Raw genomic sequence first — 54,986 nt, 5'->3', positions numbered from 1 at the left:
TCCAATTGAGCGGCGATACCGATGTGGATTTCGTCCGCAGCATGATCCCTCACCATCAGGGAGCGATCGACATGGCGAAGATCGAGCTGCAATACGGAAAGGATCCCGAGATCCGCAAGCTCGCCGAAAGCGTCATCAAGGCACAGGAGGCGGAAATCGCTGAAATGAATGCCTGGCTGAAGAAGCACGCCAAGTAAGCTCATCGCGAGAAATGCGAGGGCCGCCGTCAGAGCAGCGGCCCTTTTTCAATCAAGCCTTTTGCTTGATCAGGCTTTGGGCTCGAAATCGGCCGGCCGGCGGCCGGCCGCCTGGCGAGAAAGCATCCAGCCCGGATATTCCGGAGCCAGCGCACTGACTTCATCAAGCCGCTTGATCTCGTCACCATCGAGCTTCAGCTTGACGGCGGCAAGGTTCTGGTCGAGCTGCTCGACACGCTTGGCGCCGATGATGACGGTCGTCACGAAGGGCTTGGCGAGGATATAGGCGAGCGCCACGGTGGCGACGCTCACGCCATGCTTTGCGGCAATTTCGCGCATGACAGCGACGCAGGCCCAGGCCCGGTCCTTATCGACTGGCGGGAAATCGAAGTTGGCGCGGCGGCCTTCGCCATTGCCCGGTGCGCCCGGACCATATTTGCCCGAGAGAAGACCGCCGGCGAGCGGCGACCAGACCATGAGGCCGAGCTTTTCTTCCTGCAGCAGCGGAACGATATCGCGTTCCAGGTCACGGCCGGCAATCGAATAATAGGCCTGGACGGTCTCGAAACGGGCATAATCCCTGCGCTCGGAAATGCCGAGCGCCTTGGCGATGCGCCAGGCCTGCCAGTTGGAGACGCCGACGTAACGCACCATGCCGCGGGCGACGAGATCATCGAGTGCGCGCAGGGTCTCGTCGATCGGCGTCACCGGATCGGTGGCATGTATCTGATAGAGATCGATATGATCCGTCTGCAGGCGCTTCAGACTGGCTTCCACGGAATCCATGATATGGCCGCGCGAGGCGCCGCGGTCGTTCGGCTTATCGCCCATGACGCCATAGACCTTGGTGGCAATGACGACATCCTTGCGGGGGACGTTGAGGTTCTTCAGCGCCTGACCGAGCAGCCGCTCGGATTCGCCGAAGGAATAAACGTCAGCAGTATCGATGAAATTGACGCCAGCCTCCAGCGAGCGCCGGACGATCTCATCGGCTGCCTTCTGGTCGACATCGGCGATGGCACCCCAAGGAGTACCTTCCTTGGCTTCACCGAAGGTCATGGTGCCAAGGCAGATTTCAGATACGAAAAGTCCGGTATTTCCGAGTTGATTGTAACGCATGTCGAGAAATTCCCTTGTGTCTGCCGCTATGGGGCTTGCGGACTGCTGAACTCTATTTTTTGATTATTGGCCTGCGCGTGACAGGAACAGCCGGGGCTGGCTGCAAGGTGAGGCAAGCTTCATGTAGGTCGCCGGCCCGCGTTTTTCAACGGAACACGGGCACCGTGCGGACCCGTGGCAACGCCCTTGTCTCGACACAGGCCGAGAATAGATTATCTCTCTTATTTTCCACAGGGCGCATTTCAAGAGGTCCGCATATGACCGCCCGACCATTAACGACGATCGGTTTCGATGCCGATGATACGCTCTGGCAGAACGAACATTATTACCGGCTCACGGAAGAGCATTTTACCAGGCTTCTTACCGATTTCGCCGACGGAGCGAAGATTTCCGAACGGCTTCTCGAGGCGGAGAAACGCAATCTTGCCCATTACGGCTTCGGCATCAAAGGCTTCACGCTGTCGATGATCGAGACGGCAATCGAGGTCACCGAGGGCAAGGTGCCGTCCAGCGTGATCGCCAAAATCCTCGATACCGGACGCGACCTTCTGTCCCATCCGGTCGAGACCCTGCCGCATGTGCGCGATACGCTGGAGACGCTTGCGGGGAAATATCTACTGGTGCTGATCACCAAGGGCGACCTCTTCGACCAGGAGCGCAAGCTCGCTCAATCCGGGCTTGGCGACTACTTCGATGCGGTCGAGATCGTCTCGGACAAGACGGCCGTTACTTACCGACGCATCTTCTCGAAGGTCGGCGATGGGCCGGAGAGGGCGATGATGGTCGGCAATTCGTTGAAGTCCGATATCGTGCCGGCCATTGCCGCCGGCAGCTACGGCGTCTTCGTACCGCATGAGCTCACCTGGGTGCTGGAGCGCGTCGAGGAGCCGAAGGAGGCGCCGCGCTTCCGCAAGATCGGCCATCTTGGCGAACTGCACGGCCTGATCGACGGGTTACATTAAGCGAAGCTATTTCCGCTTCGGAAAGAGCGACGGCTGCTCCTGCTGGGCAGGTGCCGGTTGCGTCGGCTGGGGAGCGGCGGCAAGCGGTTCGATCAGGATACTATAGGGGGCGCCCAGCCCGCGGCGCGGGGAGACCTTTGAATAATAGGGACGCAGCAGCCAGGTGGCGTTTTCCTTGACCGTCGTCTCGTAGCTCGTGCCGTCCTCATCGGTGCCGAAAAAGGCCTCGTCATCGGGCTTCGACAGGTCGAAGATCGCGAGAAAGGCATATTTGCTCTTCGTCTCGAAGCTGATCTTCACATGCTGGCCGGTGCGCACGGGCAGAGTATAGACATGGCTGTTGCCGAACTTGGTCCAGCCTTTCAGCTGCATGGTCACGGCCGGAAACTGCAGCTTTTCGAGCTTCTCACCGGGATCGAGCTGCGGCGTCTGCGCAAGGGCTGCGGACGCGGACAGGAAAACTGCTGCGGCAAGGGCGGTAATCGATTTCACGGGCGATTTCATGGGCGCACCAATGCTGCGCGCATCGCCTCCACTTCCGCGCGGCAGTAACAGCCTTCGAGATGATCGTTGACGAGACCCATAGCCTGCATGAAGGCATAAACTGTGGTCGGTCCGACAAAGGTCCAGCCGCGCTTCTTCAAATCCTTCGATATCCTGACTGATGTGGCGGTCGTCGGGTTGGCGACAATATGCTCCCTGTCGACGATATCCGGCCGATCCTCGGGGCTAGGCTCGTAGCTCCAGAAATAGCGCGCCAGGGAGCCGAATTCACTGCGCAGATCGATCGCGCGCCGGGCATTGTTGATCGTCGAGACGATCTTGCCGCGATGGCGGATGATTCCGGCATCGGCGAGGCAGCGGGCGATATCCTCGTCGCCGAAGCGCGCCACTTTCTCGAAATCGAAACCGGCGAAAGCGGCGCGGAAATTCTCGCGCTTGCGCAGGATTGTCAGCCAGGAAAGACCGGACTGGAAGCCTTCGAGGCAGATCTTCTCGAAGAGCCTGATATCATCGGTGACAGGCCTGCCCCACTCTTCATCATGGTAGCGCAGATAGTCGGGCAGATTCGCATGCCAGTGGCAGCGGCTCTTGCCGTCCTTGCCGATGATGATGCCGGTTTCGCTCATGTTTTTATCTCGTTTTTCGGCTGCGAATCCGGCTTTACCATTTGCAAACCTTCTTTCCAAACCGAACGGTAACCCTGACGAAAAGTTTATTCCGTCCGCCGTCTTTTCATGAATTCGTATTTACCATTCGCTGGCGAACGCAGTGGCAGCATGACCGCAGGCGGACAATTCCGCCAGCGCATTTTCGGTCATTTGTAGAGAGTCCGCCCGATGATGAAACCCCTTGTCCTTGCCGCAGCCATGCTCGGCATTCTGTGCACGGCCGCCGTTGCAGACGACCGCTATGCCTCCCGTCCACCCGTCGTGCTGAGCCCCGATCTCACCGCTCCCTGGATCAACCAGCTCGGCGGCGGCCGGGTTCGTCCCGTCGTCTACCAGCGGCCGGTCGTCATGCAGCAGCGCGGCCTCTTCCAGCAGCGTCGCACGGTCATCCAGCGCGCGCCGCAACCGGCGCCGCAGACCGTGTCTGCCATCCGCCCCGGCATTCCCGTCATCCGCGGACAGGTCGAGCCGCAATTCCTGCCGCAGATGGTCGACTACGACACGAAGGAAAAACCCGGTACGCTTGTCATCGATACCAACAACCGCTTCCTTTACCTCGTTATGGATGGCGGCAAGGCCCGCCGCTATGGCGTCGGCGTCGGCAAGCCCGGCTTCGAATGGGCCGGTGCCCACAAGATCACCCGCAAGTCGGAGTGGCCGGACTGGACGCCGCCCTCGGAAATGGTGAGCCGCGAAGCCGCCAAGGGCCATTATCTTCCTGCCCGCATGGATGGCGGCCCGGAAAATCCGCTCGGCGCCCGCGCCATGTATCTCGGCTCCACCCTCTACCGCATCCACGGCACGAATGCGCCCTGGACGATCGGCAGCGCCGTCTCCTCCGGCTGCATCCGCATGCGCAACGAAGACGTGGTCGACCTTTACGATCGCGTCAATGTCGGCACCCGCGTCATCGTGATGTAGAAAGCAAATAACGGACAGCGGGCGGCAAGAACAGCCGCCCGCTGGACAACAAAAAATCGCGTCCCTCACCTCTCCGACTTGAAATTCAAACCGATTTGACTAGCCTCTAGCGGTCCTGAAGGAGAGGGTATCGAAAATGAAGCAATTTCTGAGGCTCGCGGCGGCGGCTGCCGTTGCGTTGTCCTGCACGGTCGTGACTGTCAGCGCAGAGCCGGTCATGACCGCGACCGACGCCGTGCGGGGCGTCAAACAGACCCGCGAGATCAAGCCGCAGTTCCGCAAGCGCGTGGTTCGTCTTAGCACCAGCGAGAAGCCCGGCACTGTTATCGTCGACACCAACAACAAGTTTCTCTACCTCGTAGAAGGTAACAACCGCGCCACGCGCTACGGTATCGGCGTCGGCCGCGACGGCTTCGGCTGGTCGGGTGTCGTGACGGTCGGGCGCATGGCCGAATGGCCGAGCTGGACGCCGCCGGCTGAGATGCGCGCCCGCGAGGCGCGTGCGGGTCACAATCTTCCCGCCGTTCAGCCCGGCGGCCCGGACAATCCGCTCGGCGCGCGCGCCATGTATCTCTACAAGGGCGGCCGCGACACGATCTTCCGCATTCACGGCACGAACCAGCCCTGGACGATCGGCCTCAACATGTCCTCCGGCTGCATTCGCATGATGAACGACGACGTGTCGCATCTTTACAAGCGCGTCTCCGTCGGCACCAAAGTCATCGTCGTCGGCCCCGGCAACAAGCAGGGCAACGTCGCTTTCCAGGACAAGGGCATCGATATCCTGCGCACCATGTTCGGCGGTTGAGCAGCGCTTCCGGCAAAAAATGAAGGCGCACTCGGATGCGCCTTTTTATTTTTTAAAATTGTGACACAGAACTCTGCCAATGAATCGAGCTGATAACCTTTTTGGTCGTTCGGGGATATTCAATGGCATATGCATTGCGTCTTTCCACCTCGCTTCTGGCCACCTCGCTTCTGGCGGGCATTGCGTTTTCCGCTCTTGCATCGGTTGCCGGCACGGCTTCGGCCGAGCATCTGGAATTTTCCATCTACGGCGGTTACCAGACGGCACCGCACAGCCACGTCGACGTTTCCGACGGCACCTCCTTCAGCGCCGGCTGGGAAGGCAAGTCCTTCGGCAGCCCGCCCTATTACGGCGGTCGCGTCACCTGGTGGCTCGGCGACTTCAACCTGTCGAACTGGGGCGTGTCGCTCGACTACACCCACGACAAGGTCTATGCCGACGACGAAACCATGGCGCGTTCGCCGGGCTGGACGCATTTCGAATTCACCGACGGCCTGAACCTCCTGACGGTCAACGGCCTCTATCGCTTCAAGGACCCGGCGCGACCCTGGACCCCCTATCTCGGCGCCGGTGTCGGCGTGAACATTCCGCATGTCGAAGTCACCCGTCCCCAAGGCACGACCTTCGACTACGAATTCGGCGGCGTGACCTTCCAGGCGCAGGCCGGCGTCGACTACCGCATCACCGACAACTGGTCGACCTTCGTGGAATACAAGGGCACCTATTCGCGCGTCGACGTGCCGATCGACAGCGGCGACCGTCTGAAGACGAATATCGTCACCAAAGCGGTCAACGTCGGTATTTCATACCACTGGTAGATTCGTGCTGCGGGACTATTTCGTGCCGCAACTCACCTTGCCTTCCACAACGAAGAAGCTGGCGCCGCTTTCGATCCGCAGCGCGTAGGTGCCGCCGAAATTCTGCGAAGGCTTGCCATGCTCGCCGGCGAGAACCGCGAGATCCAGCGTCTCGCTTCCGGTATCGTCACTTTCCGTATCGAAGACTTCCAGGCGCAGGTCGCCATCGCGCGACCAACGATTCGTGAGATCCTTCGATTCGAATATCCGCTTGTTGAAGCTTTGGGATCTGGAAGCGTCCTTGAGCATCAGCGCGCCGCGAAAATGGATGAGCTTGTGGCCGCCTCCGTCTTCAAACGCGCTTTCGAGGGTAAAGCGCACGTCCCTGTCATCGGCAGAACAGAAATATCTGACATCGGCGTGCGCCGCACCAGCCGCGCCGAGCAACACGCCAAGCACCATCAATCCGCGCCACATAGCCAAAACTCCCTGCGATCCGCCAATGAATCGGTGCTCTCAGGCTAGCGGCAAACCTCTTAATTTTTCAGGCACAGAGCCCCCGTAAGCCCAATCCAGGAGTTCGACCGTATGCAGGATCGGCGTTGATGTGCCCGACCTTATCTGGGTAATGCAGCCGATATTGCCTGTCGCGATGATATCCGCCTTTGTGGCCTCGATGTTCTTGACCTTGCGGGTCTTGAGGGCCGCGGAAATATCCGCCTGCATGATGTTGTAGGTACCGGCCGAGCCGCAGCAGAGATGGCCTTCCGCCGGATCGCGAACGGTAAAACCTGCTGCCTTGAGCAGATGCTTCGGCGCCATGGTGATCTTCTGGCCGTGCTGCATGGAGCAGGCGGAATGATAGGCAACCGTAATGCCCCTCGGCATGTGCGCAGGCAGTTCCAGCCCAACAAGATATTCGGTGATGTCCTTGGCAAGAGCCGAGACGCGCGCCGCCTTGCCGGCATAGGCCGCGTCAAGGCGCAGCATGTGGCCGTAGTCTTTGATCGTCGTGCCGCAGCCGGAAGCGGTGATGATGATCGCGTCGAGGCCGCCAGCCTCGATCTCGCGGGTCCAGACATCGACATTGGCGCGGGCGGAGGCGAGAGCCTGTTCCTCGCGTCCCATGTGGTGGACCAGGGAACCGCAGCAGACCTCGCCCTCGGGGACGACGACCTCTATACCAAGGCGTGTCAGCAGCCGGATGGTCGCCTCGTTGATGGCGGGATCGAGAACGGGCTGCGCACAGCCGGTGAGGATCGCCACGCGCCCGCGGCGTTCGGCCTGCGGCTCATGCCGGCCGGGCTTAGCGAAGGGCGATGATGCCGGAATGCTTGATGGCGCAAGCGCGAGCATGGCGGCAAAGGGCTTCAGCGCGGGTCCGCGCATCAGGCCGGCAAAGGGACGACCGATGCGGGCCAGCGCAAGCGCCGCCCGAAAGCGACCGGGATAGGGCAGTACCGCTGCCAGGATGGCCCGCGTCAGCCGGTTCATGAACGGCCGCTTATAGGTCTTTTCGATGTGAACCCGGGCATGGTCGACGAGATGCATGTAATCGACGCCGGAAGGACAGGTCGTGGTGCAGGCGAGGCAGGACAAACAGCGGTCGATATGGGTGACGACCTCGGTATCGGCCGCACGGTCGTTTTCCAGCATGTCCTTGATGAGATAGATGCGCCCGCGCGGGCTGTCGAGCTCGTTGCCGAGGGTCACATAGGTCGGACAGGTGGCGGTGCAGAAACCGCAATGCACGCATTTGCGCAGGATCTGCTCGGATTCGGCCACATGCGGATCGGCAAGCTGGGCGAGCGTAAAGTTGGTCTGCATCTAGGATGCTCTCGAAACGTCCGATAGGCGGGATAGGATTATAGCCCAATCAGCCTCCCCTATCTCAATCGGACTGAAAACTGCTGTGCCTACCGCTTTGAAAACACTGGTCACGTTTGTTTTCCCAGTATCTTTATTAAAGGGTAACTCCATTGCAGCCCTGTGGGCATCCCAATGCTTTCGCGGGGTACCGAGTGGATATATGCCAAATGGCATTTTCCACACTTCTGGCCAGACCATTTTCTCTTCTCCAGAAATATCTGGTGAGGAAGTAATAATAAACGGTGTTGTAAAGGATTTATAATCCGGGTGGCTGCAATAGATGAGTCCTACTTGACCAACAAGGACACTCTTCGCCCTTGTTTCGCGACCCTTCATCACATTTGCATCTGCATTTGAGACGGCCCATCGGCCAGCGCCAATGCCTGCCCATATATTAGTTACATTCATACAAGTAAAAACATACATTTTCATCGGTCAGCCCAGCCCATCTTGCCCGGATTGAATATCCCTGCCGGATCGAACTTTTCCTTCACGCGGCGTGACAACAAGGCCACCGCTTCTTCCTCGGGATGGAAAGCCGATATCGCCGCCCTCGCATTGGCGGGCGCACGGATCAGCGTCGCATGACCGCCGCCAAGCGCCTTGACGAAGCGGCGGACGAGATCGGCCTCCGGATCGGCTTCCATGCGCATCCAGACGAGACCACCCTGCCAGTCATAGAAGGCATCGACGCCGGCTTCGAGCCTCAAGGCCGCAACGAGCTGGTGGCCGATGCTTGGCGCCATGGACACGCGCCAGACGGGCCGCGCGGTTCCGTCGGCATAGGGTGCCACGTCGCGAATCTCCTGCCAGAGCTGCCGGCTGGCGGCCGCATCGAGCCTCGTGGCCGGACCGAACGACCCCATCGCCGACAGAAGCTTTGCCGCGCGTGAGTCCACCGAGCCGGGCAGGCCTTCGATGCGCAGCACCGTCGCCTCTTCCTCCGGCAGCTTGCCGCCGAGGAATTTCCAGGTCACGGTCAACGGCAGATGGGCGGCACCCGAGACTTCCACCGGCAGAGCCATGGCTGCGGCCATGGCATTTGCGGCCTCGGCATCGTTGAGACCGGAGATGACGATGGTTTCCTCAGTCTTAGGGCGCGGCGGCACGCGAAAGGTCACCTCTGTCAGGAAACCGAGCGTGCCGTACGAACCGGCAAGCAGCTTCACCAGATCGAGACCGGTGACATTCTTCATCACCCGGCCGCCGGCCTTGATGATCTCGCCTTTGCCGTTGACGAAGCGGATGCCGAGCAGACTGTCGCGCGCCGCACCCGCCACGAAGCGGCGCGGACCGGAGACGTTGGCGGCAAAGACGCCGCCGATCGTCGGTTCACCCGACGTGCCCATCAAGGCGCGGTGATCCATGGGCTCGAAGGCCAGCATCTGGCTGTTTTCGGCCAGCGCTGCCTGGACTTCGGCAAGCGGCGTGCCCGCCTTTGCGGTCATCACCATCTCACCGGGATTATAGCCGACAATGCCGGAAAGGCCGGTCGAGCGCAGGCGATCTTCCGCCTCAACGGCATTGCCGAAGCCCGAGCGCGTGTCGCCGCCGCTGATGGCGAGCGCTCTGCCCTCTTGTGCATGCGCACGGATGATTGCTGCGGCTTCCTCTTCGCTTGCCGGCACCAGATCGATCATGCGGCCGAACGCCCCTCGAGCGGGAAAACCTTGGAAGGGTTCAGCAGCCATTGCGGATCGAAGGCGGCGCGTGCCGCCATCTGCTGGGCAAGATCGGCCTCGGAATATTGATGGCGCATCAGGTCACGTTTCTCGATGCCGACGCCGTGTTCGCCGGTCAGGCAGCCGCCGGCATCGACGCAGAGCTTCAGGATATCGTTGCCGGCCGCTTCGGCCTTGGCGGCATCCTCGGGATCATTGGCATTGAAGAGGATCAGCGGATGCATGTTGCCGTCGCCGGCATGGAAGACATTGGCAACGCGCAGGCCGTAACTTGCGACGATCTCCGACGTGCGTCGCAGCACATGCGAAAGCTGGCTCAGCGGCACCGTGCCATCCATGCAGATATAATCGGCGATGCGGCCGGTGGCGCCGAAAGCAGACTTGCGACCCTTCCAGATCAGCGCCGCCTCGGTTGCCGACTGGCATTCGCGCACCGTCTTGACGCCGTGTCTACGGGCGATGTCGACGATGCTTTTCAGCATGTCGTCCATTTCCGCTTCCGATCCTTCGACCTCGACGATCAGCAACGCGCCGACATCGAGCGGGTAGCCGGCATGGGCGAAGGCCTCGCAGATCTCGATCGCCGGCTTGTCCATGAATTCGATGGCAACGGGAATGATGCCGGCGGCGATCACATCGGCAACGCAGCGGCCGGCTTCCACGGAGCTTTCGAAACCGAATAGCACCGGGCGGGCACCCTCCGGCTTGGCGATGAGCCGCACGGTCGCTTCGGTGACGATCCCGAGCTGGCCCTCATGGCCGCAGACGAGGCCGAGCAGATCGTAGCCTGCTGCATCCAGGGCCTTGCCGCCGAGTTCGATCACCGTGCCGTCGGTCAGCACCATCTTGACACCGAGCAGGTTGTTGGTCGTCACGCCATATTTCAGACAGTGTGCGCCACCGGAATTCATGCCGATATTGCCGCCGATCGTGCAGGCGAGCTGGGAGCTCGGGTCCGGCGCATAGAAGAAACCATCCGCGGAGACGGCTTCCGAAATGTTGAGATTGGTGACACCGGCCTGAACGACGGCGCAGCGATTGGCGAAGTCGATTTCGAGGATGCGGTTCATCTTCGACAGGCCGAGGACAACCGCATCTTCCTGCGGGATCGCACCGCCCGAAAGCGACGTGCCGGCGCCCCGCGGGACGACCGGAATGCCGTAGCGATGACAGTATTTCATGACGGTCGCCACTTCCGCCGTCGAGCGTGGCAGGGCGACGGCGAGCGGCAGGCGGCGGTAAGAAACGAAGGCATCCGTCTCGAACGGCACGAGTTCGCGCGCTTCATGGATCAGACATTCCGGCGGCAGGAGATCGATGAGATCGGCAACGATGTCCTTGCGGCGCGCCAGGACATCGGGACGTGGAGCGAGAAACGAAATGGCGTCGGACATGGCGTTCTCCCTCGGCCGGCATCACGGAAACCGGCCGCAAATCCTCCCTGCGAACGGTTCCTTCGGCTTAGCACTTTCCCGAAACCGGCGCAAATGTTAAGCACTTATGCCAAAAGGGAAAAAGTTATAAAAGCTTATGACCAATCTGGGTGATCTCGAAATCTTTGCCAAGGTCGTTTCGACCGGCAGCATGTCGCTCGCCGGTCGCGCGCTCGGCTTTTCCCCTGCCGTCGTTTCCAAGCGCATCAAGCGGCTGGAAGACCGGCTCGGCACACGGCTTCTGCAGCGTACAACGCGGCAGATCTCGCTGACGGAAGCCGGCCAGGGTTTTTACGACCGCGTGCTCGGCATTCTGGCGGGGCTGGAAGAGGCGGAATTCTATATTTCCGGTCGCTCGGCGCAGATGCACGGCACGCTGAAGATCTCCGCCCCCACCTCCTTCGGGCGGATGCATATCGCGCCGCATCTGAAAGCCTTCATGGAGGCGCATCCGGAGCTCGCCATCAACCTAGTGCTGACGGATGAGTTCAGCGATATCATCGGCGGCGGCTTCGACCTCGCCATCCGCATTGCGGAGCTGACCGATTCCAGCCTCGTCGCACGCCGGCTGGCGCCCGTGCGCCGCGTGCTCTGTGCCTCGCCTGACTATGTTGCCGCCCATGGCATGCCAAAACATATCGAAGAGTTGAAGCAGCACCGCTGCCTGCCGGCCCACAACAACGACGTCTGGCGGCTCGACGGCCCGGATGGAGCCTTCAGCCTGCGGCCGGAGGGCATGCTGATCACCAATTCCAGCGAGGTAATCCGCGAAACGGTGATTGCCGGCCTCGGCATTGCGCTGCGCTCCACCTGGGACATTGGCGAGGAGCTGAAGAACGGCAAGCTCGTGCAGGTGCTGCCCGCCTATGAGGGCTCGCACAATGTCACGCTCTCGGCGGTTTACCCAAGCCGGCAGTTTCTGCCGGCCAAGGTTCGACTGTTCATCGATTTTCTGGCCGAGCTCTACGGCCCGGTTCCCTACTGGGAGCGCTGAGGTTCAGCTGATTGATGCGCGAGCCGTTCGATGATGAGATCGAGCAGCGCCCTCAACCGGGCGAGCCGCCGCATGTCACGGTGATAGCCGACCCATGTGTCGCGGCCGGGCGGCGCTTCGCCAAGATCGACCGGCTCGATGGCTGGAATGGCATCGCCAAGCGGCCGCGGCAGGACGGCGAGACCGGCGCCTCGGGCACAAAGGGTCGCCTGCACATCCCTGTTATTGCTGCGCATGGTGATCTCGGCCTTCGGCAACAGCCGCTGCAGCCAGCCGACATCGGGCATGCCGCCGAAGGCCTCGTCCATGGTGACGAGCCGGGAGCCCGCGCCATCGCCCGCCTCCGGATGCGGCAAGCCGCGGCGGATATAGAGACCATAATCGATATGCAGGAGCTTGCGGGATATGACCTCCGTCTCGGTGAAAGGCGCGATCCGGAAGACGATATCGGCCTCGCGTCGTGAGAGGCTGAGAAGCCGGCTGTCGGTCAAGAGCTCGATGACGACCTTGGGATAGGTGGTAGAAAACTCAGCCAGAACCGGTGACAGGACATGGGCGCCGAACCAATCCGACGAGGAGAGCCGCAGCAAGCCGTCGAGCTGCCTGTTCTGGCCGGCGAGTTCGCGCTCCAGACCGAACGCCTCCTCTTCCATACGTTCGGCATGGGCAAAGACCGTCGCTCCCTCATCCGTCAGCACGAACCCTTCGGCCGTGCGCTGGAAAAGCGTCTGGCCCAGCGAGGCCTCAAGCGCCCGCAGCCGGCGTCCCATGGTCGGCTGGGTCAGGCCAAGGCTGCGTGCGGCAGCACCCAGCGTCCCGAGCCGGGCAATCGCCAGGAAGAGTTTCAGGTCGCTCCATTCCAAGTGCTTAATTCCAGGGCTCAGCTTCAAACAAAAATGCATGGTTTTCATTCGTTATCTTTGATTTCCATTCAGAATTCAATGCGGCATTCTGCGGCCAACAAACCAAGGAGAGTTTCATGAGCACGATGAAAGCAGCACTTGTCGAAGCACAGAATACCGAATTCACCATTGCCGAGATCGAAAAGCCTGTTGCCCGGGCGGGCCAGATCCTCGTCCGCATCAAGGCCGCGGCGCTCAATCCGTTGGATCTCAAGATCCGCGCCAATGAGGCTGCTCATGCCCGTCATCCCCTGCCCGCCATTCTCGGCATCGATATGGCCGGCATCGTCGAAGCGGTCGGCCCCGGTGTGACCGGCTTTCGCGCCGGTGACGAGGTCTATGGCATGACCGGAGGCGTGGGTGGCCTGCAGGGATCGCTTGCCGAATTCGCAGCCGTCGATGCCGATCTCGTCGCGCTCAAGCCGCGTAATCTTTCCATGCGTGAGGCCGCTGCCCTGCCGCTGATTGCGATCACCGCCTGGGAAGGTCTCGAAGAACGCACCCAGGTGAGAGCGGGCCACAAGGTGCTGGTCATCGGCGGCGGTGGTGGCGTCGGCCATATCACCGTGCAAATGGCCGTTGCCGCCGGTGCCGAAGTCTATGCCGTCGACGGCGGTTCGAAGGCTGAATACATCAGCAGTATCGGTGCCACGCCGATCGACTATGGGGTTGCGACCGTCGATGACTATGTCGCCCGGTATACGGACGGGAAGGGTTTCGACATCGTCTATGATACGATCGGCGGAAAGGGCCTCGATGCTGCCTTCCAGGCCGTCGCCAAGTTCGGCCATGTGGTCACCAGCCTGGGCTGGGGTACGCATTCGCTGGCACCGCTCTCCTTCAAGGGAGCGACCTATTCCGGTGTCTTTACGCTGGCACCGCTTCTGACCGGCGAGGACCGCGCCCATCATGGCGATATCCTCAGGCATATTGCCACACGCGTCGAAGCCGGAACGTTGATGCCAAATCTGGACCCACGTCCATTTTCTCTCGCAGAGGTTGGCGAGGCCTACCGGCTACTGGAAAGCCGTGAGGCTGAAGGCAAGGTCGTGGTAGAGATCTGACGCTCTATCTCTTTGTTTTCCGGCAATTCCGGACGCAAAACCGACACGTACTTTCGCTGAATTGCTTTCTTGTTTTACGCAATTCCACACGCAAAACCGCTGCACACTTTTGCTGGAATTGCTTTAGCGCGCCAGATCGAGATAGGCGCGCGCGACCATCGCGTCGATATCCGCCGGCACCGGCACGATGCAGGATTCTGCGCCGACGCCGCGCTTTGCGACCCGCTCTAGGCAGCGGGCCTGCAAGGTGAAGCCGAGGTCCATGGACTCGACCGAGTTACCGAGCGGGCGCGGACCGGCGAGATTGGCCATATGGCCGCCGCCGAGTACGTGGAAGGACCGGCCGTCCTTCAGGTGGAAGGTCTCGATATGATCGGCTTCGTAGCGATCGATACCAACGACATCGGGATGGCTGCGGAAGGCTGCGACATCGATCTCGTGCGGGAAATGACCGCCATTCATCAGGATCGCGCCGTCCTTGATGAGCGGCAGATCACCGGCGGTGACGATATCGGGGAAGCCGGTCACTGTTGCGATGACATCGGCAGAACGGATCGCCTGTTCGCGCAGCGGCGTGACGAAACCGTCGAGATGCGCCTCGAGGCTGGTGACCGGGTCGATATCGACGACATTGACCATCGAAAAGGCATTGCGGAAGCAGGCTGCCGTGCCCTTGCCGCAGGCGCCATAACCGAAGACCGTCACGCGCTTGCCATTGGTGGAGCGGTTGGTGAAGCGCATGTAGCTTTCGAACAGGCTCTGGCCGACGGCATGCTTGTTTTCGGCGAATTGCTTGATCGGACTGTCATTGATGACGAGGATCGGCATCGCGAGTTTCTCGCGCATCGGCAGCAGCCGGGTGCGGCCTGAGGTCGTCTCTTCCGTGCCGCCGAGCAGATTGGCATAGGGCCTCTCGGCTGCGATGGCGAAAAGATCGCCGCCATTGTCCAGCAGCAGATCAGGCTTTTCGGCGACGACGGCCTCAAGGCTCTGATGATGGGCGATGGAGTCGGTCGTCTGGGTTGCGAAGACGGTGAAGCCTTGGGCGCGCAGGAATTCTACCGTCGCCGGTTGCGTGCTGTTCAGGTTGCCGGTGCAGACGAGGTGCGCGCCGCCGGCCCGCAAGGTCATGAGCAGAGCCACGGTCTTCGGCTCCAGATGAATGCCGGTGCCGATGGACAGGCCATCAAAAGGCCGCGTCCTTTCGAATTCCGCTGCCGTTGCCTTCAGCAGGCGGCAACTGTTGCCGATCCAGTCGATGCGTGTCGCAAGCTTTTCCGTCATATGCCCTTTCGTTTCCTCTGATCTAGAGCCTTTCCTGGTTAGATTGAAGCATTCTGTTGGCTCAAACGGGCCGCCTGATCGACCGGCCGGCTTGGCCGTAGATTGGGCTACGACGCGCGCCGGCCGGTCGACCATCCGACTCCGTTTGAGCCAACAGAATGCTTCAATCTAACCAGAAAAGGCTCTAGCGAAGCGGAGATAGGGCCGGCATGGAGATATTTCTGATGAAAGGGCAGAAAAACTGCCCCTTCAGGATGCGCCGCCGGAGCGCAGCAGCCAGTTTCGGAGCGCAGTAAGGGCAGGCCGTTTTGCATCTGATGTGCGGCAGCAGAGGCTATAGCCTGCCGGGCGGCGGATGAAGCCATAGGGGGCAACCAGGATGCCGCGGCTGAGATCGTCCTCGATCGAGGCTTTCGGCGCCAGCGCAATGCCGAGGCCGGATCGGGCTGCACCCAGCGCCAGCAACAGATCCTCGAATTCGCGCCGGCGGGAAAAGACAACCGGCAGCGTGCCGCTTTCGGCGAACCATTCGGCCCAGAGCTTCGGCGCGCTACGGCTGACGAGAATGGTCATATCCGCCATTGCTTCAGGATCACCTGAAAGTCCGGCAGCAAGCGCCGGTGTGACGACCGGTCCGAACTCATCCTCCATGAAGCGCGTTTCTGTCATCCCGGCAGAGGAGCGCTGCTCGCCTCCCATGATGACGGCATCGAAATCCGGATGTTGGGACAGCGGCTCGACGACGGTCATGGGAACGATATCGATCTCAACAGCGCCGAGGCTTGTCTGCATGTCAACCGCGCGCGGCATCAGCCACCAGATGGCAAAAGCCGAGGGCACTCCGAGACGGATGCGCTTCCTATCCGCCTCCTCAAATTCATCGGCCGCCCGCTTCAATATGGTCAGGGCAGTACCGGCGGCCTCGGCAAAGGCGCTCGCCTTTTCGGTCGGGACCAGCCTGCGGCCGTCACGCACGAAGAGCTTCCTGCCGAGGTGATCTTCGAGTGTCGCAATCTGCTGGCGCACGGCGCCGCGCACCACGCCCAGCTCTTCGGCCGCCTTCAAAATGCTGCCATGGCGGCATACGGCTTCGAAGGCACGGATCGCATTGAGAGGTGGAAGTCGCATAGTTACCACATTGTCGAAAATCGCAGTGGATCAGATGATCGCGGCATTGAACGGAATGCAAGATCGGACCATATTGTACAGCTGTGCAAGACGACGTATTCGGGACAGGAAATGGCGGAATTTCCGAACCTGCTCCACTTTGATTTTTCCTATGTACAATGAATCAAATCATGTTCCGGCTCGTTTTGCACGTATGGATCGCGCAAGCTTTTCATAGGATACTAAAATAATAACGACTCAGATCAACGATCGTAAAGGTGACCCGACAATTGACCCTTCTTGCCCGCCTGGCTTCTGATGTGCAACTCATGTTTCGGCGTCCGCCGCGACAGCAATATGCTGCGCTCTGCTACCGGGTGAAAAAGAAGTCGGGTGAGCTCGAAGTTCTGCTGATGACCAGCCGTGATACAGGGCGCTGGGTGATCCCCAAGGGCTGGCCGATGAACCGCAAATGCGCCTATGAAGTTGCGGCTCAGGAAGCCCTGGAAGAGGCCGGCGTGCGCGGCACGGTGGAGACCGAAACGCTCGGCCACTATACCTACCAGAAGGTCTTGCGCGACGGCCTGAAGGTGACCTGCAAGGTTCAGGTCTATGCCCTCGAAGTGACCGGTGCGACGAAGAATTTCAAGGAAAAGGGCGAGCGAACCATCGAGTGGGTTTCCTGCGACGAAGCGGTCAAGCGCGTCCAGGAACCCGAATTGCGCAACCTGTTCCTCGCCTTTAAACGGCGCATGGCCGAAAAGCTTTCCAGCGGCATTCCGAAACAAATTCCGGCGGAATGAGTCTTGCCATCTTGTGCTGCTAGAAAAGGCGGCGCAAAAGCAGGACTTAGCCAGGAAACAGAATGCCGCAACGCAACGCCGTCCTCACGAAACGCACGCTTGATAAGGATCTCGACAAATTTACCCATGTCGAGGATGCGGCCAAGCACGTCTCGCGACGGTTGGTGACGCCGGGACTTGGCCTGATCTTTCTCGGCCTCGCCATGCTTTTTGCCGGCGTCTACGTGTTCGACAGGCCGGGCGCAGTGCTGGTAATTGCTGCCGCAGCACTTGCCGCCTACATGGCCATGAACATCGGTGCCAACGACGTGACGAACAATGTCGGCGCGGCCGTCGGCGCGCGTGCTATCACCATGAAGCAGGCGCTGATCATCGCCGCAATCTTCGAGGTGCTAGGGGCGACGATCGCGGGCGGCGAGGTCGTCAAGACGATTTCCTCCAGCATCGTCGATACGGTGCAGGTCCCTCCGGCGACACTCGGCTGGATCATGATGGCGGCGCTCACGGCTGCAGCACTCTGGATCAACCTCGCCACATGGATGAATGCACCGGTTTCGACGACGCACGCGATCGTCGGCGCCGTGATCGGGGCAGGCTTCGGTGCTGCAGGACCGGAGCCCGTCAACTGGCGGGTGATGCTGGAAATCACGGCAAGCTGGATAACTTCGCCATTGATCGGCGGGCTGATCGCTGCCGGGCTGCTCTATCTGGTGAAGACCCTCATCGTCTATCGCGAGGACAAGATCGCTGCCGCCCGGCAGTGGGTGCCCGTGATGATCGCCGTCATGGCCGGCGGCTTCACGGCCTATATGGTGTTGCAGCTTGCGCCGCAGGGACGGTATTCGTCGCTGACGATCCTTCTGATCGGCATCGGCATCGGGCTCGTCAGCTGGCTTGTCGTGCAGCCGCTCATCCTGCGGCAGGCGGAGAACCTCGAAAACCGCAACAGTTCACTTCGCACGCTGTTCCACTTTCCGCTAATCGGCTCGGCCGCGCTGCTCTCCTTCGCGCATGGCGCAAACGACGTTTCGAATGCGGTCGGCCCACTCTCGGCCATCGTTCACTCGGCCGGTATCGCTGATAACAGCATGACCGGTCATCCGCCGCTCTGGGTCATGCTGATCGGCGCTTTTGGAATCTCGGTCGGCCTCCTGCTTTTCGGGCCGCGCCTCATCCGGCTCGTCGGTGAGGAGATCACCAAGCTCAACCCGATGCGTGCCTATTGCGTGGCGCTCTCGACTGCCTTCACCGTCATCTTCGCCTCCTGGCTCGGCCTGCCGGTCAGCACCACGCATATTGCCGTCGGTTCAGTCTTCGGCGTCGGCTTCTTCCGCGAATGGTACACGCGCCATTCGAAGCGTCGTATCGAATTCATACGCCGCAAGGGCGAAAGCTTCGAGATCGACGAGCCTGAGCCGAACGTCCACGAAGCCCGTCGGCGCTATCTCGTCCGCCGTTCGCACGTCATGACGATCGTCGCAGCCTGGGTCATCACCGTGCCGGTTTCGGCTGCGCTTGCGGCCATGATTTATTGGGTTATGTTCGCGCTCTTCCTATGAGTCAGGGTCCCAGGATGCGCGCCAATTTCCGCATGCAGCGGCTTTTCATCGATGCCCCCTTGTCAAAGGGCGCTGCCATCGAGGCCAATGCCGACCAGTTCAACTATCTCGCCAACGTCTTGCGCATGGAAGAGGGTGCGGACATCCTTCTCTTCAACGGCCGCGACGGCGAATGGAAGGCGAGCCTCTCCTTCCCGACCCGCAAGCGCATCCTGCTGTCAGCCACCGAGGAGACCCGGCCGCAGCCCGCACCCTCCGACCTGCACTATCTTTTCGCGCCGCTGAAGGTCGGCCGCATGGATTATCTGGTGCAAAAGGCAGTGGAAATGGGCGCCGGCCTGCTGCAGCCGGTCATGACCCAGCATGTGCAGGGCAAGATCACCAATCTCGACAAGATCCGCGCCAACGTCATCGAGGCAGCCGAACAGTGCGGCATTCTCGGCATTCCCGATGTCGCCAAGCCCGTGCGGCTTGCCGATCTGCTCGACCACTGGCCTGCAGACCGGCGCATCATCTATTGCGATGAGGGCGATGCCGGGCAGAACCCGCTGCCGCTGCTTTCCAGGGTGACGGAAAGGAAGCTTGCGCTTCTGGTCGGCCCGGAAGGCGGCTTCTCCGAAGAGGAGCGGACACGCCTGCGCAGCCTCGACTTCGTGACCGCAATCCCGCTCGGTCCGCGCATCCTGCGCGCCGACACGGCCGCGGTCGCAGCGATGGCGGTGATACAGGCTGCAATCGGCGATTGGAATTGACTTTTGAACGTCGGTTCTCTGGAAAGGCCTGCTATTTTTTTGATGACCTGTTGAAAGAATTTCACTTGCAACTTAGCTGGCTTGGGCACTAATCACCCTTCCAATTACCCCGGCTCCGGCCTTCCCGAATACAGGTACTTTCATGGCTCGCGATACTACCGACCAGACGCCGATCTCTTCGGTTCAAGAGCTGACCGATTACCTTGCTGCGGGCAACAAGCCGAGGGAGCGTTTCCGCATCGGCACCGAGCACGAGAAGTTTGTGTTCTTCCGCAAGGACAACAGCCCCGTTCCCTATTTCGGCGATGCCAGCATCTCGGCGCTCCTGAAGGGCCTGCAGGCCAAGAGCGGCTGGGAGCCGATCATGGACGGTGACAACATTATCGGCCTCGGAGAGCAGAACGGTATGGGCGCCATCTCGATCGAGCCCGGCGGCCAGTTCGAGCTTTCGGGCGCACCGCTCGAAAACATTCACCAGACCTGCAAGGAATCCAACCAGCATCTGGCGCAAGTGCGTGAGATCGCGGAGCCTATGGGCATCGGCTTCCTCGGCATCGGCGGCAGCCCGACATGGACCTATGCGGAAACTCCGCATATGCCGAAGTCGCGCTACGAGATCATGACCAGCTACATGCCCGAGGTCGGCACCCGCGGTCTCGACATGATGTACCGCACCTGCACGATCCAGGTGAACCTCGACTTCTCGTCGGAAGACGACATGCGCCGCAAGATGCGCGTGTCGATGAAGCTGCAGTCGCTGGCAACCGCGCTATTTGCCTCCTCACCCTTCACCGAAGGCAAGCCGAACGGCATGTTCTCTTGGCGCGGCGATGTCTGGCGCGACGTGGACAACCAGCGCAGCGGCCTTCTGGATTTCACGTTCCGCGACGATTTCGGTTTCAAGGATTATGCCGAATGGGCGCTCGACGTGCCCATGTATTTCGTCATGCGAGACGGCCACTATCACCGGGCGACCCATGTCACCTTCCGGCAGTTCATGAACGGCGCGCTGAAGGGCGAGATATCAGCCTATGAACCGACGATGGGCGACTGGACGAACCATCTTTCGACGCTCTTCCCCGATGTGCGCCTGAAGCGTTTCCTCGAAATGCGCGGTGCTGATGGCGGACCCTGGCGACGCATCTGTGCTCTGCCGGCCTTCTGGGTCGGGCTGCTCTATGATGACACCGCTCTTCAGGCTGCTGACGAACTGACGAAGGACTGGGGCTTCGACGAAGTGAATGTGCTGCGCAACGCGGTGCCGGAGGAAGGCCTCAAGGCCGAGTTCCGCGGTCATGCACTGATCGACACGGCGCGCGAAGCCGTCAATATTTCCCGGACCGGCCTCAAGGCGCGCAACAGACTGAACGGCGACGGCGTCGATGAAAGCATCTTTCTCCAGCCGCTCGACGAGGTTCTGGCCAAGAAGGCGACGCTCGCCGAAGACCTGCTGGCACTCTATCACGGTCGCTGGAACGGCTCAGTCGAACCAGTCTTCCAGGAATATCAATACTAAGAGGCAAGTACCGCTTCCAAAAAGCCGTTTGCGCAATCCCATTTCGAGCTATAGTGGCGCGAATATGCGCCGCTATCCGGGAAAGGGACTTTCATGCTGCCACTCTTCGATATGATGATGCAGGCGCAGAACGGGGCGGCGATGGATGCCGTTGCCAAGCAGTTCAACCTCGCGCAGGAACAGGCGACGAAGGCGATGGCCGCGCTGACGCCGGCCTTTTCCGCCGGCCTCAAGCGCAGCACCAGCAACCCCTATGATTTCGTGGGCCTGATGCAAGCGGTCGCGTCCGGCAATTATGCCAAATATTTCGAGGACATGAGCAAGGCCTTCACGCCCGAAGGCATTTCCGACGGGAACAACATCCTCTCCCAGCTCTTCGGCTCCAAGGAGGTCTCGCGCGCCGTTGCTGCGCAGGCGGCGCAGATGACCGGCATCGGCCAGGAAATCTACAAGCAGATGCTGCCCGTCATGGCCGGTACGCTGATGGGAGGGCTCTTCAAGCAATCGACCGGGCAGATGGCCTCGCCAGTCAACCCCTTCGTCAATACCGCCATGGGCGAAACAGTCCAGAAATGGCTTGAGAGCACCGGCTTTGCGCCGAAGCCGAAGACGGCACCCGAACCCAGCATTTTCGATAATCCGTTCACCCAGGCCATGCAGCTGATGTTCAGCGTGCCGAAACCGGCGCCCCAGGCGCAGCCCGTCAATCCATTCCTCGACAATCCTTTCGCCAAGGCATTCCAGGAAATGATGGCAGGGCTTCAGCAGCCGGCGGCAAAGGCTCCGGAACCGCCGAAAGAAGAACCGAAAGCCGAAAACGACAGCTATACCCAGATGCTGAACGCCATGTTCGACAGCGGTCTCGAGGTGCAGAAGAGCTATCAGAAGAGCCTCGAAGCGATCTTCGAAGCCTATCGGCCGAAACCCACACCCTCTCCCGAAGATCCCGCCCCCTCAGGCCCCTCTGCAACGGGCAAGAAATAAAAAAACCCGGAGACGGCTTGGGAAAGCCGATCACCGGGTTAAGCAGCAGGGCTATTGGCTATCACCCTGCGGGGAAACGCGTGCGTTCAGTCCCTGTAAGGGCGCATGACCGCAATCTGCCGGCGGCGCTTGGCCGCCTGCGTCAGATGCTCCGACGGATCTTCAAAGAAGGTCGAAGCGAGGAAGGCGGAGGTGACATCGGCCCGCGTCAGGCCGATATCCCGCAACTGATTGTCATCAAGGTCGTGCAGTCCATTCACCTGCGAGCGATTGCGCACAATGCGAAGAGCGGCTGCCAGTGGCGCGAAAGCGGCCATGAGACGCTGGGTAAACGTCGGGGCGAGCTTGCCGCAGTCGAGTTCTAGTGTCTGTTCATGAGTGCGCATCGAACTCTCCTTTCTTCGGGGCGCAGAACAGCCCGCCCCGCCTGCGAGGTCGTGCAGGAAAGGTGAAGCTGGTCACAGGCTGGACAGGCAGGGCGTCTGTCCTTCACTTTGCTTGATTTGCATCCCGAAGATGCCAAAGGACTATTGATCAGTCCAACGAATGTTTCTAATGATTAACATCAGAGATCTTTATGGATGGACAAGATCATGTCGGCGCCTCTTGATATCGACCAGTTGCAGACCTTCATCGCGATCGTGGATTCCGGCAGCTTCACCAAGGCCGCCGACAAGGTCTACAAGACACAGTCCGCCGTCTCCATGCAGATGCGGCGCCTGGAAGAGCGCATCGGCAAGCAGCTCTTCATCAAGGACGGCCGCGGCAACCGGCTGACGGTCGAAGGCGAAAAGCTGCTCAATTATGCGCGCCGCATCATCCGCCTGAACAATGAGGCGATCGCCGCCTTCGACGACAACAGGCTGGAAGGCACGCTGCGCATCGGCACGCCCGATGATTATGCCGACCGTTATATGCCCGAGATCATCGGCCGGTTCGCCAAGACGCATCCGAATGTCGAGCTCTATATCGTCTGCGAGCCCTCGGTCGACCTCGCCGAACGCATGCACAAGGGCGAACTCGATATCGCGCTCGTCACCCACAATCCGCGCGAGCGTATTTCGGATGTGGTGCGAACGGAACCGCTCTGCTGGGTGAGTTCGGCCAACCATCCGATCCGCGACGATGCACCGGTGCCGCTTGCCGTCGGCCGGCGCGACTGCCAGTGGCGGCAGCTCGCCTGCTCGGCGCTCGATGCTGTCGGCCGCGAGTATCAGATTCTGTTCACGAGCTGGTCCTGCACCGTGGTCGCTTCGGCCGTGCTCGCCGGCATGGCGGTTTCGGTCATGCCGGAATCGGCGCTTCGCACAGGCATGAAGGTGTTGAGCCAGGCAGACGGTTTCCCGGCGCTGCCGCCTGTGCAGATCGGCATCATGAAACGGCCGGGCGTTTCCCTGTCGCTGATGAATGCCATTACGGCACATATCACGGCCTGCCTCGACAACATCACGCCGACCGTCATCGAAGACAGCCTGGACCAGGATGTGAAGACCGGTCACGCTCGTCACTATCCGCGGCTGAAGGCTGCGGCCAGCATGATGCCCAGCTGGTAGGCAAGTCTTACGTTGCTGAAGCGGACGTCGGAGCAAATAGGGAGGCGCGGATGACGCACTTCCATTCCTCAAGGATGCGCTCGCCGAAACCATCTTCGCTCAAGACCGCAAGACGGATCGCAGCACCGATCAGGTGGCTGAAAAGGTACGTGCGTGCTTTCATCTGCTCATCGCAGAGTTCCGGCGAGAGGCGGCGCACGGCCTCCTGAAAGATCGCAGCAATCTGGCCGCTATGCTCGATGTTCAGGCGTAGGAGATCCTGATCGGTCTCCGTGCCCATCCAGACACCGAGATAGGCGGCATCGTTACGATATTCGGCATAGTACCAGTCGATCATCGTGGAGATGAGATCGAGCGCCTCGTCGAAGGACCGAACGTCCGCGAACATCTCGGCCGTCTTCTGCTGGATCGCCTGGGCGTGACGATCGAAGAGTGCTTTGACGATCGCCGCCTTTTCGGGAAAATATTGATAGACCGAGCCGATCGGGACCTTTGCTGCGGCCGCGAGTTCGGTCATCCGCATGGCGCTGACGCCCTTTTCGGCGATGATGGTGGCTGCGGCGTTCAGGATGAGATCCAGCCGCTGGATGCTGCGTTCCTGTTTCGGCTTCCTGCGAAGAGCAATACGATCCGAAATGTCCGCGCCCATGTGGTTCCCATCTGTCTCGTTATCGAGCGGCGGAAATGATGTGTCATACCGGCGCGTCGGGCCGATATGACATGCAGGTATTCATCCGTCGTAAAGGGAAATGGTCGGATTTTAAGCAATGGCAAGAGCTTATGGAAAACGGGGCGTTATGCCCCGTTTTTGGCCTGTGCAAAAGGCTTCTTAACACCTCATTCAGCAAGCAGGTTGAGCACCTGCCGGCCCGCCTTTGGGCCTTTTGGTACATTGCAGAAGGCGGGTCAGGCGAGGTTCTGTTTCAGGAACGCGACCGTTCGGCCCCAGGCGAGATCGGCTGCCGCCTTGTCATAGCGGGCAGCGGACGTGTCGTTGTTGAAGGCATGATTGGCGCCGTCATAGATGTAGATCTCAAATTTTTTACCATTCTCCTCCAGCGCCTTCTTATAGGCATCGATGCCGGCATTGATGCGGTCGTCGAGGCCAGCATAGTGGAGCAACAGGGCCGCCTCGATATTGGCGACTTCCGAGGCCGGTGGCTGCGCGCCGTAGTAGGCCACGCCTGCCTTCAACTCCGGCGATTTGACGGCGAGATTGTTGACCGCGCCGCCGCCCCAGCAAAAGCCGATCGCGCCAACATTGCCGTTCGTAGCCTCGAGCTTGGAAAGATAGACGACGGTCGCCTCGCCGTTTGCGACGGTCGTCGCGGCATCGAGCTTGCCGAACATGTCGCGCGCATGATCCTCATTCTCGGGCGTGCCGCCCTGCGGCGAGAGGAAGTCCGGAGCGAGCGCCACGAAGCCTTCCAGTGCCACGCGGCGAGCGACATCGCGGATATGCGGATTAAGGCCGCGGTTCTCATGGATGACGATGACGGCGCCGAGCTTGCCGGATGCATTCTTCGGCTGAACCAGATAGCCCTTCATGTCACCGCCGCTGCCGGGATAGGTGATATCCTGGCCGGTCAGACGATCGTCGTTTTCGGCGACAACCTCGGCGGCTGCCTTGTTGGCGGCCAAGAGCGGCGCGATTGCCGCTGCCGCGGTTGCCGAGCCGGCAAGCTTCGTCAGCTTGTCCATGAAGCTGCGGCGATCCAGCGTCAGATGCGTATATTCATCATAGGCGTTGATCATTGCCTGCGTAATGACGGTCTTTTCCATGACAGACCTCCTCTGTTCCCTACCCCATGCCCAATCGGCAAGAGGGAACATAGGTCAGCGCCCGATAACGGAGGAACAAAACTGTGTTACCGGGCTGTTATCCGGTCAGGAGAACATCATCCATCCGGCAAGCCAGGCCCACATGGCACCGAGCACAACGAAACCGGCGGCGAAGAGCGGGCTGCGGAAGCGCAAATCGTTGCTGGTGACATGCACATAGGCATGGGCATAGCGCAGGATGATGAACAGCCAGGCCAGCACGACGGCCACCAGATTATCCGCCTCGGTTATATAGAGAAGGATGCAGCAGGCATAGAAGAGCACCGGCAACTCGAACTGATTGGCGAGGCTGTTCTTGACGAAAAGGCATTCGGGCGGTTCGTCGCGGTTCTCGCGATAGCCGGATTTCTTCATCCGGCCTTCCCGAACCGCCTTGCCGCGGCGCAGGCCAAGCAGCCCGTAGAGGATATAGACCAGCAGGACGTGGGCAAGCAGAGGCCAGAACATCTCAAAGCCAGTCATCAATCATTCCCTTCGTTTCGGCGACTGCGGGAGCAGTAGCGGAAAGACCGGGCGGATGCCAGAGCCAGGACGGCCCGCTATGGAGCGGGCCGTCTTCAGGGTCAGACCTGGGCGATGCCACCATCGACGAAGATTTCGGCGCCGGTGATGAAGCTCGAATCTTCCGACGCGAGGAACAGGGCCGTTGCAGCGATTTCTTCCGGGCGACCGACGCGGCCCATCGGAACCTGCGATGCCATATAATCCAGCAGCCCCTGCTGCTGCGCCTTATCCTGGCCTGCAAGCTCGACGAGACCGGTGGTTTCCGTCGGGCCGGGGCTCAGAGTGTTGATGCGGATGTCGCGATCCTTCAAATCGAGGATCCAGTTGCGGGAGAAGTTGCGAATTGCTGCCTTCGAAGCGGCATAGATGCTGAAGGCCGGCGTGCCTGATGCGCCCGCCGTGGAGCCCGTCAGGATGACCGAGGCACCTTGGCTCAGGAGCGGCAGAGCCTTCTGCACGGTAAAGAGCACGCCCTTCACATTGCGGCCGAAGGTATCGTCATATTGTTCTTCGGTGATGGCGCCGAGCGGCGCAAACGAGCCGCCACCAGCATTGACGAAGAGCACGTCGATGCGGCCTGCTTCAGCCTTCACCTCATCATAGAGGCGGTCGAGATCGGCAAGCTTTGCCGAGTCCGCCTGGATGCCGATGACGTTTCCGCCGATTTCGGCGACTGCCGCGTCCAGCACATCCTTGCGGCGGCCGGTGATGAAGAGCCGGGCGCCTTCGGCTGCGAAGCGCTTTGCGGTGGCAAGGCCGATGCCCGAAGTGGCACCGGTGATAACCGCGATCTTTCCATTCAGTCTATGTGTCCCGTTCACTGCCTGGCTCATTGTCGTCGTCTCCTGTTGTGTTCGACTGAACCGAAGATGTGGACGGGCCTTTCGTTTCTGAATAGAAAGAAATGAAAGGTATCATTGCAGGAATGAAACGATGAGCTTTCCGGATTTCGAGGGTCTCGCCATGTTCGCCAAGGTGGCGGAGGAGCGCTCCTTCGCCCGGGCGGCCAAGACGCTCGGCGTTTCCGTGCCGACGGTATCGCGGGCGGTCAGCCGGCTGGAAGACCGGCTTGGCGCGCGGCTCTTCAATCGCACGTCGCGGCAGCTGGCTCTCACCGATTTCGGGCTGCGGCTCGTCGACCGCGCGCAGCGCATCTATGCGGAGGCGGAAGCGGCCGAGAATGCGGCCCGCGAACTTTCCACCCAGCCGCGCGGGCTGATCCGTCTTGCCGTTCCCATGGTTTTCGGGCGGCAGTGGCTGGCGCCGATCCTGCCTGACTTCTTCGAACTCTATCCCGAAGTTTCGATCGACCTGCATATGAGCGATGCGGTCGTCGACCTTGTGGGCGACGGCTTCGATGCGGCGCTGCGCATCGCGGTGCTGCCGGATTCCTCGCTCGTGGCGAAGAAGCTGGCACCGGTCGCACCCTTCATTCTCGCCGCCCCCTCCTATCTCGAGAAATACGGTTGCCCCCAACACCCGCGAGACCTCGCGGCACACCACTGCCTCGGCTATGCCTACCGGCCGCGGCAGGATATCTGGCGCTTCGGCAACAAAGCGGGGGAAGAGGAGGTCATCGTGCCGGCCGGGCCGCTGCGGGCGACCAATTCGGAGGCGCTGATCCCGATGGCATTGCGCGGCCTCGGTATCGTCGAACTGCCGGAATTCATGGCCCACGAGTACCTTGCCGACGGACGCCTCAAAGCAATCCTGACCGACTGGAGCCTGCCGAAGGGCGCGCTTTATTTCGTAACGCCAACGGCGCGTGCCCGGCCGGCGAAGGTGGAAGCACTCGGGGACTTCTTCTCGGCGAGGCTTTCGCACCCGGCATGGCGCTGGCCACAGTAAGCGCTCAGTCCTCGCGCGTTTGATGAAGAATTGCGCCTCGTAGGATGAGGATGGCGCAGACGGCGAGACTTGCGAATTTCAGCTTCGTCATCCACGGCAGGATCTGCGCGGCAAATCCTGCCGCACTGCTGTCGCTGAAGGCGACGAGGCTCGACAGGTTTTCGGCATAATCGGCAAAGCCATAGATGAAAGGCAGGACATAGGTAATCCGACCGAGCAGGCGGGGAGCCTGCCTGCCGCGCCATGTCTCGATCGGCCCGAGCCGCAGGAAAATCAAAAGAAGAAGTGCGGTCAGCAGAGCCGGAAAGATGAGTTCCGGGCCGAAATACATGGCCCGGAGAATGCGGCTTGCCGTCTCGTTCTGATCGAGCAGCGCCTGCATGTGAAAGACGGCAGACTCGTCATAGCCTGCGAAATAGGTATCGAGTACCGCCTGCCCGGTCTCGTGTTCGAAAGGCATGGTGAAACCGAAGGTGGTCCAGCCGATTACGACGAGGCAGAGGGCTGCGAGCAGCGCGATGATCCACAGCGGAATCGAGCTGCCCGCCTTCATGATCAGACGCCGACGCCCGGATAGTTCGGGCTTTCGCGCGTGATGGTCACGTCATGTGGATGGCTTTCGCGCAGGCCGGCACCAGAGATGCGCACGAAGGTGGCGCGCTCCTGGAACTCCTTGATATCCTTGCCGCCGACATAACCCATGGCAGCCTTGAGGCCGCCTGCGAGCTGGTGCAGGACGCCGGATACCGGACCCTTGTATGGCACCTGACCTTCGATGCCTTCAGGCACGAGCTTCAGCGTATCGCGCACTTCAGCCTGGAAGTAGCGGTCTGCCGAACCGCGCGCCATGGCGCCAACGGAACCCATGCCGCGATAGGCTTTGAAAGAGCGGCCCTGATAGAGATAGACCTCGCCCGGGCTTTCATCGGTACCTGCCAGCAGCGAGCCGACCATGACGGCTGAAGCGCCGGATGCGATGGCCTTGGCCACGTCGCCCGAGAACTTGATGCCGCCATCGGCGATGACAGGAATATCCTGATCCCGCGCGGCCTCAACTGCCGACATGATGGCAGCAAGCTGCGGAACGCCGACACCGGCGACGATACGCGTCGTGCAGATCGAACCTGGACCGATCCCGACCTTGACGGCGTCAGCACCGGCATCGATCAGCGCCTTGGTGCCGTCGCCCGTCGCGACGTTGCCGGCCATGATGCGAACGGAGTTGGAGAGCTTCTTGACGCGGGCGACCGCTTCCAGAACGCGAGCCGAGTGGCCGTGTGCGGTATCGACGACAAGCAGATCGACGCCGGCATCGATCAACCGTTCGGCACGCTCGAAACCGTCGTCACCGACACCGACGGCAGCAGCGGCACGCAGGCGACCCTGCGCATCCTTGGAGGCGTTCGGGTTGAGCTGCGCCTTTTCGATGTCCTTGACGGTGATGAGACCGACGCAGCGGCCCTCACCATCGACCACCAGCAGCTTCTCGATGCGGTGAGAGTGCAGCAGGCGCTTGGCTTCCTGCTGGTCGACGCTTTCCTTGACCGTCACGAGATTCTCGCGGGTCATGAGCTCGTAGATCTTCTGCGTCGGATCGGATGCGAAGCGGACGTCGCGATTGGTGAGAATGCCGACGAGCCGGCCGGATTTTTCGACGACCGGAATGCCGGAGATGCCGTGCATCTTCATCAGCGCCAAGGCGTCGGCGAGCGTTGCGTCCGGACCGATCGTCACCGGATTGATGACCATGCCGCTTTCAAACTTCTTGACCTGGCGGACCTGCTCGGCCTGCTCGATCGGTGTCAGGTTCTTGTGAATGACGCCAAGGCCACCCGCTTGTGCCATGGCGATCGCCAGACGGCCCTCAGTCACCGTATCCATAGCAGCTGATATGATCGGGATATTCAGCTCGAAGTCGGGTGCGAGACGCGTTGCAACACTCGTCTGACCTGGCAGGACTTCGGAATGACCGGGTTGCAGCAGCACGTCATCGAAGGTGAGTGCGTCCAGTCCGGTCGGCGTTTCTATGATGCGAGCCATGGCCAAATTCCTTCAAGAAAGAAAAATGCGACCCACCCGGTACGAATCGTCCGCACCGGCGGTGTGCATGAGTTTATGGAAGTTGGCGAGGGCTGGTAACACGTCTATGACAGGAAGGAAATAGCAAAAAGGCCCGGCATGCGGCCGTGCTCGGTATAGGAGCCATGCGCATGGCTCAAATGTCGAACCGGTAGGATGAGTGGTTTGCCGTGTCGCCGCCGGTGACCAGCCGCTTGTCGTCGAATTCGACGCAGCCGGATTTCTTGCCTCGGCCGGGTAAGCATATTTCAATCTTGAGCGGCAAAAGTATCGGGCAAGCCGTCTCACTCAGTCGTGATCCAAACGTCTATAGCATCGGCCCGAAAATCGAAATCGATTTTCGGAAGCCTGATGCGTAGATTCAAAGAGTTAGAGCGTCCTTTGTGCGTCCAAATGGACGCACGGCGCTCTAATGGAACCCGATTGGGGGATTGGCAGAGCCTGTAACTGGGACTACACAGCACGGGCTTCCCAAGCCCCATCCGCATCCATCAAGGCATTCGCCTATGAATCGCATTGTCCCGCTGATCCTTGCCGTCGCCCTCTTCATGGAACAGATGGACTCGACCGTGATCGCGACGGCCCTGCCGGCGATTGCGGCCGATCTGCATGTCGGGCCGATCACTCTGAAACTGGCGCTCACGTCCTACATGGTGGCGCTCGCAGTGTTCATTCCGATCAGTGGCTGGATGGCGGACCGCTTCGGCGCCAAGAATATCTTCCGGCTTGCAATCTGCGTCTTCGTCGTCGGCTCTATCTTCTGCGCCTTCTCATCCAATCTCATCGAATTCGTCTTCGCACGTTTCCTGCAGGGCATGGGCGGCGCGATGATGACGCCCGTCGGACGTCTCGTGCTGGTGCGAACGACGCAGAAGAGCGAACTCGTCTCGGCCATGGCGCTCTTGACGATCCCGGCCCTTGTCGGCCCGCTTGCCGGCCCACCGCTTGGCGGCTTCATCACCACCTATTTCAGCTGGCACTGGATCTTCCTGATCAACGTGCCGGTCGGCGTCGCCGGCGTATGGCTCGCGACGATCTATCTGCCGGAAATAGAGGCGACAGCCCCGCCGAAACTCGATTTCAACGGCTTTATCCTGACGAGCCTGGCGGCGGCCGGCGTCGTCTTCGGCCTCTCGGTCGTCAGCCTTCCGGCCCTGCCGCCGATCATCGGCATTGCGGCCACCGCCATCGGCATCCTCTGCGGCGTGCTCTATGTGCGCCACGCCAGGCGCTACCCGACGCCGATCCTCGATCTCAACCTGTTCAAGAATTCGACCTTCCGGGCCTCGACGAGCGGCGGCACGCTGTTTCGCATCTGTGTCGGAGCCATGCCGTTTCTGACGCCGCTGATGCTGCAACTCGGATTTGGCCTTACGCCTTTTCAATCAGGCCTCATTACGTTTGCCGGCGCGATCGGCGCGATCACAACGAAGTTCATCGCGCGGCGCGTCTATAAGGCGATCGGCTTCCGCACCACGCTTCTCTGCGCCGGTGCGGTGACGACGGTCGTCACCGCCGTGACCGGCCTCTTCACGCCGGAGACGCCACATCTTGTCATCATCGGCGTGCTGCTGCTTGGCGGCTTTTCCCGCTCCTTCATGTTCACCGGCGTCAATGCGCTGGCCTTTGCGGATATCGACGATGCGCAGGCAAGCCAGGCGACCTCCATGGCCTCGGTGATGCAGCAGATCAGCCTGGCGCTCGGTGTTGCGCTTGCCGCCTCGATCCTGGAAACCTCGATCTATTTCCGCGGAGCCGAGCTGCAGGTCATCGACTTCCACATCGCTTTCTTCGTCATCGCTGGGCTGACTGTCATCGCCACCATTCCCTTTGTCCGCATGGCCAAGGACGCGGGGGCTTCCGTGTCCGGCCACCGCGTCAAGCGCGTGCCGCCGACGATCAACGCCGAGCAGCAGCCGGTCAAGTAAAGGGCGGCTCTTCGGCCTTCTCGCAGACGGCGCATAGCTTGTTGCCGTCGAGATCTCTGACATAGGCTGCGTAGAAATGCGCGTGATAGGAGCGCAGCCCCGGCTTGCCTTCATCGACAGCGCCGGCCGCAATCGCCGCTGCATGGAAGGCATCGACCGCCGCTCGCGTTTCCGCCTCAAAGGCGACCATGGAGCCGTTGCCATTCATCGCCCGGCGCCTGTTGAACGGGGTTACGACCCAGAAGCGGCAGCGCGTATCGCCATCGGCGGCATAGCCGATCTCCTCCTCCGAATAGCGCTGGCGCCGATAGCCGAGCACCGGCAGAACGGCATCATAGAAATGCCGGGCGCGATAGAGATCGTTGGTTCCGAGTGTAACGTAAAGAAGCATGGGATCGATGGTATCCAGTCGTCCTGGGAAATCATCATCCGCAGGACCGACCCAAAGATCAAGCGTCCTCGGGCTCCGCCTCGGCCTTGCGGCCTTTGAAACCCTTCGCGAGCAGAAACATCTCCACCGATTCGGCGCGCGAGGAAGCCGGCTTGACGTGGACGACCTGACGGAAGTGCTGCTTGAGCATGGCGAGCAGATCCCGCTCGGTGCCGCCCTGGAAGGTCTTGGCCAGGAAATGCCCGCCCTCGCCCAGCACTTCGACGGCGAAATGGGCGGCCACCTCGCAGAGATGCATGGTGCGCAGATGGTCGGTGCGATGATGACCGGTCGTGGGGGCGGCCATATCGGAAATCACCAGATCCGGCGTGCCGCCGACGGCCTCCATCAGCTTTTCCGGGGCCTCGGGATCGAGGAAGTCGAGCTGCAGCACCTTGACGCCCGGCAGCGGCGCCATCTCCAGAAAGTCGATCGCGGCGACGCGGATATCCTCGTCCGTCGACCCCGTTACCTTCGCGGCGATCTGCGACCAGCTGCCGGGTGCGGCACCCAGGTCGATGATGCGCCTTGCACCCTTGAGGATATGGTACTTCTCATCGATCTCCAGCAGCTTGAAGGCCGCGCGGGCACGATAACCTTCGAGCTGGGCGCGCTGCACATAGGGATCGTTGATATGGCGCTCCAGCCACTGGCGCGAGGAGGCCTTCAGTTTCTTTTTCTTGACGCGCTGGCCGAGCTTACGGCCGGTGCGGTTTCCCGCAATCGTTGGCTTGGTCATGCCTACCCCTTGTTTCCCCGCTGGCCGCGGCGATTGCGATGCCGCCGCCAGACGCCGTCATCGGCCATCATGTCGGTGAGCAGGCCTTCCCTCAAGCCGCGATCGGCGACGCGCATGCGCGGGCTTGGCCAGCGGCGGCGGATTGCCTCCAGAATGGCGCAGCCCGCCAGCACCAGGTCGGCGCGATCCGGTCCGATGCAGGGATTGGCGGCGCGGCTTTCGAAATTCCAGGAGAGAAGCTTCGCCTGCATGGCGGAGACTTCATCATCCGACAGCCATATGCCATCGACCTTGCGGCGGTCGTAACGCGGCAGATCGAGATGCACGCCGGCAAGCGTCGTTACCGTGCCTGACGTGCCGATCAGATGAAAATCGCCATCCTCGGCAATCTCGATTTCAGGGCAATCGAAACTAGACAACATGCCCGCGACTTCGCTCACCATGCCCTCGAAAACCTCCGGGGTCACATCGCGGCCGCCGTGGCGCTCCGACAAGGTGACCACACCGACGGGCAATGAGGTCCAGTGCGTGATGTGATTGGCAAGACGCGCGAAACGGCTATCGCCGATGCGGATGACGGCAATTTCCGAGGAACCGCCGCCGATATCGAAGAGGACGACGGAGCGCGTCTCGCGGCCGACCAGCGAAGAGCAGCCGGAAACGGCAAGTCGCGCCTCGGTTTCGCGATCGATGATTTCGAGCTCCAGCCCGGTCTCGGCCACGACCCGCTTCAGGAATTCCTCGCCATTGGCCGCCTGACGGCAGGCCTCGGTCGCAATCAGCCGCATGCGGCGGATATCACGGTTCCGGAGCTTGGAGGCACAGATTCTGAGCGCATCGACCGCCCTTTCCATCGCCTCGTCCGACAGCCTGCCGCTGGCGGCAAGCCCTTCGCCAAGACGCACGATACGGGAAAAGGCATCGACGACACGAAACTGGCCGGGGCGCGTCGGTTGGGCGATCAGCAGGCGGCAATTGTTGGTGCCGAGATCGAGCGCGGCATAGAACTCATCCGACCAAGGGTGTTCACTCCCTGCCCGCTCCTCCTCATGCCCGGCCTGGCGGTTCCTGCGATTTGCCGCTTCGGCGTCTTGCGCTTGCTGCGGGACCGAACGCGGAGCCGTATCGGCACGATGTTCGGGCCTGGCGGATGGTGGCGACTGGACGGGGGCAAGCGGCCTGCCCTGCAGACCTCGCTTGTTGCGATGCTTGCGCCGGTTGCGGCGGCTGGCGGGCGAATCGCCGTCCGGACGCGACACTTGAACACGATCACCGATCTGAACGGCAGCCTGAGACTGCGCGGCAATATCCGTCTGTGATGAACCATGTCCCCCACGCCGGCGGCGTTTCCGCTTGCGGGCCGGGCTTTCCGTGTCTTCCTTCGGGCGCGCTGCCTCGCCGGCATGGCCGGAGAGATCATGCGAAGCGGGATGGGCGGCGCTGCGGGATTGCCCGCCTCGCTTGCCCTTGCGGCGCCTGGACTTCTTGCCGTCCTTGCGCCCTGCCGCCGACGCCCCGTCAAATTGCGGCCTTGCGCCGCCTTCGGGGTCTTCCACGTTCTTTTTCCATCGCGCCGCGCAAGTCCAGAAAGGTATGCAGCAGGCGCTCATTTGATTTTTGCGTTGCGGCGAGAATATCAGCGACCGGCGAAATCACCAAATTCTTTTTGATTCCACATTTTAAGTCTGAAATTTTCACCCGGATCGGAAGGGTCGAATTTTTTCAAAACGGGTATTTGCAATCCGCCAGCTTTTGTTTATAAGCGCCGCACACCAGCCGAGCCAAGTTGGGTTCGCAGCTGCTGGGGAATAGTTCAATGGTAGAACAGCGGACTCTGACTCCGTCGATCTTGGTTCGAATCCAGGTTCCCCAGCCAAACACTTTGCTACATAGAAATCAATAGATTAAGCGCCTGATCGAGATGGGTGAAATCTTCTCGCGCTCGGTATCCATCCCATCTGCGGCGGACGATATCGAGGAAGATGCAGAGACCCGAAATGGTCATGGCACGCGTCTTCGGCAGCTCTTTCACAATGACCTTGCCACCGGATGCGAACGCTTTCGTCTCATAGAGCGGGTTGGCTTCGACCCATGCGAAATATTCGACCGATGCATTCCAGAGAATGTCGGGGCTCGTGAACATCAGCTTATCACCGTGGCTGCTGCGAACCATCCAGAACTTGTTTCCCTTTGGGGCTGCCATTGGTCACCTTTGCCGGTCTGAGCGGCTGCGAATTTCGATTATGGGTTGCATTTCTCACTTGGCGGAGCGACCTTCTTATGCCGTGCATTTTTCAGGCTTGGCATTGGCTACACAAGGAGGCGATTGATGGAACAAGCAGAACGCTTTCGAGCTCTTGAAGGCGCAGCGATGGAGGCTGCGGGCCAGGGATTGAAGGCCCTCTTGCTTTTGAATGGTGGAGCTTGTGTAGCGTTACTCGCCTTCGTTGCGGGAACGGCAACCAGCTCCAGCCTGCAGAAGGAGTTTATACCGCTCGTCACAGTAACGGCTCATTCGCTGATATGGTTTGCAAGCGGAGCCGGCTTCGCCGTGTTTGCGTGCATTCTCGCGTACCTCACGAACCAAGCCTATGCGAACCATTTGATCACTCCCGAAAAGTCAAAATGGAGGACAGGAACCTGGTTCAACGTGGCGGGGCTTTTTACTGCTTTCATCTCGCTAGGCTGTTTCGCGGTAGGCGTAGGAGCGATTGCACTCGCTCTGCCGTGAAAAGCCAGGTCACAGTGCCCGCCAGATCCCTACACTGGCGGCTGATCCGACTGGCATCCGGACGGAGCGACCGAAACGCCGAGCGCGACGGAGAGGGCCGCGAGTATCCAGAGGGTGACGATGATCACCAGCTTACTCAAAAGAAACCATCTCGCTCTTCAAAAAGAAAACCCGCCTTGGCGAACCGGGCGGGCTGTGATGGTCGGGAACCCTTGCCGGGAAGGCCAAGGATCATTTTACCCTATCGAGCCAATGTGTCCCGGTTCCTACTGAGGCAGAGGCGGTACGCCTCGGCGTGAGCTGCTTACATCATGCCCGAATAGTCTACGTAGATTTCTCCGACCTCTTCGCCGTTCTCGTCTTTCACCGGATGAAAACCGTCTTCGAATTCATCCTTTTCGAGACGTTCTGCCAAAGATCGAAGCACCGCGGCTGCGCGCTTGTTCACAAGGGCTGGTATTGGCCCGGTGAAATTCAATTCAACATCACACTTTAGGACCGTGACCATTTCGTCGTTGTCATTCATGAGCATCCCCCTCTGTTCCTTTCGGAAAACATATAAGAGGCGAGACGCACAAACGACAATCGCACATCGCTCAATTTATGCCGCACCCCGGTCATCCGATGTTCGGGTTGCCTTCGTGGCGAACAGTGGCCCTGGCCCCTCAAGGGCCGATCGTTAGCGGAACTGGCCCGTCTCCTGCTGCCTTGCCATTGGCCTCGCAAGTGAGGACCGCCTCCCATTTGGAAGTTATTTTACTTTTATTCTGCAAATCTTTGGGAAGTAGCAGCCCGAATTCATAGTAGTTCTTCCAGGTCCCAGCCGGAAGGTCGATAGAATTGTAGGTCTCTTTGCTGTCGCCGCTAGGATAATAGACTCGAATTTTACAGCTTCCTAGGCTCGGAACTGTGTTCTTTTGGATCAACACGCGCAGTTGTGCGAGAGTAAATTTCGCCAACTCGACGGGATCGATCAGCACAAATCTGTCAGCCGGCCGACTTTTGCGCCCCTCGATTGCCAAAGCCAGTAATTGATTCAACCCAAACCCTTCTTCCGATCGGCCTAGATGTCTCTGTATAACCACAGCTGCCAGATCGTCTACCTCGGCAAATTTGCCATGGTTCAACCGATCCCCTTGTGCGACTTGTTGGAGATCAATAAAAATTTGGCCTTCACCGAGCTCGACATCCTCGCCATTCTGGAAGCCTGCAGGCATTGTTGCAGAAAAGTCTATTCCGGGAACTTCATCCGGGATCGGGATGCTTGGCGAACTAAATATTAGGCGCGATTGCAGCAGCTTTACGTCTGCACCAGAAGATGAGAAAAGCTTATCGATCGTCTCCTTGATCGTACCTACATTTGTGATGACAGTGGTCACAAATACTAGGACCGCGACAATGCCGCCTGAAATTACGCTGACTTTCCCCCACATGGCCCCCACCGATCAAAGCTTGCGGCCAGATAAGGCTCTCATGCTCCGGTAGAGTGCGCAAGCCCAGAGTTGTGGGAGGGTCAGGGGGCTGAATCTATGCCGCGCCCGGATTGTCCGGTGTTCGAATTCTCGACGAGAAGGGTCGATTGCGGCTTCACCGCTCGGCCCGCTCAATAAGTTGCCGGCGGCGTTCGTTGCACCAGTGAGCGTGGGCGAGTGTGTCGGCTCTTATCCATGGACGCACTTCAGGCGCGGGCTGCCGCCAGCAGGAAGACGGTGAAGTAGCCTAGCCGCTCTCCTTCTCCGGGCGGCCAACCTGGGTGGCGACGAGTTTCGCCACCAGATGGACGAGGTTCTTCGCTTCAAATCGGTTCTTCAGCCTATCGATCCGATGCTCGATCGTCCTCGGAGACAGATGCAGGAACTCGGCGATTTCTTTCGTACTCTGCCCCTCAATGAGTAGCTGGATGATATTGTCATCCGTGATGTCGGTCTTCGCCTCCTGCATCGGAGAGACGAAGAAACGCCCTTCAATCAGGCTGATGCACCAGCCAGGCTTTCCATCGCATTTCTGCGGCAGAATAAGGCGCTCGTAGCCGATCCGGACACCGAGGAGTTTCGTCCTCACGAGGTCAATCGCGGGGCGCTTCACCTCCAGAGCCCGCAAATAGGCGGCAATGATCGCATCATCAATGAAGCGTCGATCGAGGTCGCGCAGCGCGGCATCGGGAAATTGCTGCTTCATCCGGTTCAGTAGGCTGCTCTTGAAGCCGAAATCCTTTACCCGACGGAACCGCCAGTCATAAGGATCGTCGGCTACCGTCGTAACGACGGAGAGCGCCATTTTGATGGTCAATCTGTTGATGATCCCGGCATACAGGCTCTCCGGGTTTGTCATCTCATCGGACCGTAGCCACACATCGATGAGGTCTTGGGAAATCGTATTGAATGAACTCATATTCTTCGGCAGGAGCAGGAGAAATTTCTATTTGTTTCAACTGCATATACATCGAGTATTTGTTATCAAATGATTGCCGGAACGCGAACATTGGCCAACCGCCTCGTTTTCATGGAGATGAGTGCCTTGGCGCACGACATCCACGAATGCTAGCTGCTGCGCAGCATCCGAGATTTCCTTTGGAGTTCACGGCTCTGCGGCCTGGAAACCTACTGCTATCCATCATTCACCACGATCAAAAACAAGTTTTGCATTGGGACCCTTGTCGCTGTACCCGACGACATTGCATCCATCACGGACCGGTGCCTTGCCCTGCAATGTCAACTGCAGTGAGCCATTGTCGTATCCGCTGACTAGGTATGGTGCCGGATCGCAGCCCTTCTTGAATGTGTATGCGACGCCAGAAATCCACTCGTTCGGAACACTCCAGCCACGGAAAAGGACTGTTTCGGGCTTGATGGATCCTGCGATCGAAGCCTTGGGTTCCGAGTAGACGATGATGTGCTGCTTCTGATGATGGAACATCAGGGATCCGTTGTGGCCCATGAACTCACCGTAGCGATCCTCGGTTTCGAAGGTCGGCTGAACGGGGGTATCATTGTAAGGCCATCCCACCGGACACAGCTTGAGCCACATAGCTCCGAATTCGCGGCCACGATCTGCATTCGACATTCCGACGCGTTTACCTGTCTCGGTATCTTTCATGCTGATGTAGCCGTAGAAGTCCTTGTTTTCGGTTTCGGGGCCATCAAAACGGTAGTGCTTGTCCTCCGTCCATAGGTCGCCCGTTTCGCAGTCTGCGCGGGCTTCATACACCTTTCCGTCGACTTCTCGCGACGCAGCACATGAGGCATCTCCCGGATGCCAGTTAGCACACCAACTCTGAATGGATTCAGGTGTGATCCTCGCCTTCATCGTCGAGCTTTTGCCGCCGTAGTCCGAGAACTCGTATATTATCGGAGCGACCGCTTTGGAATTCCACGGAAATTCGTCACCGATGGGCGGCGACGGCATTGAGGGAATGGTGGAAGCGAAAAGAACGAGAGAAGATAAAAACGACATAAAACACCCAGCGCAATCAGTTGCTGCATTCAGCACAATGCCTCGCCTTCAGGCTGGCGAAGCGCGTTCCTCTTGGATGGCTACCACGCAGAAAAATCGTCAAAAAACGCCTGGAGCTGCCGATTTGTCCTGGGCCAGACGGCGATGACATAGGGCAGGAGAACCAGATACTGAAACGCGAGGACGAAAAGCCCAGACAGAAGGACGCCGCCGATCAGCGCCAGCAAGACACTACCAGACAGGCCGTAAAGTGAAACCGCCAGCAATGCGAGGACAATCAGAAATGCCTTGTTGTTGAGGAATACCGACGGCTTGAATACGCCAAGGCGAGCACATACATGCTGCAAACCATTGCGGTCCTGTGTGAACGATTGGCCGATATTATGGTTCTGAGCCGCGGCCGTGTATCCGTCTCCGCCTACCCTGTAGAGACTGATGATGCTCATCATATCGTCTTCACCGACGCTGACGGCAAATGGCAGCTTGAAGAGCTTTTCTTTCCCGTCCTCAAATCTTAACCGGACTTCGCTCGTTTCCCATTGTTCGTTTCGAACCGTAGAATATACGTGATTATCACCGTTAGCCATGTAGTTGTTGTGATGAGTTGTATAGATTTGATTGTGCTGCTTTATCCTTGAGCCGACAACTCTTCCGGAGATGCGCTCTGCATCGAGCTCCACGCCGTTGATGAAAACACGCTTGCTCTCCTCGCGAGGAAGGACAACATCATCACGATGGTTGGGCGAATACTGTGGATTCTGAATTTCAGGCAGGAGAACTGCGGAAAGTGACATAGCTACCCTCTATTGTTGACAATTTTAAACGCTAGAAAGCAAAAACTGTTCTGCTAAGGAAACTAAGTCAGCCACAAACGTTAGTTTTTTGAAAAAGGGCGAGGGGGAAAACCCCACATCGGTACGAAATTGCGCCAAAGAGAGGTGTAGCGTTAAAGAACTATGCCGTCATTTCAAACAAAAATAAAAGCTTCTGATTAAAAAGCGGAAGTATCGAGTTCCTGAGCCACGGCCACAAACGCAAGGTGGAAAAAAGAGACGGTCCACGGAAGCGTTCCGGGAGAGGTATGGAATGCGGGCATCGGGGGCAGTCAGTCCCGCGTCTCGCCTGGCGGCGTTTCGCTGACCCTCCTATGGCTGCCACCGGAACCGAGAGACGCCGAAGGCCCCTGATATATGCCGGGTTTCCCGAACAGGTGATCGTTGATAGAACACTCAGCGAATTTATCTGTGCCGAGAGACGCCATGCAGATCCCTACAGGTAACGAACGCGAGCGGCTGCTGGCAATCCTCGACCTCTGGCACAAGATCGAGTTCTTCATCCCGTACGACCTTTCCATGCGGGCGACGGAAGACGAAAACAAGAAGGCTTTTTGGTTGCATGCCGAAACACTTGAGGATGACAGCGACGCCGTGAGGCGTCCGATCGTCCCCGAGCACAAGGAGATCACTGGACTTACCCTTTTCCTCGGCGTTTTCAGCAAATCGGAGATCTCCAAGGTCAGCCGGAATTTCGCCAGCGCCAGCAACGGCATGACGGATTTCGAGGATGCAGAGCGGGGCGATCTGGATGGCGACACCTGCTTTGCAAGCCTGGAACTCGACCCGCAGGGCAATCCGATTTTCACGGCGTTTTCCATCTCGACGCTTCCCTGGGCGCTTGGGCAAGTCCAGAAACGTGGTCTTGCCGCGCTGAGCTCGGAAGCATTTGCCGATGGCAGACAGCGCCTGCAGGAATTGCTGGGAAATTTCCAAGCCCAGCGACGTCTGCACCATCAACCGTCTGAGGATACCGACGACCAGCCGCTCACGCCTACTGAAATTCTCGCCCTTCATGCCTTGCTTTGCGACTGGGCAGGCTTCGCGCCCGATGCAGACAGGCCTGTCGCTCTCGTTGAAATCCGCTATAGGGACAAGCCGTCGAGGCCGACGGCAAAGCTCCTGCCTGCGCCGCTTCAGCATAACGCGGCGGGTGACGACGATGACGAGGAAGATGGTACTCCCGAACAGGAGATCGGGATTCTGAACAGCTTCTTCATCGAGGACATCGAAAGAGCCATGGGCTGCGTTCGCAGTGGCACGATTCCCGAACCGCTGCGGCAATATTTGACGCCACTCGCTTCCGACGCGCGGATCGACCTTTATACGGAGACAGGCCGCCGCGCCCTCATCCGGTCACTGCATCCGCGAAACCTCAATGCCGGACGCTGGTTGGCAGAAGCCCATCATGCCATGAGCCTGATGCAGCAATTCGCGATCAATACCGCCCTGGAAACCCTCTCGGAAACCGGGCTCTTTTCGGTCAACGGTCCACCCGGCACCGGCAAGACGACACTGCTGCGCGATATCTTTGCGGACAATATCGTCCGGCGGGCGCGGGCACTCGCCGCCTTGAGAACGGCGCGGGATGCCTTCGAAGGCTCATCGAGAAAGGTCAATTTCAAGGACGGCAGCACCGCCTGGATATCAAATCTGAACGCCAGCCTCACCGGCTTCGAGATGGTCGTCGCCTCGTCCAACAACGCTGCCGTCGAGAATATCTCGCGCGACCTTCCCAAGCAAAGCTCGATTACGAAAGGCAAATCGTTCGGCTATCCGCAGACCGTTGCCCACAAGATCGCCGCGCAAAAAGACAATGGCGGCTTCACCGCGCTGACGGATGAAAACCGCCCGTGGGGATTGATCGCCTGCGCACTCGGAAAAAGCGGGAACCGGCGGGCGTTCAAGGAGCGCTTCGCCTTCATGCCGGCCAAGGAAGACAAGGTGAAGCCAGACTGGTCCGGTCTCGACAGGCCGCAGACGATCTGGGAGTGGCGGGACGGCTACAGCGGACCAACATTCGCCGAAGCAGGCGAGCGATTTCGCAAGGCCGACGAAGCGGTTCGCTCCATGATCGACGAATACGGGCATTTCGCCGATCTGTACGGCGAAATCGCCTTGACCTCATTCGACGCTTTCTGTGCCCTGGCGCGTGGGGCACTGGAGACAGCGGAGACGGCAGTTGGGTTGGCTCAGGATCGGTATGCTGCGGCCGAGGCCGAGACCCTCGCCGTCCGTAGCGAATTGGACCGGCTCAGGGAAGAGGAGCGGCTTCTCGACCGTTCGACGCCGGTCTGGTGGAAAAGGATGCTGCCGAACAGTGAAAACCAACGGCACAGGGACAATGTGAAATCGAATGCCCGGGAGCAAATCGCCCTCCGCAAGACGCTCGCCAACTGCGAACGAGATCTTGCGGGAAGGCACCGGCTTTCCCTGGAGAAGGCTCTTCGGCACCAGGAGCAGGCCGAACGGGAACTGCATGCGAGACAGGAAACCTGGTCCGAGAAATCCGCAAGGTTCGAAGAGCTGCGGCAGAGACTGGGCGAGCCGGCCTTGCCCACAAACCTTGACGATCTCGAAACCGACCGTTTTCAGATCGAAGGGCTCTGGCACTCCGACAGGCTGGCTGGCCTGCGCTCCGCCTTGCTGGAGACGGCGCTGACGCTGCATGAGGCATGGCTGGCGGAAGTCAGCCGGTCGAGCGGAGGTTTTGGCGGAAACATCGTCGCCATTACGAAGCTGCTCTCCGGAAATGCTCCTGACGACGGGGCGGATATCCCGCCCATATGGCAGAGCCTCTTCATGATCGTTCCCGTCGTTTCGACGACGTTTGCCTCTTTCGCTCGACAGTTCGCAGGGCTCGGACCGGCGTCGATCGGCTGGGTTTTCGTCGATGAGGCCGGTCAGGCCGTGCCGCAGGCAGCCGTCGGCGCCCTGATGCGGGCACGCCGCCTGATGGCGATCGGCGACCCCTTGCAGATCGAGCCGGTCTTTACCCTGCCCGGCGCGCTCATCAAGGCCCTCAGCCGCCTGTCGCCATACACCTCCGCGGAGAGTTATTCGCCCAACCGCGTTTCAGTACAGACGCTCGCCGACGCAGCAAACTGCTATGGAACGGCACTGCCGTCGGAAGATGGCAACGGACTTTGGATCGGCAGTCCGCTGCGCGTGCACCGCCGCTGCATAGACCCGATGTTCTCACTCGCCAACCGGATCGCCTATCGGGATAAGATGGTATTCGGATTGAAGGAACGATGGCCGGCCAACGATGCTCCGCCGTTTTATGGCGACAGCGTCTGGATCGACGTCGGGGGCAAGGTTTCCGGCCGGCAGCGCGTTCCCGAACAGATCGAATTCATCGTCGATGTCCTGGTCGCGACTTACCGCCGGGACGGAGCACTGCCGGACCTTTATGTCATTTCTCCATTCAAGGAGATCAAGAATGCGCTGAAGACGGCGCTGGGAAAGGCAAGATGGATCAATGACACCGGCTCTCCTCGTACATCGCCTTCGCAACTGAAGAAGTGGCTGAAAGACAGGGTCGGGACTGTTCACACCTTTCAGGGCAAGGAAAGAGACACGGTCTTCATGATACTTGGCGCCGACAAGGAGCACGCTGGCGCAGCCGCCTGGGCTTCGTCAAAGCCCAATCTGCTGAACGTAGCTCTAACCCGCGCCCAGCGGCGTTTTCATATCGTTGCGGACCGGAGCTTTTGGGAAGCCATGCCGTATTTCAGGGACGTCGCCGGCGCTCTGCAAACGGTCGATGCCGACGAATTCCTTCATTCCCTGCGATCTTCATCACCGATCCAGAGGGTTGCACGATGAAATGAACATGGCTTTGAACCACCGCGGTAGCAAAACTTCAACCTTCCGCCGCTAGAATCACCCTCACTCCCTGGAGACGATTCGAGCCATGAAGACCTTTTCTGCCCTGTTGCTGACGGCACTCCTTATTCCGGCAATCGCACGCAGCGAGACGGCCCCTGGCGGGACGGAATGGATGGGCGATGCGCGGCAGTGGTCGGTCGGGTTCGTTGGCGAGAAGCCGTCCTATTGCCGGCTGGTCTGGAACGATGAACTCGGCAAGACGGTCGAATTCCGCCAGAGCCTCGACAGCATCATGTGGCTCGTATCGAAGGATGGCTGGGAGATCCCTGAGGGCACCACGACCAAGGTGACGCTTGTGGGCTATTCCGGTACCAAGACCGTACCGGCCGAATTCTTCGACGGCAAGACGCTTCGCATCCTGCCGTCCGCCGAGAAGACGGGGGTGGCGCAGATCAAGAAGATCCTCAAGAATTCCTTTGTCGGCACCCCGGATATGGAACTGGATTTTGCCGGAAACGAAGGGCATTGGGTAGTGCCGCTCTCGCGGCTTCAGCAGATGTATACGACCTATGTCAATTGCCTGAACCGCCTCGTTCCTGCCAATCAGGTCAGCCCGGTTTCCGACAAGACCCAGCCGTTCTAAAGCATGTCGCGCAAAAGTGTGCAGCGGTTTTGCGACAACGACATGCGTAAAAACAAAGACCTAAAGCGCAGCAAGCGGATCTGAAAGATCGCGACGCGCTTTAGACGGAAATCTTGCTCCGCACCGCGTCTGCGATCTCCGTCATGCGGTCGACCGGGGCGTGGCCGATCAGCATGAAGGCGTGGGTGGCGTTCGCCCAGTAGACGACATTCATGCCCTTGCGGCCTTCGATATCGGGGGCCTTGGGACCGCCGTCGGAGGCGACGATGCAGAGCGCCATGGGGCCGGTCTCGGGATCCAGATAGGCGATCTGTGCGAGCGGCTTGCCATCATATTGCAGGATCTGGGCGCGCTTGAAATCGATATCCGGCAGGGCGACCTGCTCTGGCGAGAGTTGCAGGCGGAGGTCGCCATCCAGACTGGCGAGTTGCGCTGCCTGCACATCTCTGGGCGGGACGGGACCGGCGAGCGTCTCCGGTGTATAGAGCGAGATATATTCGGCAACGACGGCGCGCCATTCGCTGTTTTCATCCTTGCCCGAGAAACTTGCACCGACACCGATCATGGCGCGATCGACGGCGATGCCGGCAACGACCGAAGCGGCAAGCGCGCCGAAAAAGCCTCGACGGCTCATGAAGGCAGCCGGTCTTGCAGGCCGAGCAGCGGGAATGGCCGAAACCATGGCTTCGAGCCTTGCCTGCGGAGCGGCATCAAGCAGCGGCGCGAAGGCTTGCTTGTAAGGCAGGCTTGCACGCGCCAGAAATTCCAGCCGTTCGGCGACAGCCTCGTCGGCCTCGACCATAGCCTCGATGCGGGCAGTCTCTTCCGCGCCGAGTTCACCATCGATGAAGGCGGTCAATTCCTCGTCGGAGGGCATAATGTGCTTCGTGCTCATTCAAATCCTCCTGCCGATACGGTTTCGGAGAGCTTCGCGCGGGCGGCTGCCAGCCGGCTCATCACGGTGCCGATCGGAACATCCAGTATGATGGCGACCTCGCGGTAGGAAAGCCCTTCCACATAGGCGAGGAAAACCGCCGATCGCTGCGCTTCCGGCAGCGCATTCACCTGTTTCAAGACCTGGTTCGCCATGACATGCGTTTCGGTGTCGCGGGCGCCATCGAAACTCAGCGTATCCTGGGCATCGACGAAGCCCTGCCCCTGGCGGACGCGGCGGGCGCGGATCTCATTCAGCCAGATCGAATGCAGGATCGAAAACAGCCAGCGGTCGAGCCGCGTGCCTGCGACAAACTGATCGGCCCGTTCCAGCGCGCGAACGCAGGTCGCCTGTACGAGATCGTCGGCCACATCGCGCTGATGCGAAAGAACGAGGCCATAGCGCCACAGACGGGCAAGATGTTCCGTCAGGCCGCTCCTGATATCCGCTTCGCTCGCGATGGCCGCCTCCGCGCGTATTGGCTGTTTCGGAACCGCAGGCCGGGCCGGCGATTCCGTTCTGGCGCGACTATAGGCAGGAAATGTGGTGTGTGCGACCGACATCCGGAAATACCCTTCAATCAACCTTGCCTCTCTCCTGCCTCACGCAGGTGTGCAGCTTTGTTTGACGCAATTCCGGACGCAAAACCGCTGCACACTTTTGCTGGAATTGCTTTAGATCTTCGACGGATCGAGGATGGCGGCGTTGAGGTCCTGATATTCCTCGCAACCGGTGCCGCAGATCGCCTTGATGGTGGTCAGCTGCTCCTTGGCGAGGTCGAGCTCGCCCTTGATGACATAGGCTTCGCCGAGATATTCGCGGACCTTGGCATACTGCGGATCGAGCTTCACCGACTGCAGATAATAGGAGATACCCTCATCCGTGCGGCCGAGCTTGCGGGTGGCGTAACCGCGATAGTTCAGCCATTCGGCATTGTTCTGATCCTTGACGGTGTCGAGCATGGCGAGCGCTTCTTCATAGCGGCCGGCCTTGGCGAGCGAGTAAGCGTAATCGGTACGGTTTTCGTCCGTCACGTTGGCGCTCTGCTGCTTGACGCATTTCTTTGCCTTCTTGTCGTAGATCTCGCCCTTCTTGCAGACCGGCATGGTGCTGCTGTCGTCGCCAATCGCGAAGACGGGGCCGGAGAAGACGGAAGCGGCAATGCAGCTGCCGAGCACGAGGGAAGCGATGCGGACAGTCTTGGTCGTCATGGGATAACTCCTCGGAAAATGACGTTGCGAGGAGTGAACACCGCTGCCACCAGCTTTATTCGGCCGTCTCCAGAATTTTTCCGATCACTGCTTCGTGAAAAGCATCAAGTCGAATAAACTCGCCAGCCTGCGTGTTTTCCGCTTGTTCCGCCGGGAACGACAAGGAGAATATTGTGTTGCAATCTGTCAGACTCTTAAGTCTCGTCACCGCAGTGCCAGACCATATCATCCCCCAGAGCCAGGCTGCCGAGGCCTCGGCCCGTCTGTTTGCCGACCGCTTCAAGGAATTCCGTCACCTCGCGCGCGTCTTCGAGAATGCCGGCATCCAAAAGCGTCATGCCGCCCGCCCCCTCTCCTGGTTCGAAGAGACCCACGGCTGGCAGGACAGGATGGAGGCCTATGAAGAGGTCGCGGGTGCGCTGTTCGTCGCAACGGCAAAGCGCGCGCTTGATCAGGCGGGACTGACCGTCGATCAGGTCGATTGTGTGGTAACGGTCTCCTCCACCGGCATCACTACGCCGAGCCTCGATGCGCGACTTGCCGGCCGGCTCGGGTTTCGCGCGGATATCGAGCGCGTCCCCGTCTTCGGTCTCGGCTGCGCTGCCGGCGTTTCCGGTTTCGGCATCGCCTCGCGGCTGGCGCGCAGCCGCCCGGGTGCCGTAGTGCTCTTCGTCGCGATTGAGCTCTGCACACTCGCCTTCCGTCTGGATGAGTTGACGAAGCCGAACATCATCGCCACGGCGCTTTTCGGCGATGGGGCTGCGGCCTGCGTGCTGCGGTCGGGCGAAGGCGGCGTGGCGGAAGTGGAATCGGCCGGCGATCATCTGTTTCCCGATACGCTCGATATCATGGGCTGGAAGATCGACGACACCGGGCTCGGCATCCTGCTGGCGCAGGGGCTACCGCCTTTTGCAGAAAAGGAACTCGGCCCGGCAATCGATGGCATTCTGGCCCGCAACGGGCTAAAGCGCGGCGATATCGATCGTTTCATCTGTCATCCCGGCGGCACCAAGGTGCTGACTGCAATGGAGAGCACGCTTTCAATGGCGCCCGATACGCTCGACATCGAGCGTTCGGTGCTTGCCGATTACGGCAATATGTCCTCGCCAACAGTGCTTTTCGTTCTGGAGCGGGCCATCCGCGCAGGACTGCCGGACCGCACGGCGATGATCGCCATGGGTCCGGGCTTTACGGCAAGCTGCGTGACATTGCGGAGGGTCGCATGATGTGGCCCTCCATCGCCCTTCTCGCCTTCGTGACCGCCCAGCGGCTCTCCGAACTGGTGATCGCGCGCCGCAACACGATGGCGCTCTTCGCAAGGGGCGCGCGCGAGATCGCGCCCGAGCATTACCCCTACATGGTGGCGCTTCATACGGTCTGGCTCGTCGGGCTATGGATGCTGGCGACGGGACAGCCAGTTCAGCTCTTCTGGTTCGGTCTTTTCATGCTGCTGCAGGTGCTGCGGCTATGGGTGCTGACCACACTTGGGGAGCGCTGGACGACGCGTATCATCATCTTGCCCGGTGCGCCGCTCGTCGAAGGCGGCCCCTACCGCTTCTTCAAACATCCGAACTACATGATCGTGACAGGCGAGATCGCCGCCCTGCCGCTTGCCTTCGGCATGCCGCTTTATGCGCTCGTCTTTTCGCTCCTCAATGCCGCCATCCTGACGATCCGCATCAGGGCCGAAAATGCCGCACTGAAAAGCGCAATGATTTTGAAATGAAATGCGATTTTTCGTTTGCGCCGCAGCATTGAGATGGGCATTTTAGGGCCTAAAACATAGCGGAATGCAGGGAAAATGACGAAGAACGCAATCGTGCTCGGCGCCGGTATCGTCGGGGTTTCGACGGCCATCCATCTTCAACGCCGCGGCCGGCAGGTAACGCTTATCGACCGCAAGGAGCCGGGTAACGAGACCTCTTTCGGCAATGCCGGCCTGATCCAGCGCGAAGGCGTCATGCCCTACGGTTTTCCGCAGCAGCTCGGCCTTTTGCTGCGCTACGCGCTGAACAACCGCATCGATGCGCACTATCACCTGAAAGCACTGCCGAGCCAGCTCGCCTTCCTCGCCCGCTATTGGTGGAACTCCAATCCGAAGCGGCACGAGATGATCACCAAGGCCTATGCGCCGCTGATCGAGAACTCGATCAGCGAGCATAAGGACCTGATCGAGGCCTCACAGGCACAAGCGCTGATCCGCAAGGATGGCTGGATGAAGATCTTCCGCACCGAGGCCAAACGCGACGAGGCCTTTGTGGAGGCGGCCCTTTGGAAGGATCAGTTCGGCGTCGGCTACGAGAGCCTGACCTCATCTGATATCGCTCGCCTGGAACCGAACATCATGGGCGATTTCGTCGGCGGCCTGCGCTGGATCGACCCGTGGTCGGTTCTCGATCCGCATGCGCTGACGCGCGCCTACCGCAGCTATTTCGAAAGCCTCGGCGGCAGGTTCGTGACCGGGGATGCGGCCTCGCTCGGGCAGGCCGGCTCCGGCTGGAAGATCATGACGGCAGAGGGATCGCTGGAGGCCGACGACGCCGTCATGGCGCTCGGTCCCTGGGCGGCGGTCGCGACCCGTCGCCTCGGCTATTCCTTCCCGCTCGGCGTCAAGCGCGGCTACCACATGCATTATGGCGTCAAGGGCGATGCGGTGCTCAACAACTGGACGCTCGATTCCGAGCGCGGCTATTTCCTGGCGCCGATGAACCGGGGGGTGCGCCTGACGACGGGTGCGGAATTCGCAGCGCTGGACGCGCCGAAGACCCCGGTGCAGCTCGACCGGGCCGAAGCCGTGGCGCGCACCATATTTCCGCTGGGAGAGAGGCTCGATCCGGAACCGTGGATGGGCGCCCGCCCCTGCACGCCCGACATGATGCCTGTTATCGGCAAGGCGTCGCGCCACGAGGGCCTGTGGTTTGCCTTCGGCCATGCCCATCACGGGCTGACGCTCGGGCCGGTGACGGGGCGTGTGCTGGCGGAACTGATGACCGGCGAGACGCCGTTCATCAATATCTCGGCCTATTCGCCCAGCCGGTTCAACCCGTAACACCGAGAGCGGCGAGAGCCTTCAGGGCTTTCGCCGCGATCGTCTCGATCGTGTCGTCGATATCGACGGTGACGACACCCTTTTCGCCTGTCGGTACTTCCAGCGTCTGCAACTGGCTCTGAAGCAGCGAGGCCGGCATGAAGTGGCCCTTGCGGTGACCCATGCGGTCCGTCAACAGTTCCTTCGAGCCTTCGAGATAGACGAAATAGAGATTGCCGCCGACCGCCGCGCGCAGCCTTTCGCGATAGATGCGCTTCAGCGCCGAGCAGGAAACGACGATGCCTTCGCCCTTTGCAAGCGAGGTCTCCATCGTCTCGCCGATGCGGTCGAGCCAGGGCATCCGGTCCTCATCGGTGAGCGGAATGCCCTTCGACATTTTCTCGACGTTGGATGCGGGGTGAAGAGCATCACCCTCGACAAACTGAAGGCGCAAGCCCCTGGCTATTTCTTCGCCGATAGAGGATTTACCGGAACCGCTGACGCCCATGACGATGATCGCATGGAGAGTTCCGTTATTCTCTGTCATTGCTCATCTCGCTGATCGTTCCGGCACTGGAAATCTGCGGCCTCAAGAGGCCGCGGACAGGGCAGCATTCTTGCGTGCAAGACGGGCTTTGATCGTATCGACATCCGCACGCGGCGTCGCTGCAAACAAGGTCTTTGTATAGCTGTGCTGGGGATCGTTGAAAACCTGATCCCGCGTGCCGTATTCGACCGCCTCGCCGAAATACATCACCATCACTTCGTCTGCCATATAGCGAACGACCGAAAGGTCGTGGCTGATGAAGACATAGGTGAGGTTCAGTTCGTCCTGCAGGTCCGCGAGCAGGTTCAGCACCTGCGCCTGCACCGACAGATCGAGTGCGGAGACCGGCTCGTCGAGAACCAGAAGCCGGGGCTTCAGCATCAGTGCGCGTGCAATGGCGATACGCTGGCGCTGACCGCCCGAGAACATGTGCGGAAAGCGGTTGAAGTGAACGTCCTGCAGGCCGACCTTCTTCAGCATCGCCATTGCCAAGTCGCGACGCTCGGAAGCGGGCGTATTGGTATTGATGATCAGCGGTTCCATCAGGATGTCGCCGATCTTCTTGCGTGGGTTCAGCGATCCATAGGGATTCTGGAAGACGATCTGGACCTTCCGGCGGATTTCCGGCGTCAAATCGCCCTCGAAGATATCGACCTTCTTGCCGTCGATGAAGAGTTCGCCTGATGTGGCCGGGTCGATCATCGTCACGATACGTGCAAGCGTCGACTTGCCGCAGCCGCTTTCACCGACGATCGCCAGCGTCTTGCCTTGCTCGACGCTGAAGCTCACGCCCTTGACGGCATGCACGGTTCTCGCCTTCTTGAAGAGGCCGCCCGGCAGGTAATAGTCGCGGACGATGTTCTTTCCTTCGAGAACTGGCGTCATCAGGCCGCTCCCTCCACAGTCTTGTTCGGATTGAAAAGTTCGCCGATGGTCGGCAGCCGGTCGCCCGTCGCATTGTCGGGAAGTGCTGCAAGCAGTGCCCGCGTGTAATCGCTCTTCGGCGCTTCGAAGAGGGAGAGCACGTCAGCCTCTTCCATCTTGCGGCCCTTGTATTGAACGATCACCCGGTCGGCGGTTTCGGCGACCACACCCATATTGTGCGTGATCATGATCAGACCCATGCGATGCTCCGTCTGCAGGCGCATCAGGAGATCGAGGATCTGCTTCTGGATGGTCACGTCGAGCGCGGTGGTCGGCTCGTCAGCGATCAGGAGCTTGGGGTTGCAGGCAATGGCGATGGCGATCATGACGCGCTGGCACTGACCGCCCGACATCTGATGCGGGAAATGGCCGAGCCGCTCGGCGGGATCGGGAATACCGACTGCCTGGAAAAGCTCGATTGCCCGCTTGCGCCGCGCCGCCTTGTCAAGACCGAGATGAATGCGCAGCACCTCTTCGATCTGGAAGCCGACGGTGAAGCAGGGATTGAGGCTGGCGATCGGCTCCTGGAAGATCATCGACATATCCTTGCCGATGATCTCGCGCCGCTTGGCTGCGGACATGCCGAGCAGGTTCTGGCCGTCGAAGACCATCCTGTCGGCCGTCACCTTCGCCGTCCAGGGCAGAAGCCCCATAGCGGCCAGCATCGAGACCGACTTGCCCGAACCGGATTCGCCGACGATCGCCAAAACCTCGCCGGCATCGACCTTCAGCGAAACGCCGTCGACGGCGCGGAAAGGTCCGGTCGAGGTCTGAAATTCGACGACGAGATTTTCAATTTCGAGAAGCGCCATCTCAGGACCTCTTCATCTTGGGGTCGAGCGCATCACGCAGGCCGTCGCCCATCAGGTTGATGGCGAGAACGGTGACGAGGATCGCAAGACCCGGAAATGTAACGACCCACCAGGCGCGCGATATGAACTCGCGGGCTTCGGCAAGCATCGTGCCCCATTCAGGTGTGGGCGGCTGTGCGCCCTGGCCGAGGAAGCCGAGGGCGGCTGCATCGAGGATCGCGGCGGAGAAGGCAAGCGTTGCCTGGACAATCAGCGGTCCGAGGCAGTTCGGCAGGATCGTCTTGAACATCAGCCGGAAGGTGCCGGCACCCGCGACGCGGGAGGCCACAACATATTCCTTTTCACGCTCGCTCATGACGGCGGCACGTGTCAGGCGCACGAAATGCGGCTGGTTGACGATCGAGATCGCGATCATGGCATTGAGCAAGCCGGGACCGAGCACCGCAACGAGCACGAGGGCCAGAAGCAGCGACGGGAAAGCCAGGATGATATCCATGAGACGCATGATGACGATATCGACGCGGCCACGGAAATAACCGGCAACGAGGCCGATCAAGACACCCGCAACCACCGACAGCGTGACGACCACGAGACCGATGAACAGCGAGAAGCGTGCACCGAAGATCAGACGCGAGAGAATATCGCGGCCGACGGCATCCGTTCCGAGCGGATAGGAGAGACTGCCGCCATCCATCCAGAAAGGGACGGACAAGAGAAGCTGGCGGTTCTGCTCGGTCGGCGCGTGCGGCGAGACGAGCGGCGCGAAGATTGCCATGAGAAGAATGATAATGAAGACGAAGAGGCCGATGACGGCGCCCTTGTTTCGCGAGAAGTAATACCAGAATTCCGTAAGGGCGGAGGGCTGGTCGGATTTTGCAGTAACCGTGCTCATGGACCGCTCCTAGTGCCTGATACGCGGATTGATGAAGCCGTAAGCCAGGTCGACCATCAGGTTCACCAGCATGATAATGCCGGCAATCAACAGAAGACCGCCCTGGACGACTGCATAGTCGCGCTTGAAGACAGCATCGACCATCCACTTGCCGATGCCCGGCCAGGAGAAGATCGTTTCGGTCAGAATGGCGCCTGCGAGCAGCACGCCGACCTGCAGGCCGATCGTGGTGACGACCGGGATCATGGCGTTTCTGAGCGCATGAACGCCGACGACGCGCAGTGGTGCGAGACCCTTGGAGCGGGCCGTGCGCACATAATCCTCGCCCAGCACTTCGAGCATGGCCGAGCGCGTCTGGCGGGCGATGACGGCAAGCGGAATGGTGGCAAGCACCACGGTCGGCAGGATGAGATAGCTGACGGCCGAGGCGAAGGCGCCCTTCTGGCCGGAGAGCAAACTGTCGATCAGCATGAGGCCGGTGACAGGTTTGAAGAAATACATCAGCGAGATGCGGCCGGAAACGGGCGTCCAGCCAAGATAGCCGGAGAAGAAGATGATGAGCAGCAGGCCCCACCAGAAAATCGGCATCGAATAGCCGATCAGGGCGACGCCCATCACGCTCTGATCGAACCAGGTTCCGCGCTTGACGGCAGCGAAGACGCCGGCCGGCACGCCGAGAAGGATTGCCAAGAGGATGGCGCAGAGCGAAAGCTCAAGCGTTGCCGGGAAAAGCGTGAAGAACTCGCCGAGAACGGGGCGCTTGGTGACGATCGAGGTGCCGAGATCGCCGTGCAGCACTTTGCCGAGATAATCGAAATACTGCACATACATGGGCCGGTCGAAACCGAGATCATGCATGATCTGGGCGTGACGTTCGGGTGCCATCGTTCGTTCGCCCGACAACAGCATGACGGGATCGCCGGGAAGCAGGCGGATGAACGAGAAGGCAATGAGCGAAACGCCTAGGAAGGTCGGTATCAGGACCGCGAGGCGCCCGATGAAAAATCGCAACATAGCAGGTTGTCCAATAGTTTCCGGCGGTCAGGTGGAACCTGACCGCCGGTCAAGCCCGGTTTCAGCCGGGCAGTTTATCATTTTTCTTATTCGGCGATATCAACGCCGTCGAAGCGATGGATGCCGAGCGGGTCCATGTGGAAGCCCGACACCTTCTTGCTGACCGGAACGAAGACCAGCGAGTGGTCGAGCGGAGCCCAGGGAGCTTCCTTCTTGAAGATTTCCTGTGCTTCTTCGTAGAACTTCGTACGGGCAGCGACGTCAGCCGTTTCCTTGGCCTTTGTCATCAGAGCGTCGTAATCCTTGTTGCACCACTGAGCGCGGTTGTTACCGCCGACAGCGTCACAGCCGAGCAGCGTGTCCATGAAGTTGTCCGGGTCGCCGTTGTCGCCCGTCCAGCCGAGGATGACAGCGCCATCGCGCTTCGTATCGGAGGAGAGCTTCAGGTATTCGGCCCATTCATGGGTGACGATCTCGACGTTGACGCCAACCTTGGCAAAGTCTGCCTGGATCAGTTCGGCGGCGCGGCGAGCGTTCAACATGTATGGACGCGAAACCGGCATTGCCCAGACCTTCATCGACAGGTCCTTGACGCCAGCGGCTTCGAGAGCCTTCTTGGCACCTTCCGGATCGTACTTGTCGTCCTGGATCTTGTCATTATAGGACCACATGGTCGGCGGGATCGGGTTCTTCGCAACCTGGGCGGCGCCCTGGAAGACGGCGTCGATGATCGCCTGCTTGTTGATCGCCATGTTCAGTGCGCGGCGGACTTCCGGCTTGTCGAACGGAGCCTGCTGGGTGTTGTAGGCGAGGAAGCCGACGTTCAGGCCAGCCTGTTCCATGACCGTGAGGTTCGGATCCTTCTTGAGGTCGGCAACGTCAGCAGCGTTCGGATACGGGACGAGGTGGCATTCGCCGGCCTTCAGCTTCTGGGCACGGACAGCGGCGTCCGGGGTGATCGCGAAAACGAGATCGTCGATCTTTTCCTTGCCCTTGAAGTAGCTTTCGTTCGCCTTGTAGCGGATGACGGCATCCGTCTGGTAGGCAACGAAAGTGAACGGGCCGGTGCCGAGCGGCTGCTGGTTGAGCTGAGCCATCTTGCCGTCAGCAGCGAGCTTGTCGGCATATTCCTTGGAAACGATGGAGGCGAAGTCCATGGCGAGATCGGCCAGGAACGGCGCTTCCGGATTGTTCAGCGTGAACTTGACGGTCAGATCGTCAACCTTCTCGATCGACTTGATGAGGTCAGGGAAGCCCATGCCGGCAGCATATTCGTAGGAGCCGC

56 protein-coding genes and 1 tRNA gene (2 of these 57 running past the window's edge) are annotated in these 54,986 nt (G+C 60.1%); 22 read left to right on the top strand and 35 right to left on the bottom strand.

What is annotated here, in order from left to right; genetic code table 11:
- Positions 1-197: the 3' portion of a DUF305 domain-containing protein gene (locus tag FHT82_RS09505; RefSeq protein ID WP_183728938.1), read on the top strand. Its footprint begins 163 nt before the window's first position; only the last 197 of its 360 coding nucleotides appear in the window; its start codon lies off the left edge, out of view; it ends in the stop codon at positions 195-197.
- 69 nt (positions 198-266) lie between these two features.
- Here FHT82_RS09505 and FHT82_RS09500 read toward each other — a convergent pair whose 3' ends face one another.
- Positions 267-1,316: an aldo/keto reductase gene (locus tag FHT82_RS09500; RefSeq protein ID WP_183728936.1), complete on the bottom strand. Its 1,050-nt coding sequence runs from the start codon at positions 1,314-1,316 to the stop codon at positions 267-269.
- Between the two features lie 257 nt (positions 1,317-1,573).
- On the opposite strand from FHT82_RS09500, the gene FHT82_RS09495 reads away from it, so the two are divergent.
- Positions 1,574-2,278 (top strand): HAD family hydrolase, encoded by a 705-nt coding sequence (locus FHT82_RS09495; protein WP_183728933.1) that lies wholly within the window; start codon positions 1,574-1,576, stop codon positions 2,276-2,278.
- A 6-nt stretch (positions 2,279-2,284) separates the two neighbouring features.
- Here FHT82_RS09495 and FHT82_RS09490 read toward each other — a convergent pair whose 3' ends face one another.
- A complete protein-coding gene (locus FHT82_RS09490; protein WP_183728929.1) occupies positions 2,285-2,782 on the bottom strand; it encodes a hypothetical protein in 498 nt (165 codons plus the stop codon).
- Positions 2,779-3,408, bottom strand: coding sequence for a DNA-3-methyladenine glycosylase I (locus tag FHT82_RS09485; protein ID WP_183728926.1), 630 nt, complete (start codon positions 3,406-3,408; stop codon positions 2,779-2,781). Before FHT82_RS09485 ends, FHT82_RS09490 begins: the two co-directional genes overlap by 4 nt.
- Positions 3,409-3,618: 210 nt before the next feature.
- Between FHT82_RS09485 and FHT82_RS09480 the strand changes: the two genes are divergently transcribed.
- From FHT82_RS09480 to FHT82_RS09470, 3 genes are all read left to right on the top strand, one after another.
- The gene (locus FHT82_RS09480; protein ID WP_183728923.1) at positions 3,619-4,371 is read left to right on the top strand and encodes a L,D-transpeptidase; all 753 of its coding nucleotides are present in this window, start codon (positions 3,619-3,621) and stop codon (positions 4,369-4,371) included.
- A 136-nt stretch (positions 4,372-4,507) separates the two neighbouring features.
- On the top strand, positions 4,508-5,179 hold the full coding sequence (locus tag FHT82_RS09475; RefSeq protein ID WP_183728920.1) for a L,D-transpeptidase: 672 nt from the start codon (positions 4,508-4,510) through the stop codon (positions 5,177-5,179).
- 122 nt (positions 5,180-5,301) lie between these two features.
- Positions 5,302-5,997: an outer membrane beta-barrel protein gene (locus FHT82_RS09470; protein WP_183728917.1), complete on the top strand. Its 696-nt coding sequence runs from the start codon at positions 5,302-5,304 to the stop codon at positions 5,995-5,997.
- 15 nt (positions 5,998-6,012) lie between these two features.
- Here the strand turns inward: FHT82_RS09470 and FHT82_RS09465 are convergent, their stop codons facing one another.
- The 4 genes from FHT82_RS09465 to FHT82_RS09445 form a co-directional block, all read right to left on the bottom strand.
- Positions 6,013-6,453, bottom strand: a complete 441-nt coding sequence (locus FHT82_RS09465; protein WP_183728915.1) for a hypothetical protein — start codon at positions 6,451-6,453, stop codon at positions 6,013-6,015.
- A gap of 39 nt (positions 6,454-6,492) precedes the next feature.
- Positions 6,493-7,803: a glycolate oxidase subunit GlcF gene (gene glcF / locus FHT82_RS09460; protein WP_183728912.1), complete on the bottom strand. Its 1,311-nt coding sequence runs from the start codon at positions 7,801-7,803 to the stop codon at positions 6,493-6,495.
- A 470-nt stretch (positions 7,804-8,273) separates the two neighbouring features.
- Positions 8,274-9,485 carry an FAD-binding protein gene (locus tag FHT82_RS09450; RefSeq protein WP_183728906.1) on the bottom strand — a complete coding sequence of 404 codons (1,212 nt, stop codon included), beginning with the start codon at positions 9,483-9,485 and terminating at the stop codon, positions 8,274-8,276.
- Positions 9,482-10,921: an FAD-linked oxidase C-terminal domain-containing protein gene (locus FHT82_RS09445; RefSeq protein WP_183728903.1), complete on the bottom strand. Its 1,440-nt coding sequence runs from the start codon at positions 10,919-10,921 to the stop codon at positions 9,482-9,484. Before FHT82_RS09445 ends, FHT82_RS09450 begins: the two co-directional genes overlap by 4 nt.
- Positions 10,922-11,057: 136 nt before the next feature.
- On the opposite strand from FHT82_RS09445, the gene FHT82_RS09440 reads away from it, so the two are divergent.
- Positions 11,058-11,954, top strand: a complete 897-nt coding sequence (locus FHT82_RS09440) for a LysR family transcriptional regulator (RefSeq protein WP_183728900.1) — start codon at positions 11,058-11,060, stop codon at positions 11,952-11,954.
- Here FHT82_RS09440 and FHT82_RS09435 read toward each other — a convergent pair.
- Positions 11,939-12,817 (bottom strand): LysR family transcriptional regulator, encoded by an 879-nt coding sequence (locus tag FHT82_RS09435; RefSeq protein ID WP_183728897.1) that lies wholly within the window; start codon positions 12,815-12,817, stop codon positions 11,939-11,941. The two genes, FHT82_RS09440 and FHT82_RS09435, sit on opposite strands and share 16 nt — an antisense overlap.
- A gap of 116 nt (positions 12,818-12,933) precedes the next feature.
- Here FHT82_RS09435 and FHT82_RS09430 point away from each other — a divergent pair, with 116 nt between their 5' ends.
- A complete protein-coding gene (locus FHT82_RS09430; protein ID WP_183728894.1) occupies positions 12,934-13,920 on the top strand; it encodes a zinc-dependent alcohol dehydrogenase family protein in 987 nt (328 codons plus the stop codon).
- A 123-nt stretch (positions 13,921-14,043) separates the two neighbouring features.
- Here the strand turns inward: FHT82_RS09430 and FHT82_RS09425 are convergent, their stop codons facing one another.
- Positions 14,044-15,204, bottom strand: a complete 1,161-nt coding sequence (locus tag FHT82_RS09425; protein ID WP_183728891.1) for an adenosylhomocysteinase — start codon at positions 15,202-15,204, stop codon at positions 14,044-14,046.
- Positions 15,205-15,453: 249 nt separating this feature from the next.
- Positions 15,454-16,332 (bottom strand): LysR substrate-binding domain-containing protein, encoded by an 879-nt coding sequence (locus tag FHT82_RS09420; protein ID WP_183728888.1) that lies wholly within the window; start codon positions 16,330-16,332, stop codon positions 15,454-15,456.
- Positions 16,333-16,601: 269 nt separating this feature from the next.
- Here FHT82_RS09420 and FHT82_RS09415 point away from each other — a divergent pair, with 269 nt between their 5' ends.
- From FHT82_RS09415 to FHT82_RS09395, 5 genes are all read left to right on the top strand, one after another.
- Entirely contained in the window at positions 16,602-17,114 is a 513-nt protein-coding gene (locus FHT82_RS09415; RefSeq protein ID WP_183728885.1) for an NUDIX hydrolase, read from the top strand.
- Between the two features lie 62 nt (positions 17,115-17,176).
- Positions 17,177-18,673, top strand: coding sequence for an inorganic phosphate transporter (locus tag FHT82_RS09410; RefSeq protein WP_183728882.1), 1,497 nt, complete (start codon positions 17,177-17,179; stop codon positions 18,671-18,673).
- A gap of 14 nt (positions 18,674-18,687) precedes the next feature.
- Positions 18,688-19,425, top strand: coding sequence for a 16S rRNA (uracil(1498)-N(3))-methyltransferase (locus FHT82_RS09405; RefSeq protein WP_183728879.1), 738 nt, complete (start codon positions 18,688-18,690; stop codon positions 19,423-19,425).
- A gap of 142 nt (positions 19,426-19,567) precedes the next feature.
- On the top strand, positions 19,568-20,941 hold the full coding sequence (locus tag FHT82_RS09400; RefSeq protein ID WP_183728876.1) for a glutamate--cysteine ligase: 1,374 nt from the start codon (positions 19,568-19,570) through the stop codon (positions 20,939-20,941).
- Between the two features lie 93 nt (positions 20,942-21,034).
- Entirely contained in the window at positions 21,035-21,925 is an 891-nt protein-coding gene (locus FHT82_RS09395) for a DUF937 domain-containing protein (RefSeq protein WP_183728873.1), read from the top strand.
- 86 nt (positions 21,926-22,011) lie between these two features.
- Here the strand turns inward: FHT82_RS09395 and FHT82_RS09390 are convergent, their stop codons facing one another.
- Positions 22,012-22,311, bottom strand: a complete 300-nt coding sequence (locus FHT82_RS09390; protein ID WP_183728870.1) for a DUF1127 domain-containing protein — start codon at positions 22,309-22,311, stop codon at positions 22,012-22,014.
- A gap of 207 nt (positions 22,312-22,518) precedes the next feature.
- On the opposite strand from FHT82_RS09390, the gene FHT82_RS09385 reads away from it, so the two are divergent.
- Positions 22,519-23,478, top strand: a complete 960-nt coding sequence (locus FHT82_RS09385; protein ID WP_210276698.1) for a LysR substrate-binding domain-containing protein — start codon at positions 22,519-22,521, stop codon at positions 23,476-23,478.
- A gap of 7 nt (positions 23,479-23,485) precedes the next feature.
- Here the strand turns inward: FHT82_RS09385 and FHT82_RS09380 are convergent, their stop codons facing one another.
- The 4 genes from FHT82_RS09380 to FHT82_RS09365 all read right to left on the bottom strand — a co-directional run bounded on the left by FHT82_RS09380 (position 23,486) and on the right by FHT82_RS09365 (position 26,657).
- Positions 23,486-24,127, bottom strand: a complete 642-nt coding sequence (locus FHT82_RS09380; protein WP_183728865.1) for a TetR/AcrR family transcriptional regulator — start codon at positions 24,125-24,127, stop codon at positions 23,486-23,488.
- Positions 24,128-24,384: 257 nt separating this feature from the next.
- Complete coding sequence (locus FHT82_RS09375) at positions 24,385-25,260, bottom strand: dienelactone hydrolase family protein (protein WP_183728862.1); 876 nt, start codon at positions 25,258-25,260, stop codon at positions 24,385-24,387.
- Between the two features lie 105 nt (positions 25,261-25,365).
- Positions 25,366-25,782: an MAPEG family protein gene (locus FHT82_RS09370; protein WP_183728859.1), complete on the bottom strand. Its 417-nt coding sequence runs from the start codon at positions 25,780-25,782 to the stop codon at positions 25,366-25,368.
- Positions 25,783-25,883: 101 nt separating this feature from the next.
- A complete protein-coding gene (locus FHT82_RS09365; RefSeq protein ID WP_183728856.1) occupies positions 25,884-26,657 on the bottom strand; it encodes an SDR family oxidoreductase in 774 nt (257 codons plus the stop codon).
- A 100-nt stretch (positions 26,658-26,757) separates the two neighbouring features.
- Between FHT82_RS09365 and FHT82_RS09360 the strand changes: the two genes are divergently transcribed.
- Positions 26,758-27,672: a LysR family transcriptional regulator gene (locus FHT82_RS09360; RefSeq protein ID WP_183728853.1), complete on the top strand. Its 915-nt coding sequence runs from the start codon at positions 26,758-26,760 to the stop codon at positions 27,670-27,672.
- A gap of 4 nt (positions 27,673-27,676) precedes the next feature.
- On the opposite strand, the gene FHT82_RS09355 is transcribed toward FHT82_RS09360, so the two are convergent.
- Together FHT82_RS09355 and guaB are read right to left on the bottom strand one after the other, a co-directional pair.
- Positions 27,677-28,225: a hypothetical protein gene (locus FHT82_RS09355; protein WP_183728850.1), complete on the bottom strand. Its 549-nt coding sequence runs from the start codon at positions 28,223-28,225 to the stop codon at positions 27,677-27,679.
- 2 nt (positions 28,226-28,227) lie between these two features.
- A complete protein-coding gene (gene guaB, locus FHT82_RS09350) occupies positions 28,228-29,712 on the bottom strand; it encodes an IMP dehydrogenase (protein WP_183728847.1) in 1,485 nt (494 codons plus the stop codon).
- 545 nt (positions 29,713-30,257) lie between these two features.
- On the opposite strand from guaB, the gene FHT82_RS09345 reads away from it, so the two are divergent.
- Positions 30,258-31,679 carry a DHA2 family efflux MFS transporter permease subunit gene (locus FHT82_RS09345; protein WP_183728844.1) on the top strand — a complete coding sequence of 474 codons (1,422 nt, stop codon included), beginning with the start codon at positions 30,258-30,260 and terminating at the stop codon, positions 31,677-31,679.
- Here the strand turns inward: FHT82_RS09345 and FHT82_RS09340 are convergent.
- From FHT82_RS09340 to FHT82_RS09330, 3 genes are read right to left on the bottom strand one after another with little or no spacing between them, the layout of a single operon-like run.
- Positions 31,672-32,070 carry a VOC family protein gene (locus tag FHT82_RS09340; RefSeq protein ID WP_183728841.1) on the bottom strand — a complete coding sequence of 133 codons (399 nt, stop codon included), beginning with the start codon at positions 32,068-32,070 and terminating at the stop codon, positions 31,672-31,674. The two genes, FHT82_RS09345 and FHT82_RS09340, sit on opposite strands and share 8 nt — an antisense overlap.
- Before the next feature lie 58 nt (positions 32,071-32,128).
- Positions 32,129-32,848 carry an RlmE family RNA methyltransferase gene (locus tag FHT82_RS09335; protein WP_183728838.1) on the bottom strand — a complete coding sequence of 240 codons (720 nt, stop codon included), beginning with the start codon at positions 32,846-32,848 and terminating at the stop codon, positions 32,129-32,131.
- 2 nt (positions 32,849-32,850) lie between these two features.
- Positions 32,851-34,404, bottom strand: coding sequence for an exopolyphosphatase (locus FHT82_RS09330; protein WP_183728835.1), 1,554 nt, complete (start codon positions 34,402-34,404; stop codon positions 32,851-32,853).
- A gap of 246 nt (positions 34,405-34,650) precedes the next feature.
- On the opposite strand from FHT82_RS09330, the gene FHT82_RS09325 reads away from it, so the two are divergent.
- Positions 34,651-34,724, top strand: a tRNA-Gln gene (locus FHT82_RS09325).
- Between the two features lie 9 nt (positions 34,725-34,733).
- On the opposite strand, the gene FHT82_RS09320 is transcribed toward FHT82_RS09325, so the two are convergent.
- Positions 34,734-35,051, bottom strand: coding sequence for a terminase small subunit (locus FHT82_RS09320; RefSeq protein WP_183728830.1), 318 nt, complete (start codon positions 35,049-35,051; stop codon positions 34,734-34,736).
- A 126-nt stretch (positions 35,052-35,177) separates the two neighbouring features.
- Here FHT82_RS09320 and FHT82_RS09315 point away from each other — a divergent pair, with 126 nt between their 5' ends.
- Positions 35,178-35,579 (top strand): hypothetical protein, encoded by a 402-nt coding sequence (locus FHT82_RS09315; protein WP_183728827.1) that lies wholly within the window; start codon positions 35,178-35,180, stop codon positions 35,577-35,579.
- Positions 35,580-35,883: 304 nt separating this feature from the next.
- Here the strand turns inward: FHT82_RS09315 and FHT82_RS09310 are convergent, their stop codons facing one another.
- From FHT82_RS09310 to FHT82_RS09290, 5 genes are all read right to left on the bottom strand, one after another.
- A complete protein-coding gene (locus FHT82_RS09310; RefSeq protein WP_183728823.1) occupies positions 35,884-36,105 on the bottom strand; it encodes a hypothetical protein in 222 nt (73 codons plus the stop codon).
- A gap of 139 nt (positions 36,106-36,244) precedes the next feature.
- Positions 36,245-37,012, bottom strand: coding sequence for a hypothetical protein (locus FHT82_RS09305; RefSeq protein WP_183728820.1), 768 nt, complete (start codon positions 37,010-37,012; stop codon positions 36,245-36,247).
- A gap of 286 nt (positions 37,013-37,298) precedes the next feature.
- The gene (locus tag FHT82_RS09300; RefSeq protein WP_210276696.1) at positions 37,299-37,970 is read right to left on the bottom strand and encodes a helix-turn-helix transcriptional regulator; all 672 of its coding nucleotides are present in this window, start codon (positions 37,968-37,970) and stop codon (positions 37,299-37,301) included.
- 222 nt (positions 37,971-38,192) lie between these two features.
- Positions 38,193-39,068, bottom strand: a complete 876-nt coding sequence (locus FHT82_RS09295; protein ID WP_183728814.1) for a hypothetical protein — start codon at positions 39,066-39,068, stop codon at positions 38,193-38,195.
- 44 nt (positions 39,069-39,112) lie between these two features.
- The gene (locus tag FHT82_RS09290; RefSeq protein ID WP_183728811.1) at positions 39,113-39,826 is read right to left on the bottom strand and encodes a hypothetical protein; all 714 of its coding nucleotides are present in this window, start codon (positions 39,824-39,826) and stop codon (positions 39,113-39,115) included.
- A 465-nt stretch (positions 39,827-40,291) separates the two neighbouring features.
- On the opposite strand from FHT82_RS09290, the gene FHT82_RS09285 reads away from it, so the two are divergent.
- Both FHT82_RS09285 and FHT82_RS09280 read left to right on the top strand, forming a co-directional pair.
- Positions 40,292-43,693 carry an AAA domain-containing protein gene (locus tag FHT82_RS09285; protein ID WP_183728808.1) on the top strand — a complete coding sequence of 1,134 codons (3,402 nt, stop codon included), beginning with the start codon at positions 40,292-40,294 and terminating at the stop codon, positions 43,691-43,693.
- Between the two features lie 88 nt (positions 43,694-43,781).
- Positions 43,782-44,339, top strand: coding sequence for a hypothetical protein (locus tag FHT82_RS09280; protein WP_183728805.1), 558 nt, complete (start codon positions 43,782-43,784; stop codon positions 44,337-44,339).
- Between the two features lie 100 nt (positions 44,340-44,439).
- Here the strand turns inward: FHT82_RS09280 and FHT82_RS09275 are convergent, their stop codons facing one another.
- The 3 genes from FHT82_RS09275 to FHT82_RS09265 all read right to left on the bottom strand — a co-directional run bounded on the left by FHT82_RS09275 (position 44,440) and on the right by FHT82_RS09265 (position 46,484).
- Positions 44,440-45,234, bottom strand: coding sequence for an anti-sigma factor (locus tag FHT82_RS09275; RefSeq protein ID WP_183728802.1), 795 nt, complete (start codon positions 45,232-45,234; stop codon positions 44,440-44,442).
- Positions 45,231-45,836, bottom strand: coding sequence for an RNA polymerase sigma factor (locus tag FHT82_RS09270; protein ID WP_183728799.1), 606 nt, complete (start codon positions 45,834-45,836; stop codon positions 45,231-45,233). Before FHT82_RS09270 ends, FHT82_RS09275 begins: the two co-directional genes overlap by 4 nt.
- A gap of 111 nt (positions 45,837-45,947) precedes the next feature.
- Positions 45,948-46,484, bottom strand: a complete 537-nt coding sequence (locus FHT82_RS09265) for a tetratricopeptide repeat protein (RefSeq protein ID WP_183728796.1) — start codon at positions 46,482-46,484, stop codon at positions 45,948-45,950.
- Positions 46,485-46,657: 173 nt separating this feature from the next.
- Between FHT82_RS09265 and FHT82_RS09260 the strand changes: the two genes are divergently transcribed.
- From FHT82_RS09260 to FHT82_RS09250, 3 genes are all read left to right on the top strand, one after another.
- Positions 46,658-47,710: a type III polyketide synthase gene (locus FHT82_RS09260; protein ID WP_183728793.1), complete on the top strand. Its 1,053-nt coding sequence runs from the start codon at positions 46,658-46,660 to the stop codon at positions 47,708-47,710.
- A complete protein-coding gene (locus FHT82_RS09255; protein WP_183728790.1) occupies positions 47,707-48,210 on the top strand; it encodes an isoprenylcysteine carboxylmethyltransferase family protein in 504 nt (167 codons plus the stop codon). The genes FHT82_RS09260 and FHT82_RS09255 overlap by 4 nt, the downstream gene beginning before the upstream one ends.
- A 75-nt stretch (positions 48,211-48,285) precedes the next feature.
- On the top strand, positions 48,286-49,533 hold the full coding sequence (locus FHT82_RS09250) for an FAD-binding oxidoreductase (RefSeq protein ID WP_183728787.1): 1,248 nt from the start codon (positions 48,286-48,288) through the stop codon (positions 49,531-49,533).
- On the opposite strand, the gene FHT82_RS09245 is transcribed toward FHT82_RS09250, so the two are convergent.
- The 6 genes from FHT82_RS09245 to FHT82_RS09220 form a co-directional block, all read right to left on the bottom strand.
- Positions 49,523-50,059 carry a gluconokinase gene (locus tag FHT82_RS09245; protein WP_183728785.1) on the bottom strand — a complete coding sequence of 179 codons (537 nt, stop codon included), beginning with the start codon at positions 50,057-50,059 and terminating at the stop codon, positions 49,523-49,525. The genes FHT82_RS09250 and FHT82_RS09245 overlap by 11 nt on opposite strands.
- A 42-nt stretch (positions 50,060-50,101) precedes the next feature.
- Positions 50,102-50,944: a dipeptide ABC transporter ATP-binding protein gene (locus FHT82_RS09240; RefSeq protein WP_183728782.1), complete on the bottom strand. Its 843-nt coding sequence runs from the start codon at positions 50,942-50,944 to the stop codon at positions 50,102-50,104.
- On the bottom strand, positions 50,944-51,795 hold the full coding sequence (locus tag FHT82_RS09235) for an ABC transporter ATP-binding protein (RefSeq protein WP_183728779.1): 852 nt from the start codon (positions 51,793-51,795) through the stop codon (positions 50,944-50,946). Before FHT82_RS09235 ends, FHT82_RS09240 begins: the two co-directional genes overlap by 1 nt.
- Before the next feature lies 1 nt (position 51,796).
- Entirely contained in the window at positions 51,797-52,687 is an 891-nt protein-coding gene (locus FHT82_RS09230) for an ABC transporter permease subunit (protein ID WP_183728777.1), read from the bottom strand.
- A gap of 9 nt (positions 52,688-52,696) precedes the next feature.
- Positions 52,697-53,701: an ABC transporter permease subunit gene (locus FHT82_RS09225; RefSeq protein ID WP_183728774.1), complete on the bottom strand. Its 1,005-nt coding sequence runs from the start codon at positions 53,699-53,701 to the stop codon at positions 52,697-52,699.
- An 86-nt stretch (positions 53,702-53,787) separates the two neighbouring features.
- Positions 53,788-54,986 carry the 3' portion of an ABC transporter substrate-binding protein gene (locus FHT82_RS09220; RefSeq protein ID WP_183728771.1) on the bottom strand. It continues 397 nt past the right edge of the window, so only the last 1,199 of its 1,596 coding nucleotides appear in the window; its start codon lies beyond the right edge, outside the window; it ends in the stop codon at positions 53,788-53,790.

Source organism: Rhizobium sp. BK275, assembly GCF_014193555.1.
Classification (GTDB): domain Bacteria; phylum Pseudomonadota; class Alphaproteobacteria; order Rhizobiales; family Rhizobiaceae; genus Rhizobium.
The sequence above is the reverse complement of the archived record's forward strand: the minus strand, read 5'-3'. Positions and strand labels throughout refer to the sequence as shown.

What these genes read in the sequence shown, in the direction of transcription:
- FHT82_RS09500 (WP_183728936.1), bottom strand. Translation starts at nt 1,316, where the DNA reads ATGCGTTACAATCAACTCGGAAATACCGGACTTTTCGTATCTGAAATC.
- FHT82_RS09475 (WP_183728920.1), top strand. Translation starts at nt 4,508, where the DNA reads ATGAAGCAATTTCTGAGGCTCGCGGCGGCGGCTGCCGTTGCGTTGTCC.
- FHT82_RS09445 (WP_183728903.1), bottom strand. Translation starts at nt 10,921, where the DNA reads ATGTCCGACGCCATTTCGTTTCTCGCTCCACGTCCCGATGTCCTGGCG.
- FHT82_RS09365 (WP_183728856.1), bottom strand. Translation starts at nt 26,657, where the DNA reads ATGAGCCAGGCAGTGAACGGGACACATAGACTGAATGGAAAGATCGCG.
- FHT82_RS09380 (WP_183728865.1), bottom strand. Translation starts at nt 24,127, where the DNA reads ATGGGCGCGGACATTTCGGATCGTATTGCTCTTCGCAGGAAGCCGAAA.
- FHT82_RS09275 (WP_183728802.1), bottom strand. Translation starts at nt 45,234, where the DNA reads ATGAGCACGAAGCACATTATGCCCTCCGACGAGGAATTGACCGCCTTC.
- FHT82_RS09340 (WP_183728841.1), bottom strand. Translation starts at nt 32,070, where the DNA reads ATGCTTCTTTACGTTACACTCGGAACCAACGATCTCTATCGCGCCCGG.
- FHT82_RS09300 (WP_210276696.1), bottom strand. Translation starts at nt 37,970, where the DNA reads ATGAGTTCATTCAATACGATTTCCCAAGACCTCATCGATGTGTGGCTA.
- FHT82_RS09250 (WP_183728787.1), top strand. Translation starts at nt 48,286, where the DNA reads ATGACGAAGAACGCAATCGTGCTCGGCGCCGGTATCGTCGGGGTTTCG.
- FHT82_RS09245 (WP_183728785.1), bottom strand. Translation starts at nt 50,059, where the DNA reads ATGACAGAGAATAACGGAACTCTCCATGCGATCATCGTCATGGGCGTC.
- FHT82_RS09265 (WP_183728796.1), bottom strand. Translation starts at nt 46,484, where the DNA reads ATGACGACCAAGACTGTCCGCATCGCTTCCCTCGTGCTCGGCAGCTGC.
- FHT82_RS09390 (WP_183728870.1), bottom strand. Translation starts at nt 22,311, where the DNA reads ATGCGCACTCATGAACAGACACTAGAACTCGACTGCGGCAAGCTCGCC.
- FHT82_RS09285 (WP_183728808.1), top strand. Translation starts at nt 40,292, where the DNA reads ATGCAGATCCCTACAGGTAACGAACGCGAGCGGCTGCTGGCAATCCTC.
- FHT82_RS09305 (WP_183728820.1), bottom strand. Translation starts at nt 37,012, where the DNA reads ATGTGGGGGAAAGTCAGCGTAATTTCAGGCGGCATTGTCGCGGTCCTA.
- FHT82_RS09410 (WP_183728882.1), top strand. Translation starts at nt 17,177, where the DNA reads ATGCCGCAACGCAACGCCGTCCTCACGAAACGCACGCTTGATAAGGAT.
- glcF (WP_183728912.1), bottom strand. Translation starts at nt 7,803, where the DNA reads ATGCAGACCAACTTTACGCTCGCCCAGCTTGCCGATCCGCATGTGGCC.
- FHT82_RS09355 (WP_183728850.1), bottom strand. Translation starts at nt 28,225, where the DNA reads ATGAAGGCGGGCAGCTCGATTCCGCTGTGGATCATCGCGCTGCTCGCA.
- FHT82_RS09470 (WP_183728917.1), top strand. Translation starts at nt 5,302, where the DNA reads ATGGCATATGCATTGCGTCTTTCCACCTCGCTTCTGGCCACCTCGCTT.
- FHT82_RS09270 (WP_183728799.1), bottom strand. Translation starts at nt 45,836, where the DNA reads ATGTCGGTCGCACACACCACATTTCCTGCCTATAGTCGCGCCAGAACG.
- FHT82_RS09315 (WP_183728827.1), top strand. Translation starts at nt 35,178, where the DNA reads ATGGAACAAGCAGAACGCTTTCGAGCTCTTGAAGGCGCAGCGATGGAG.
- FHT82_RS09320 (WP_183728830.1), bottom strand. Translation starts at nt 35,051, where the DNA reads ATGGCAGCCCCAAAGGGAAACAAGTTCTGGATGGTTCGCAGCAGCCAC.
- FHT82_RS09370 (WP_183728859.1), bottom strand. Translation starts at nt 25,782, where the DNA reads ATGACTGGCTTTGAGATGTTCTGGCCTCTGCTTGCCCACGTCCTGCTG.
- FHT82_RS09405 (WP_183728879.1), top strand. Translation starts at nt 18,688, where the DNA reads ATGCGCGCCAATTTCCGCATGCAGCGGCTTTTCATCGATGCCCCCTTG.
- FHT82_RS09430 (WP_183728894.1), top strand. Translation starts at nt 12,934, where the DNA reads ATGAGCACGATGAAAGCAGCACTTGTCGAAGCACAGAATACCGAATTC.
- FHT82_RS09385 (WP_210276698.1), top strand. Translation starts at nt 22,519, where the DNA reads ATGTCGGCGCCTCTTGATATCGACCAGTTGCAGACCTTCATCGCGATC.
- FHT82_RS09495 (WP_183728933.1), top strand. Translation starts at nt 1,574, where the DNA reads ATGACCGCCCGACCATTAACGACGATCGGTTTCGATGCCGATGATACG.
- FHT82_RS09230 (WP_183728777.1), bottom strand. Translation starts at nt 52,687, where the DNA reads ATGAGCACGGTTACTGCAAAATCCGACCAGCCCTCCGCCCTTACGGAA.
- FHT82_RS09255 (WP_183728790.1), top strand. Translation starts at nt 47,707, where the DNA reads ATGATGTGGCCCTCCATCGCCCTTCTCGCCTTCGTGACCGCCCAGCGG.
- FHT82_RS09450 (WP_183728906.1), bottom strand. Translation starts at nt 9,485, where the DNA reads ATGATCGATCTGGTGCCGGCAAGCGAAGAGGAAGCCGCAGCAATCATC.
- FHT82_RS09490 (WP_183728929.1), bottom strand. Translation starts at nt 2,782, where the DNA reads ATGAAATCGCCCGTGAAATCGATTACCGCCCTTGCCGCAGCAGTTTTC.
- FHT82_RS09425 (WP_183728891.1), bottom strand. Translation starts at nt 15,204, where the DNA reads ATGACGGAAAAGCTTGCGACACGCATCGACTGGATCGGCAACAGTTGC.
- FHT82_RS09400 (WP_183728876.1), top strand. Translation starts at nt 19,568, where the DNA reads ATGGCTCGCGATACTACCGACCAGACGCCGATCTCTTCGGTTCAAGAG.
- FHT82_RS09465 (WP_183728915.1), bottom strand. Translation starts at nt 6,453, where the DNA reads ATGTGGCGCGGATTGATGGTGCTTGGCGTGTTGCTCGGCGCGGCTGGT.
- FHT82_RS09310 (WP_183728823.1), bottom strand. Translation starts at nt 36,105, where the DNA reads ATGAATGACAACGACGAAATGGTCACGGTCCTAAAGTGTGATGTTGAA.
- FHT82_RS09235 (WP_183728779.1), bottom strand. Translation starts at nt 51,795, where the DNA reads ATGGCGCTTCTCGAAATTGAAAATCTCGTCGTCGAATTTCAGACCTCG.
- FHT82_RS09225 (WP_183728774.1), bottom strand. Translation starts at nt 53,701, where the DNA reads ATGTTGCGATTTTTCATCGGGCGCCTCGCGGTCCTGATACCGACCTTC.
- FHT82_RS09395 (WP_183728873.1), top strand. Translation starts at nt 21,035, where the DNA reads ATGCTGCCACTCTTCGATATGATGATGCAGGCGCAGAACGGGGCGGCG.
- FHT82_RS09335 (WP_183728838.1), bottom strand. Translation starts at nt 32,848, where the DNA reads ATGACCAAGCCAACGATTGCGGGAAACCGCACCGGCCGTAAGCTCGGC.
- FHT82_RS09290 (WP_183728811.1), bottom strand. Translation starts at nt 39,826, where the DNA reads ATGTCACTTTCCGCAGTTCTCCTGCCTGAAATTCAGAATCCACAGTAT.
- guaB (WP_183728847.1), bottom strand. Translation starts at nt 29,712, where the DNA reads ATGGCTCGCATCATAGAAACGCCGACCGGACTGGACGCACTCACCTTC.
- FHT82_RS09485 (WP_183728926.1), bottom strand. Translation starts at nt 3,408, where the DNA reads ATGAGCGAAACCGGCATCATCATCGGCAAGGACGGCAAGAGCCGCTGC.
- FHT82_RS09345 (WP_183728844.1), top strand. Translation starts at nt 30,258, where the DNA reads ATGAATCGCATTGTCCCGCTGATCCTTGCCGTCGCCCTCTTCATGGAA.
- FHT82_RS09375 (WP_183728862.1), bottom strand. Translation starts at nt 25,260, where the DNA reads ATGGAAAAGACCGTCATTACGCAGGCAATGATCAACGCCTATGATGAA.
- FHT82_RS09360 (WP_183728853.1), top strand. Translation starts at nt 26,758, where the DNA reads ATGAGCTTTCCGGATTTCGAGGGTCTCGCCATGTTCGCCAAGGTGGCG.
- FHT82_RS09480 (WP_183728923.1), top strand. Translation starts at nt 3,619, where the DNA reads ATGATGAAACCCCTTGTCCTTGCCGCAGCCATGCTCGGCATTCTGTGC.
- FHT82_RS09240 (WP_183728782.1), bottom strand. Translation starts at nt 50,944, where the DNA reads ATGACGCCAGTTCTCGAAGGAAAGAACATCGTCCGCGACTATTACCTG.
- FHT82_RS09440 (WP_183728900.1), top strand. Translation starts at nt 11,058, where the DNA reads ATGACCAATCTGGGTGATCTCGAAATCTTTGCCAAGGTCGTTTCGACC.
- FHT82_RS09280 (WP_183728805.1), top strand. Translation starts at nt 43,782, where the DNA reads ATGAAGACCTTTTCTGCCCTGTTGCTGACGGCACTCCTTATTCCGGCA.
- FHT82_RS09420 (WP_183728888.1), bottom strand. Translation starts at nt 16,332, where the DNA reads ATGCGACTTCCACCTCTCAATGCGATCCGTGCCTTCGAAGCCGTATGC.